The 57,671-nt window shown below is 64.7% G+C and carries 51 protein-coding genes (2 of these 51 running past the window's edge); 31 read left to right on the top strand and 20 right to left on the bottom strand.

Features of this window, described 5'->3' with window-relative positions:
• Positions 1-1,728 carry the 3' portion of a DUF4339 domain-containing protein gene (locus H6718_29230; GenBank protein ID MCB9589533.1) on the top strand. The gene continues 444 nt to the left of window position 1, outside the view, so the window shows 1,728 of its 2,172 coding nt (coding positions 445-2,172); the start codon falls outside the window, past its left edge; the stop codon is at positions 1,726-1,728.
• A gap of 44 nt (positions 1,729-1,772) precedes the next feature.
• Positions 1,773-2,669 (top strand): hypothetical protein, encoded by an 897-nt coding sequence (locus H6718_29225; protein ID MCB9589532.1) that lies wholly within the window; start codon positions 1,773-1,775, stop codon positions 2,667-2,669.
• A gap of 46 nt (positions 2,670-2,715) precedes the next feature.
• On the opposite strand, the gene H6718_29220 is transcribed toward H6718_29225, so the two are convergent.
• Together H6718_29220 and H6718_29215 are read right to left on the bottom strand one after the other, a co-directional pair.
• Positions 2,716-3,702, bottom strand: coding sequence for an alpha/beta hydrolase (locus H6718_29220; GenBank protein MCB9589531.1), 987 nt, complete (start codon positions 3,700-3,702; stop codon positions 2,716-2,718).
• A 269-nt stretch (positions 3,703-3,971) separates the two neighbouring features.
• On the bottom strand, positions 3,972-4,595 hold the full coding sequence (locus tag H6718_29215) for a tetratricopeptide repeat protein (protein ID MCB9589530.1): 624 nt from the start codon (positions 4,593-4,595) through the stop codon (positions 3,972-3,974).
• A gap of 414 nt (positions 4,596-5,009) precedes the next feature.
• Here H6718_29215 and H6718_29210 point away from each other — a divergent pair, with 414 nt between their 5' ends.
• Both H6718_29210 and H6718_29205 read left to right on the top strand, forming a co-directional pair.
• The gene (locus tag H6718_29210; GenBank protein MCB9589529.1) at positions 5,010-5,390 is read left to right on the top strand and encodes a hypothetical protein; all 381 of its coding nucleotides are present in this window, start codon (positions 5,010-5,012) and stop codon (positions 5,388-5,390) included.
• Entirely contained in the window at positions 5,336-5,734 is a 399-nt protein-coding gene (locus H6718_29205; protein ID MCB9589528.1) for a hypothetical protein, read from the top strand. Before H6718_29210 ends, H6718_29205 begins: the two co-directional genes overlap by 55 nt.
• A 21-nt stretch (positions 5,735-5,755) precedes the next feature.
• Here H6718_29205 and ligD read toward each other — a convergent pair whose 3' ends face one another.
• Positions 5,756-8,410, bottom strand: coding sequence for a DNA ligase D (gene ligD / locus H6718_29200; protein MCB9589527.1), 2,655 nt, complete (start codon positions 8,408-8,410; stop codon positions 5,756-5,758).
• Between the two features lie 301 nt (positions 8,411-8,711).
• Here ligD and H6718_29195 point away from each other — a divergent pair, with 301 nt between their 5' ends.
• The gene (locus tag H6718_29195; protein ID MCB9589526.1) at positions 8,712-9,614 is read left to right on the top strand and encodes a Ku protein; all 903 of its coding nucleotides are present in this window, start codon (positions 8,712-8,714) and stop codon (positions 9,612-9,614) included.
• Positions 9,615-9,664: 50 nt separating this feature from the next.
• Positions 9,665-9,925, top strand: coding sequence for a Smr/MutS family protein (locus H6718_29190; protein ID MCB9589525.1), 261 nt, complete (start codon positions 9,665-9,667; stop codon positions 9,923-9,925).
• Positions 9,926-9,973: 48 nt separating this feature from the next.
• On the opposite strand, the gene H6718_29185 is transcribed toward H6718_29190, so the two are convergent.
• On the bottom strand, positions 9,974-10,663 hold the full coding sequence (locus H6718_29185) for a YafY family transcriptional regulator (GenBank protein ID MCB9589524.1): 690 nt from the start codon (positions 10,661-10,663) through the stop codon (positions 9,974-9,976).
• Between the two features lie 125 nt (positions 10,664-10,788).
• Positions 10,789-11,139 carry a glyoxalase gene (locus H6718_29180; protein ID MCB9589523.1) on the bottom strand — a complete coding sequence of 117 codons (351 nt, stop codon included), beginning with the start codon at positions 11,137-11,139 and terminating at the stop codon, positions 10,789-10,791.
• A gap of 275 nt (positions 11,140-11,414) precedes the next feature.
• Here H6718_29180 and H6718_29175 point away from each other — a divergent pair, with 275 nt between their 5' ends.
• Together H6718_29175 and H6718_29170 are read left to right on the top strand one after the other, a co-directional pair.
• Entirely contained in the window at positions 11,415-11,885 is a 471-nt protein-coding gene (locus H6718_29175) for a hypothetical protein (GenBank protein ID MCB9589522.1), read from the top strand.
• A gap of 71 nt (positions 11,886-11,956) precedes the next feature.
• Positions 11,957-14,407, top strand: coding sequence for a Smr/MutS family protein (locus H6718_29170; GenBank protein ID MCB9589521.1), 2,451 nt, complete (start codon positions 11,957-11,959; stop codon positions 14,405-14,407).
• A 31-nt stretch (positions 14,408-14,438) separates the two neighbouring features.
• On the opposite strand, the gene H6718_29165 is transcribed toward H6718_29170, so the two are convergent.
• The 4 genes from H6718_29165 to H6718_29150 form a co-directional block, all read right to left on the bottom strand.
• Positions 14,439-15,347: a glycine--tRNA ligase subunit alpha gene (locus H6718_29165; protein MCB9589520.1), complete on the bottom strand. Its 909-nt coding sequence runs from the start codon at positions 15,345-15,347 to the stop codon at positions 14,439-14,441.
• 89 nt (positions 15,348-15,436) lie between these two features.
• Positions 15,437-16,330: a DUF72 domain-containing protein gene (locus H6718_29160; GenBank protein ID MCB9589519.1), complete on the bottom strand. Its 894-nt coding sequence runs from the start codon at positions 16,328-16,330 to the stop codon at positions 15,437-15,439.
• 144 nt (positions 16,331-16,474) lie between these two features.
• Positions 16,475-16,783: a hypothetical protein gene (locus H6718_29155; GenBank protein MCB9589518.1), complete on the bottom strand. Its 309-nt coding sequence runs from the start codon at positions 16,781-16,783 to the stop codon at positions 16,475-16,477.
• Between the two features lie 82 nt (positions 16,784-16,865).
• Positions 16,866-18,380, bottom strand: a complete 1,515-nt coding sequence (locus tag H6718_29150) for a hypothetical protein (protein MCB9589517.1) — start codon at positions 18,378-18,380, stop codon at positions 16,866-16,868.
• 446 nt (positions 18,381-18,826) lie between these two features.
• On the opposite strand from H6718_29150, the gene H6718_29145 reads away from it, so the two are divergent.
• Complete coding sequence (locus tag H6718_29145) at positions 18,827-20,221, top strand: MBL fold metallo-hydrolase (protein MCB9589516.1); 1,395 nt, start codon at positions 18,827-18,829, stop codon at positions 20,219-20,221.
• 96 nt (positions 20,222-20,317) lie between these two features.
• Positions 20,318-20,977 carry a CDGSH iron-sulfur domain-containing protein gene (locus H6718_29140; protein MCB9589515.1) on the top strand — a complete coding sequence of 220 codons (660 nt, stop codon included), beginning with the start codon at positions 20,318-20,320 and terminating at the stop codon, positions 20,975-20,977.
• Between the two features lie 59 nt (positions 20,978-21,036).
• Here the strand turns inward: H6718_29140 and H6718_29135 are convergent, their stop codons facing one another.
• Positions 21,037-21,381 (bottom strand): hypothetical protein, encoded by a 345-nt coding sequence (locus H6718_29135; GenBank protein ID MCB9589514.1) that lies wholly within the window; start codon positions 21,379-21,381, stop codon positions 21,037-21,039.
• A gap of 267 nt (positions 21,382-21,648) precedes the next feature.
• Here H6718_29135 and H6718_29130 point away from each other — a divergent pair, with 267 nt between their 5' ends.
• Positions 21,649-22,104: a CBS domain-containing protein gene (locus H6718_29130; GenBank protein MCB9589513.1), complete on the top strand. Its 456-nt coding sequence runs from the start codon at positions 21,649-21,651 to the stop codon at positions 22,102-22,104.
• Between the two features lie 11 nt (positions 22,105-22,115).
• On the opposite strand, the gene H6718_29125 is transcribed toward H6718_29130, so the two are convergent.
• From H6718_29125 to xth, 4 genes are read right to left on the bottom strand one after another with little or no spacing between them, the layout of a single operon-like run.
• Positions 22,116-23,303: a hypothetical protein gene (locus H6718_29125; protein MCB9589512.1), complete on the bottom strand. Its 1,188-nt coding sequence runs from the start codon at positions 23,301-23,303 to the stop codon at positions 22,116-22,118.
• 2 nt (positions 23,304-23,305) lie between these two features.
• Entirely contained in the window at positions 23,306-23,965 is a 660-nt protein-coding gene (locus H6718_29120) for a TrkA family potassium uptake protein (GenBank protein ID MCB9589511.1), read from the bottom strand.
• Between the two features lie 44 nt (positions 23,966-24,009).
• Positions 24,010-26,061, bottom strand: a complete 2,052-nt coding sequence (locus H6718_29115; protein ID MCB9589510.1) for a hypothetical protein — start codon at positions 26,059-26,061, stop codon at positions 24,010-24,012.
• 3 nt (positions 26,062-26,064) lie between these two features.
• On the bottom strand, positions 26,065-26,865 hold the full coding sequence (xth, locus tag H6718_29110) for an exodeoxyribonuclease III (GenBank protein ID MCB9589509.1): 801 nt from the start codon (positions 26,863-26,865) through the stop codon (positions 26,065-26,067).
• 143 nt (positions 26,866-27,008) lie between these two features.
• Between xth and H6718_29105 the strand changes: the two genes are divergently transcribed.
• The 4 genes from H6718_29105 (at position 27,009) to H6718_29090 (ending at position 32,134) form a co-directional block, all read left to right on the top strand.
• A complete protein-coding gene (locus tag H6718_29105; GenBank protein ID MCB9589508.1) occupies positions 27,009-27,620 on the top strand; it encodes a hypothetical protein in 612 nt (203 codons plus the stop codon).
• 396 nt (positions 27,621-28,016) lie between these two features.
• Complete coding sequence (locus H6718_29100; GenBank protein ID MCB9589507.1) at positions 28,017-30,179, top strand: TonB-dependent receptor; 2,163 nt, start codon at positions 28,017-28,019, stop codon at positions 30,177-30,179.
• 21 nt (positions 30,180-30,200) lie between these two features.
• Complete coding sequence (locus tag H6718_29095; GenBank protein MCB9589506.1) at positions 30,201-31,142, top strand: hypothetical protein; 942 nt, start codon at positions 30,201-30,203, stop codon at positions 31,140-31,142.
• A 104-nt stretch (positions 31,143-31,246) separates the two neighbouring features.
• Positions 31,247-32,134, top strand: a complete 888-nt coding sequence (locus H6718_29090; GenBank protein MCB9589505.1) for a hypothetical protein — start codon at positions 31,247-31,249, stop codon at positions 32,132-32,134.
• A 21-nt stretch (positions 32,135-32,155) separates the two neighbouring features.
• On the opposite strand, the gene H6718_29085 is transcribed toward H6718_29090, so the two are convergent.
• Entirely contained in the window at positions 32,156-33,208 is a 1,053-nt protein-coding gene (locus tag H6718_29085) for a pirin family protein (protein MCB9589504.1), read from the bottom strand.
• A 115-nt stretch (positions 33,209-33,323) separates the two neighbouring features.
• On the opposite strand from H6718_29085, the gene H6718_29080 reads away from it, so the two are divergent.
• The 6 genes from H6718_29080 (at position 33,324) to H6718_29055 (ending at position 41,065) form a co-directional block, all read left to right on the top strand.
• Complete coding sequence (locus H6718_29080; GenBank protein MCB9589503.1) at positions 33,324-33,935, top strand: High-affinity nickel transporter; 612 nt, start codon at positions 33,324-33,326, stop codon at positions 33,933-33,935.
• A 193-nt stretch (positions 33,936-34,128) separates the two neighbouring features.
• Positions 34,129-34,815 carry a DUF2378 family protein gene (locus H6718_29075; protein ID MCB9589502.1) on the top strand — a complete coding sequence of 229 codons (687 nt, stop codon included), beginning with the start codon at positions 34,129-34,131 and terminating at the stop codon, positions 34,813-34,815.
• 153 nt (positions 34,816-34,968) lie between these two features.
• On the top strand, positions 34,969-36,369 hold the full coding sequence (locus H6718_29070) for a hypothetical protein (GenBank protein ID MCB9589501.1): 1,401 nt from the start codon (positions 34,969-34,971) through the stop codon (positions 36,367-36,369).
• A gap of 41 nt (positions 36,370-36,410) precedes the next feature.
• A complete protein-coding gene (locus H6718_29065) occupies positions 36,411-37,895 on the top strand; it encodes a hypothetical protein (GenBank protein ID MCB9589500.1) in 1,485 nt (494 codons plus the stop codon).
• A 349-nt stretch (positions 37,896-38,244) separates the two neighbouring features.
• Positions 38,245-39,591, top strand: a complete 1,347-nt coding sequence (locus tag H6718_29060; GenBank protein MCB9589499.1) for a hypothetical protein — start codon at positions 38,245-38,247, stop codon at positions 39,589-39,591.
• Between the two features lie 151 nt (positions 39,592-39,742).
• Positions 39,743-41,065, top strand: coding sequence for a hypothetical protein (locus H6718_29055; protein MCB9589498.1), 1,323 nt, complete (start codon positions 39,743-39,745; stop codon positions 41,063-41,065).
• A gap of 9 nt (positions 41,066-41,074) precedes the next feature.
• Here the strand turns inward: H6718_29055 and H6718_29050 are convergent, their stop codons facing one another.
• A complete protein-coding gene (locus H6718_29050; GenBank protein MCB9589497.1) occupies positions 41,075-42,736 on the bottom strand; it encodes an FAD-dependent oxidoreductase in 1,662 nt (553 codons plus the stop codon).
• Positions 42,737-43,243: 507 nt separating this feature from the next.
• Here H6718_29050 and H6718_29045 point away from each other — a divergent pair.
• Together H6718_29045 and H6718_29040 are read left to right on the top strand one after the other, a co-directional pair.
• A complete protein-coding gene (locus H6718_29045; protein ID MCB9589496.1) occupies positions 43,244-44,311 on the top strand; it encodes a hypothetical protein in 1,068 nt (355 codons plus the stop codon).
• Between the two features lie 96 nt (positions 44,312-44,407).
• Positions 44,408-45,991 (top strand): serine/threonine protein kinase, encoded by a 1,584-nt coding sequence (locus H6718_29040; GenBank protein ID MCB9589495.1) that lies wholly within the window; start codon positions 44,408-44,410, stop codon positions 45,989-45,991.
• Here the strand turns inward: H6718_29040 and H6718_29035 are convergent.
• From H6718_29035 to H6718_29020, 4 genes are all read right to left on the bottom strand, one after another.
• On the bottom strand, positions 45,978-48,179 hold the full coding sequence (locus H6718_29035) for a hypothetical protein (GenBank protein ID MCB9589494.1): 2,202 nt from the start codon (positions 48,177-48,179) through the stop codon (positions 45,978-45,980). The two genes, H6718_29040 and H6718_29035, sit on opposite strands and share 14 nt — an antisense overlap.
• A 68-nt stretch (positions 48,180-48,247) precedes the next feature.
• A complete protein-coding gene (locus H6718_29030; protein ID MCB9589493.1) occupies positions 48,248-49,225 on the bottom strand; it encodes a hypothetical protein in 978 nt (325 codons plus the stop codon).
• Between the two features lie 181 nt (positions 49,226-49,406).
• Positions 49,407-49,907, bottom strand: a complete 501-nt coding sequence (locus tag H6718_29025; protein ID MCB9589492.1) for a hypothetical protein — start codon at positions 49,905-49,907, stop codon at positions 49,407-49,409.
• A 129-nt stretch (positions 49,908-50,036) separates the two neighbouring features.
• Positions 50,037-50,693, bottom strand: coding sequence for a helix-turn-helix transcriptional regulator (locus tag H6718_29020; protein ID MCB9589491.1), 657 nt, complete (start codon positions 50,691-50,693; stop codon positions 50,037-50,039).
• An 82-nt stretch (positions 50,694-50,775) separates the two neighbouring features.
• On the opposite strand from H6718_29020, the gene H6718_29015 reads away from it, so the two are divergent.
• From H6718_29015 to H6718_28980, 8 genes are all read left to right on the top strand, one after another.
• Positions 50,776-51,630, top strand: coding sequence for an MBL fold metallo-hydrolase (locus tag H6718_29015; GenBank protein ID MCB9589490.1), 855 nt, complete (start codon positions 50,776-50,778; stop codon positions 51,628-51,630).
• Positions 51,627-52,223, top strand: a complete 597-nt coding sequence (locus H6718_29010; protein ID MCB9589489.1) for a carboxymuconolactone decarboxylase family protein — start codon at positions 51,627-51,629, stop codon at positions 52,221-52,223. Before H6718_29015 ends, H6718_29010 begins: the two co-directional genes overlap by 4 nt.
• 151 nt (positions 52,224-52,374) lie before the next feature.
• Complete coding sequence (locus H6718_29005; GenBank protein MCB9589488.1) at positions 52,375-53,121, top strand: hypothetical protein; 747 nt, start codon at positions 52,375-52,377, stop codon at positions 53,119-53,121.
• A gap of 52 nt (positions 53,122-53,173) precedes the next feature.
• Positions 53,174-54,373, top strand: coding sequence for a hypothetical protein (locus H6718_29000; protein ID MCB9589487.1), 1,200 nt, complete (start codon positions 53,174-53,176; stop codon positions 54,371-54,373).
• A 255-nt stretch (positions 54,374-54,628) separates the two neighbouring features.
• A complete protein-coding gene (locus H6718_28995; GenBank protein ID MCB9589486.1) occupies positions 54,629-55,153 on the top strand; it encodes a hypothetical protein in 525 nt (174 codons plus the stop codon).
• 178 nt (positions 55,154-55,331) lie between these two features.
• Entirely contained in the window at positions 55,332-56,315 is a 984-nt protein-coding gene (locus H6718_28990) for a MoxR family ATPase (GenBank protein ID MCB9589485.1), read from the top strand.
• 48 nt (positions 56,316-56,363) lie between these two features.
• Entirely contained in the window at positions 56,364-57,257 is an 894-nt protein-coding gene (locus H6718_28985) for a DUF58 domain-containing protein (protein MCB9589484.1), read from the top strand.
• Positions 57,254-57,671, top strand: the beginning of a protein-coding gene (locus H6718_28980; protein MCB9589483.1) for a hypothetical protein. Its footprint extends 1,142 nt past the window's final position; 418 of the gene's 1,560 nt are visible here — the first part of the coding sequence; its start codon is at positions 57,254-57,256; the stop codon falls past the right edge of the window. Before H6718_28985 ends, H6718_28980 begins: the two co-directional genes overlap by 4 nt.

Raw genomic sequence — 57,671 nt, 5'->3', positions numbered from 1 at the left:
GGCGAGCGCCCATCGTCTCCACCCTCGGAGCGGCGCGCGCCCATCCCTTCGGCACCGCACATCACCCCACCGCCCGCGGACATCAAGATCAAGACGCTGCCAGACCTCGACCATGCCGAGGAACTGGAAGCCGAACCCGAGGAAGATTCCTCGGCGCACGCCTCCGTCGCCGAGCTAGACCCCGACGAGCTGAAGAGTGAAGTCGCGATCCCCGAGGTAACGCCGGACGCGGAGGAAGCCGAGGAGCTGGAGCCTGAGGAGCTCGAAAGCGACATCGCGGCCGCACCGTCGGAAGGGCGCAGCGCCGAGTCAAAACGCAAGGTCGCCAGCGCCGCCGCGCTGATTGGCGGAGGCAGCAGCAGCGCGACGCCGCCGCCCCCCGCGTCCGCACGCCCCTCGGCGCCCCCCACCTCCAAGCCTGCTCCCGCAAGCGCCGCCGCATTGCTCTCGTCCGGCTCAGCTTCGGTGCCCGGCCCGCGCGCATCTCAGCCTCCCACTTCTAGCTCGCTCCCCGCCGCAGGACCGGCGAGCGCTGGGCCCCAGAGCGGGCCTCCCATGAGCGCTCCGGCGCCCATGCCCGCTCCGGCGAGTGGCCCGAGCAACAGCAACATCATCCTCGGGGCGCTCGTCATTGGGCTCCTCGCAGTCGTGGTGATCTTGCTGATGAATCAGCGCTCCTCACAATCCACCTCCACGGAGGTCGTTGTCTCGAGCCCGCAAACGAACAGCAGCGCAAAGACCGAAAAGCCAAACGAAGCAAGCAAGGGTCCGTGCAAGGTCGCAGTGGAACCAAAGAAGCTGCTCGACTCGGCCTACCTTGGGGTCGCTCCCCGCGCGATTGCCATTTCCGCAGAGAAAGTCACACTGGGACTAGCGAAGGATAGCAAGGTCGCACTCGGCCTCGACGTATCGCTTGGAGACCTGAGCACGCAGCAGGCGTTCGAGGAGCGCGCGCCGGGTAAGGTAGTGGCTGTCACGCCGACTCCCGACCATCGCTTCTTGGTGACTCACGATCGACAGAAGCGCGATGGGGCCGTGGAGTTCAGCTCCGGTATGACGATCGGAGCGCGAGGGAGTCGCCTCGAGGTCGTGCGCAACGGCAAGGCCACGGAACTCGGCACACTGCCCTCCGACGAGGTCACGACTCCGAGCGTTGAACGCGCCCAAGACAGCGGAAAGAGCTACGCTCTGGTGCTCCGCTCAGGTGGTCAGGAGGGCAAGCTGGTCTTCGGCTGGCTGGATGGTGAGGGTGCGCTGAAGGGCACGCTGGGAGCGGTCAGCATGCAAGACGCCTTCCTCGGTACGCCCAGCGTGACCACCAGCGACGCTAACGCACTGATCACCGTCGCCACCCGACCAACAGCGGACGCCTATTGGGGGATCACGCTGGCGAGCGCTGCGCTTCATCAGCCGCCCAAGTCGAGCAAGAGCTTTACCCCACCCCCGGGAGGTCCCGGCGGAGAGGCGATATCCCCCGCTGCCAGCGCCCTCGGCCAGGGTCGCTGGGTGCTGATGTGGACCGAAGGGCCACGAGGCAAGCACCAGGTTCGCGCCCAAACCCTCGATGCGGATCTGATCCCATCAGGGCCCGCCGTGCGCCTGTCCGCCGCCGACAGCGACGCCGGCCAAGGGACACTGATCGCCTCAGGTGATCGCGCTTTGGCCGTGTTTTTCGTGCGCACGCCCGGCGGGGCTGAGCTATGGGGTACAGGTCTGTCATGTCAGTGATGCCTCCCGCACCCAAGCCCGCCTCACGATCCCGGCGCCGCGCGATGAGCTGGCTCGCAGCAGCGGCTATTGCATTGGGTTCTACCGCCTGCGTGTTCGCCACGCCGGGCCCGACCCCAGTCGCTCGAGGCATGGAGTTCCGCGCGGGTAACCAGCGCTACGACGCGTTCTTTACCGAGCTCCACGATCTGCAAGTCGAGCTCGCAGAGGCACCTGGCAAACCCAAGGAAGTGCGCGGCGGCTTAGCCGAGTACCTCGAACTGGACGACAACGCGTCCATGTCCCTGGTCAACAAGAAGCTCGAACAAGAAGTCGAGCGCTACACCCAAGCCGGCACTGGCTTTGAGTTCGAGATCGGCGGAGCGAACGCCGAGGGTGAGAGCAGCGTCGAAGGCGGCGTGCGCGGAAAGACGAACGAGGAAGCGGAGGCGTTCTTCAAGGGCGTCAAGAGCAGCGCGCTCGCAGCGACACGGCTGGAAGGCCAAATGCTTCGAGTACGGACGCGTCTAGATGACCTCGAGGCTCAGATCCCAGAACTCAAGCGGGACATCGACAAGACGTTCTCGAGCGAGTCGCCGGGTCGCCGCACGGATATAGCCAACAACCTCGACGACGCGAAGAAGCTCATCCCGTTGATGCGCGAACGGGCGGACAAGGTCAGCACCGAAGCTCACTCGATCGCTCGCCGCATCGAAAAGGCGATGGACTCTGAAGATCGCATTCAAGCTCCGGAGCCGGTGGAAGTCGTGGAGCCGACAGCACCGGCGGCGCCTTCCACGGATGTGGAGGTCGTGGAGCCTGACGGCGGAGAAAAGCCCGCGGACAAGCCAGCGGACAAGCCCAAACCCGCTCCGAAACCGGCGCCCAAGCCTGCACGCAAGCCCGCGCCTGCACCCAAGCCCGCGCCCGCGCCAAAGCCGCCAGGCGACTTCGAACCCTGAGGTAGCGCGCGTTTCCGCGCGCTACCGATGTCGATGGGGTGAGCGTTCAGGGTGCGTTCACCTCGTCTGCCATGTCCTTGACGATGGAGTTGAACACCACGGGCTGATCCCAACTCACGAAGTGGTTGCTCTCATCCACGATCTGGATCCCGTCGTGCCAGAGCTCCGAGTCGAGGTGCAGGCTCTCCAGGTAGCTGAGGCGAACGGATCGCTCGTACTTGCCGTGGATGATGCCGATCGGACACGGGTAGTCGCGCACCATCCCGACTTCGTCCGCAAGGTAGGCGAAGGAGGCTGGCAAGTCGCCGCGAGCTCTAGAGTCCGTCTTGCGGACGGAACGCGCGAAGTGATCCGGGATGTCGCTGTAGTAGACCGTCGCTTCCCAGTGGTGGATGTCTTCTGCGCTGAGGTCCGCCGTGAGGTAGTGGGGCCCTCCCGGCATGGGGAAGAACGCCGCGCCCAGTTGCTCGAGGGTAGAGACGGGCGGGGCACCGTAGATCAGCGCCCCAGCTGGTTCCGGGAGGAATTGACCAGACTCGATCAGCGCGTGACCGCCCAGGCTGTGCCCGACATACACGGCGCCGTGTAGCCCCAGCGCTTCGCTGAACGCCTCGACTGACTCTGCATATAGCTGGATGCTGTAAGTATTGGCCTGACCATCGATGCGTCGGGTGTCGCCGTGCCCCGGCATGTCGAAGGCGAGCAGGCGATACTGCCGCAACGGGTTGGGACTGCCATCGGGCAGCACCTCTGCAAACTGCCGTTCCCAACACTCCTTCGAACACGAGTTCGAGTGCACGAAGACGATGGCTGGCGCGTCATTGCCGGTGTCCCAGTAAGCGAGCTTCTGAACGCCCAGGCGCGGTCCGGTGACCCGTACGCGCTGTGTCCTCAGGCCACCCGGCCCCTCCCGGTGATGCGCCTGTGCCTGTTGACCTAGCTGGTCGCGCGACTCGCTCGGCTCGCCAGAACAGGCGGCAAACAAGCCCAAACAACCCAACAACGAAATCGCCCCCACAAACCTTCCGATCATCGCTCCTCCTTTCGCGCTTCCGCGCGGCTCGGATAGAGCACATCGGCCTGCTCCGTTCAATGGCGTGTTTCAACGTCGCAAATAGCAAGATTCGAAAGTGCGACAATCGATACCAGCGCACGCTCGGGGGTCAACATGCGACGGGGACGACCCATTTCACAGGCGTTGTAGCTAATCTCGGACCCCAGCGAGGCGCAGCGCCCTTCGTTGCCTCGCCTTGCTTCTTTCTTGGGGGGGAGAGGAGCGCCTCTAGTCCCCTCGCAGCAACGTCAGTCTTCGCCAGCCACGAGCTTCGTGATGAGCTCTTGGGCGCGATGGACCTCGGCTTCGAGCGCGACTTGAAGCGCGATGCGACCCGTAGTCGAGCGCTTGACGAAGTTGTCGAGATAGCGCAGCGCCGAGTCGCTCTCACCCAAATGAAAGGTGAGCTCTCCGAGGACGAACTGCCCGTACCCCTGACCGCACGGAACCGATTCGAGGGCGTCCCGGAGTTCGCGTAGTTCTTCGTACGCCGAGTCGTCTCCAAACTCCAGACGCGCAAGTGCTAGTTGTGCTCGATACAGCGGCTTGTCGCGGGTGCCCCAACGCACTGCGCGGGTGAGCGCCCCAATAGCGGGCTGGTGTGCACCCGCGAGGTACAAAGAACTGCCGAGCGTCCACAGGTGAAACGCGCGGCGGGACGCGGGACAAACCCGCGTCGCGATTCGCAGGTGGTCGACCGCTCTGCGATGATCTCCAAGCCCCAGACACGCACGCGCGGCGTCCTGTCGAGCGACGTCTGGCATCACGCCGGTAGCCACCGCCAACAGCGCGCTCTCAAGGGCCTCGCGAAATCGCCGCCCCTCCATCTGCGAGAGGTAGAGCTGCCGCAGCAGCAGCGCTCGCGTGTCCAAATCGACGCCATCAGGATGCGCGAGCCCGCGCTTGGCATACTTCGCTCGCGTCGCTGGCGTGCGCGCCCGAGATGCCTTCTGCAGCAACAATTCAGGGCTTTCACTCCCACGAGGTCGAGCTCGTGCAAGTGGCGGGGCGGGACACGATTCCCGAACGGCTCGATCGCGAGAGCGCGACATTTGCAGTGTAAAATTAGCAGCACCTGCACAACCGTCCAGATTTCGACAAAAACGTCCCCTCTCCCGCTACAAACAATGTCCCTCGGCGGGACGAAACCGAGCCGTTTCCAGCCACGGTGGACGCGGTGAGGACTTGATGAGTGCTGACTGTGGGCCTATTGAAGCTCCGCCGCAGTGAGTCACGGACAGGCTGCCCACCGAGGTCGCTTCTCCTTGAGCCCCACGAAGCCTGAGTTGTCGTCCGTCTCGCCCGCCCTAGGCGCGACTGGCTTGTTGTTCACGCCCACCGGGCGCGAGATCCGAAAGCGCTGCATGCTGCCCAAACCCCTCGCCGTTACGCTGACTCTGACTTGTCTCCTGGGAGCCGTTGGCTGCGGCCACCCCGCTAGCGAGAGCGAATGCAAGGAACTGGCGGAGCACATCGCCCGGCTACGCCTCCAAGGCCGAGGCTTCGACGAAGCTGAGATCACACGCCGCGTCGCGGAGGCGGAGAAGGACCCCGAGTACCAGAAGACGATGGACGGCTGCGTGGGCCAGCGCATCACGGACTCCTCCGTGGCGTGCATCAAGGCGGCGAAGACGCCGGAGGAGATCAAGACGAAGTGCGCGCGTTAGGTCGTCGCAAGACGTTTCCTCGCGGCACCGCTTCTCGTAGTCGACTCCGAGGGCCATGGGCGCTGCTCGCTGTGCCTTGCGTCGCGCTCTTCTCCGGGTGTAGCAAGCCCATCGACCGCGCGGAGTGCGACCAGATGCTGGATCGCTACGTCGGTTTCTTGATGCAGAACCAGGAACCTGGTGTGCCCTTCGAGGAGATCCGCAAGAAGCAACGCGAAGCTCGGGTGAAGGCCGAGAGCTCCTCGGAGTTTGCGGCCTGCACGGACAGGGTCAGCAGAAAGCAGTACGAGTGCGCGATGCAGGCCCCAAACGCCGATCGCCTGGAACAGTGCTTGGTGTTCTGAAGCCGTTCACACGCCCGCTGTCTACTGGTGTGGAGCCAGCAAGCGCTCGAGCTTCTGGACAGCCGCGGGCACGTCGACATCGATATCCATCAGATCCCGAAGTGGGTCCTCACGTTCGGTCATGCGCGCCGGAACGGTGAACATGGTGTAGGCAGCCGGGTCCAACGCGAGATGTACCTCGTCCCACTCGAGGGGCGTGCTCACCCGCGCCCCGGGGTACGCGCGAACCGAGTACGGACCCACAATAGTGCGGGAGCGACCGGTCTGACCGACGTCGATCAAGATCTTTCCCCCCCGTTCCGTGACCCGTCGCTCCATGGTCGTGATGTCTTGATGGCGCAACCACAAGAGACGACCAATCAATTCCACCAGGATTTTAGCTGTCTCGAAGGGAACGCCGCCCCCGCGGCTCGCATCCCCCATGGGGATCATGACGTGCATCCCCGTCTGTCCGCTGGTCTTGGGAAACCCCACCAGGCCAAGTTCCGCGAGCAAGTCCCTGAGCGACAGCGCGAGGGTGACAGCGTGACGAAAGGGGTTGTCCGCCATGTCGAAGTCGATGGTCAGGAAGTCGCAGGTGTCGAGGGATCCCTCACGACACGCCAAGACGTGAATCGGGATGCAACCGAGGTTCGCGATGTGAATCAAGCCGTCAGCGTCATCGATCAAGAAGGTCGAGACCGTCTTGCCGTCTCGCTCTTCATGACGGATCTGCAAGGTCCTGAGCCAGTCGGGCGTGCCCTTGGGAGCGTTCCACTGGTAGAAGCTCTTCCCGTTGATTCCGTCGGGATAACGCACGAGCATGATGGGTCGCCCCTTGAGGAACGGAAGCAGGGTGTCAGCGATCGCCGCGTAGTACTCGCACAGCTCACCCTTGGTGTAGCCCTCGTCAGGCCAGAACACCTTGGCCTGATTCGTAAGGTGCGCGCGCGTGATCAGGCGATCGCCGCGCCGGCCTGCTGCTTGAGGTCTGGCGGTTGAAAACGGCGCCGGCATCGACATCGGTGCCTCGTCCTCTGGGTCGACAGCTGGCGCGATTTCCAGTCGAGTCTCTCCTGGCATCGCCGTGCAGTCCCTCGGGTCCTTGTCGATGCGCAGTCCACGGAACACGGGAAAGCGAAGCGAACCCGAGTCTGACCACCCCAGGTAGCGCACGCTGACGACGTAGCGAGGCTCGACGAAATGCCGCTCCATCGGCGCGCGCTCGAGCTCCCCGCTGGCGGGGCAACTGTCGATCTCGATCGGCGTCAGCCGCTCGATGAGTAGATCTTGAGTCGCGTCGTCGAGACCGGAGCCGACCTTGCCGCGCAGCTTGAGCTCGTCCCCCTCATACGCGGCGAGGATCAGCGAGCCTAGAGTGCGGGAGCGCTTCTTGCGCTCCCAACCCACGATCACGAATTCGTCGTCGCGCTCGGTCTTGATCTTCACCCAGTCCTCGAAGCGCTTTGGCCCCGCTCGGTAGATTGCGTCCTTGCGCTTGGCGACGATGCCCTCGAGGCCTTCGTGCTTGCAGAGTTCGAACAACGGCCGCCCGTCGTCACTCAGGTGGTCGAGGGCTCGGAGCCTTCCGCGCCCCGGCAAGAGCCGCATCAAGATCTCCTTGCGTTTCAAGAGCGGCATCGACGTGAGATCCCAGTCTTCGACCGCAAGCACATCGAAGACCATGTACACCACGGGCACGTCGCGTCGCGCGCGGGCCACATCCAGCGGGCGCGTCGCGTGGATGCGCGTCGCCAAACGCTCGAAGCTTGGCTTGCCTTGCTCATCGAAAGCGACGATCTCACCATCGAGCACGATGCGCTTCGGCGCGAGGCCCCTGACAGACCGCACGACCTCTGGATAGGTCAACGTTGCGGCGCGCTGCTTGCGGTAGCGCAGGTTGACCTCCTCCCCCTGCTTGTCGGCGACGATGCGTACGCCATCGAGCTTCAGCTCGTAGATCCGCGAGGTATCCTCGAGGGTCGCCCCGTCTGTCGCGCACAACATTGGGCTCAAGCTACTGACATCCAGCTTCTTCTTCTTGGCGCCGCCGGCCTTCGCTAGCTTCACTAGCTCTTCGACCAGGTCAGCTTTGCTCTCCAGCTGATCAACGCGAAGGCCCGAGATGACGCTGTACGGTTCTTCGTGGACCATGTCTCGCTCGTTCGAGTAGACGTCGGTCTTCTTCAGCAGCAGCCACTGGGGTTGCTTGGGCTTGGGCTTTTGACGCGAGCCGGTTTCAACGAGCGCGAAGCGGCCTTTGAGTTTGTAACCGTCGAGCCAGAAGTCGACCTTGCCCTTCTGCAGCCCCTCCTCAACCGTATCCTCGAGGTAACGCACAGTACCCGTATCCCAGACGATCATCGGCCCGGCACCGTAGTTGCCGTCAGGGATCACGTCTTCGAAGTCTAAATACTCTAGGGGATGATTCTCCGTCTGCACCGCCAGGCGCTTGTCCACCGGGTTCAGGCTGGGCCCCTTGGGCACCGCGAAGCTGAGGAGCGTGTTGCCTGCCTGAATGCGCAAGTCGTAGTGCTCCCTCGAGGCATCGTGCAGGTGGACCACGAAAGAGCCGACCCGAGTCCCTCCGGCCGCTGGAACGCTCGCAAACGGTTCGTTGGTGCGGCCTGGATCGCGCTTCTCGCGATACTTGCGCAGAGGATCTGCGCTGGCCTCAGGGGGATCGGGTTTCGCCACGGATGTTCAGGTCAACGGGTGAACGAAGATGTTGCCACAGCCTCCTGACAGGGACGAACGAAGCGGTGCCGCCTCCCCCCAAACAAGCTCGGCCCCAAGCAAATCAGCGACGGGAGCGTGAGCGGAGAGAGCTGGGGCGGTTGTTCGCGCGGAAACGCCGCGAGGGTTTCAGCACCACTGGACATCTGATCGGGAGCGCTTATGCAAGCGAGCTACGACCGTGAGGAACGCCAGGGAAAAGCGCCAACAGCCGCTGCCTGGATGTTGGAGGTTTGCGCTGGTCGACCGTAGCATTGCGCTCATGGCGGCACGCGCGATCAGCTCCGGAACAATCAGCTTCGGCTTGGTATCCATCCCAATCAAGCTCTTCACGGCGGCATCCAGCCAGTCCGTCAGTTTCAACATGTTGCACGGCGAGTGTGGCAACCGCATCAAGCAACAGCTGTACTGTCCAACGTGCGACGTGGTGGTCGAGCGTAAGGACTTGGTGAAGGGCTACGAGTACACCAAGGGGCAGTTCGTGCAGTTCACGGACGAAGAGCTGAAGAAGCTCGAGGCTGAACGCAGCAGCACCTTGGAGATCGTCGAGTTCGTCCCCCTCGAGACCGTGGACTTCATCCAAGTGGAGAAGAGCTACTACCTCGGCCCCGACAAGGGCGGCGACAAGGCCTACAAGCTGCTCGCCGAGGCGATGCGGCGCAAGGAGCGTGTTGCCGTAGGGAGCTGGTCCGCACGCGGCAAAGAACAGCTGGTGATGATCCGCCCCTACCAGGACGGTCTGATCTTGCATCAGCTCTACTACGCCGGAGAGGTGCGCGCGTACGACGACGTCGACAAGGGCGCCACGTTCAACTTCAGCGACGCCGAGCAGGACCTGGCCGACAAGCTGCTCGACCAGCTCACGGTCGATGAGTTCGACTCCGAGAAGTTCAAGGACGCCTACGCGACCCGGGTGCTCGAGGTCGTCGACCAGAAGGTGGCCGGACAAGAGATCACCCTCGCCCCCGAGCAGCCCAAGGCGCAGATCATCGACCTCTTCGAGGCGCTCAAGAAGAGCCTCGCCCAAGGCGGCGATAGCGCCGACGAGGCCAAAGAGAGCAAGAAGGCCGAGGGCAAAAAGGCAAAGGCCAAGCCCGTCAAGAAGGCTGAACCCGGCGCCAAGAAGGAAACCAAGACTCGCGCCAAGAAGACGTCTACGGGCTGACGCCTGCGAGCAAGAGCGTGAGCAAGCCCCCGGACGACGACGTGGTGGTGATGGAGATCGAGGACAGCCTCGATCTTCACACCTTTCAGCCTCGGGACATCCCGTTCGTAGTCGAAGACTACGTCGAGGAAGCCTACAAGAAAGGTTTCCGCGAGGTAAGGTTGATCCACGGGCGCGGCAAAGGCGTACAGCGCACGCGCGTACAGCAAGTCCTGGCGAAGTCACCCTACGTCGCGGAGTTTCGCGACGCGCCAGCGACCCGCGGTGGCTGGGGCGCGACGCTTGCCTGGCTCAAGGACCCCAAGTCCTAGCGAGTCGAGCCTGCGGCTAATCTGACCTGCAGCTAATCCAGCCTGCAGCTAGTCCAGCGGAGTGTCCTGGCCCATCCGCGCGAAGAACGCATCGAGGCTCTTCTCCGGGTCCAGGGGGAACTGGTCTTCGAGTAGTCCCGCCTTCTCCATTCTATCCAGGCGGAAATTGCGAAAGTCCTCGCGCAGCTCGCAGTAGGCGAGCAGCGTCCAGACCTTGCCCCAGAAGAACGCGCCGAGCGGCCACACGGTTCGCTCGCTGCTTTGACCATCGCCGCGCTGGTAGCCGAAGCGCAGCTTCTTGCGGTCAAACACCGCTTGGCGCACGAGGCTCAGGTTACCAGAGCTCCGCTTGTCGAGAGGGAGCGGAGAGAAGAGCGGTGTCTGCTTGAGCAGTGGCTTCAGGTGCTTCGGGAGCACCGACTCCACCTTGGAGATCACCGAGCGACTAGCTTTGCCAAGCTCATGGTCGCCGAAGCTCGCGACGATGCGGGCCCCGAGCAGCAACGCCTGGATCTCGTCGGCGTCAAACATGAGCGGCGGCAGGTCGTAGCCAGCGCGCAGGGAGTAGCCTACCCCCGCCTCGCCGTCGATTTGGGTTCCGGTGGAAACCAGGTCCCGAACGTCTCGATAGACGGTGCGCTCGGAGACCTCGAGTTCCTCCGCGAGTTGCCGCGCCGTGAGCACCTTGCGCCGACGCAACAGTTGAATGATCTGAAACAAGCGGTCCGCGCGACGCATCGACAAGGACTGTACTGCAAAGCGTAAGAGCTACCGAGCGCCGGACGAACCGAAGACCCCATTGTGCGCGCGACGCGCCACCGACCGAAGTCGCTGGCTTGCGACGCGCGCCAAACGGGTGCCCCTCACGGAGTCGACAGGCCCACGACATTGCCTTCTGGGTCCTGAAAAAGGGCGACGCGGATGCCTGCCACCGGAGTTGGCGGCGTTACGAGTTTGCCCCCGAGGGCGATGGCTCGCTCGAGGCTGCCTTCGAGGTCCTCAGTTTCCACGTAGAACGTGATGCGATGACTGAACACCCCGCCGCGTTCTCCCACGCCACCCGCGATGCCTTTGCCTCCGGGGGGTGCGAGCACACCGTAGCCCGTCGGGTTGTCGCGGTTGAGGGACCAACCAAAGAGCTCGCCGTAGAAGCCTTGGAGCTTCTCCTGCTTGTCGCCGCGAATCTCGAACCAAACCACTGGATGCTGACTCATCTCGAATCTCCTTCGTGCGTGGCGGCTGCCAACTCAGCCGCGCCTCGCCTCAAAGACATAGCGACCTCGCCCTGACAGCGTCTTGTCAGGAGGCCCTGCGTGCCACTTCCCTCCTGACAACGGTGTGTCAGCGGGACACGGACCGGGGTGGCGCTAGTCGATTTCTTGGCCACTGCTGCGCGCTCCAGTTAGGCCTCTGCCACGCGCAGAGCGACCGCTGAGAGGGACGCGCCGAATCTGTGCACCGCTACGAGCGGAAACGCGGGGGAAGCAGCATGAACCTAGGATCGCGCGGAAAAGCCACCCTGGTGGTGATCGAGTTCGGCGGCAGCTGGCCGAGCTGGCTGGAGCCTGGGTGCTCCGCAAACGGCAACATGGCCGTGGTGGCGCAGCACTACGAAGGCCACCCGAGTGAGCTATTGACTCAGGTCGCCAACCGGATTTCCCGCTTGGAAAATGGCAGGTGGGACCTCGAGCGCGTCGTACTGGTGAGCAACGGCCGCGTCGATCACCAGGCGGAGACGAGCCGCGGTGTGCTCTGCCGGGGCCTGATGTCCCGACTCGAGAAGCTCGGCCGTGGTCAGCTGATTTTGACCTACGGCACCACCGACGACCGGCGTGTCGAGCGTGGTCTGACCCGCTGGGTGCGCACTCTCGAGGCGGACCGCAGCACTCCGCGCATCCAAATCGGCTTGCGCACGCCGCCTACTCGCCGCGCGCGGGTTGCCCTGGTCAGAAGCGCCTAGTCACACGCCCTGATCCGAGCCTCGCGCCAAGGTGCTGGCCTCCCGGCGAAAACGTGTCATATCGGGGCGCCGTGGCAGGGAGGCAGAGCATTCAAGAGCTACGCGAGCGCGCGCTGAGCGACCTCGAGTGGCCACTCGTGTGCGCGGAGCTCGCGAGGCTGTGTGCGAGCGATGCGGCGCAGGCGCGGCTCTGCGAGCTCTCGCCGGAACCGACCCTGGAACTCGCGGCGCAGCGCTCTCGCCTGAGCCAGGCGGCGATCGACGCGGAGCAGAGCGACACACCACTACCGCGCGTAACCACGCCGGACGTGCTGGAAGCCCTCGACGGCATCACTCGCCAACGCGTGTTGGCCGCGCCGGACTTGCTCAAGGTCCTGCTGCTCCTTCGCGACGCGACCGCCCTGAGGCGCTTTGCTCAGATGCAGCGAGCAGCGCGCGCGGAGCTCGCCGATGCGTTGGACACGGCCCCAGAGCTTGCGGGCTTGGAGAAGGAGCTCGAGCGCTGCCTCGAACCCGACGGCACGGTCAGTGACGACGCGAGCCCAGAGCTCGCCCGCGCCCGCGCGGCGGTGCGCGACCGGCGCCGAGAACTCACGACGCGCCTGCAGCGCCTGGTGAACAAGCACTCAGACAAGCTGGCGGGTGGATACTACGCAGAGCGCGATGGCCGCTACGTGTTGCCGGTACGTTCAGACTCACACGGCACCATCGAGGGTTTCGTACTCGGCTCCAGCGGCTCGGGCGCAACGTTGTATGTCGAGCCGCGCGAACTGGTAGACCTGGGCAACAAGCTGCGCATCGCCGAAGCCGACGCGGAGCGCGAAGAAGCGCGGGTGCTTGCGCGTTTGTCCGGGCACGCCTCTGGACTAGGTGCAGAATTAGCAATCGCGTACGAAGCACTGCTCGAAGCCGAGCGCTTGATTGCCATGACGCGCTGGGCGGCCAAGGTCTCCGGCTTGGTGTTTCCTCCCGAAAACAAACCGAGCATTGAGCTCTTGGCGGTGCGACACCCGCTGCTCGCGGTCGGGGAGGAGCCTGTCGTGGCAAACGACGTGCGGCTCAGCGCTGGGCACGCCCTGGTGATCTCCGGCCCCAACGCCGGCGGCAAGACCGTCGCGCTCAAGTGCCTGGGCCTCGCGGCGCTAATGGCGCGCGCCGGGGTGCCGATCCCGGCTGCATTGGGCTCGAGCGTGGGCTTCTTCGACGAGGTCCTGAGCGACATCGGCGACGACCAGTCGCTGGCGCTCTCACTCAGCACCTTCAGCGGCCATGTGCGAAACCTCGCGCAGATGCTGAACACTGCCCAGCGCGCCTCGAAGGACGGCGAGCCGGGCGGCACGCTGATCCTGCTCGACGAATTGGCCGCTGGCACCGATCCGGATCAAGGCGCCGCGCTCGCGACCGCGGTTCTCGAAGCGCTTGCAGAGGCAGGCGCGGCTGTTGCTGTTACGACCCACTACGAGGCACTGAAGGAGCTAGCGGCCCGGGACTCACGCTTCGAGAACGCGTCGGTGGGCTTCGACATGGCGGCGCTCGCCCCGACCTTCGAGCTGCGCCTGGGGATCCCTGGGCCCTCCAGCGCGCTCGCGGTTGCACAACGCTTCGGCATGGCGACCTCCGTCGTGGAGCGTGCGAAGGCGCTGCTCCCCGAACAGCGCCTGCTACGCGATGAGCTGCTCGACACCATCGAGCAACAGCGGCAAGAGGCCGCCCAAGCGCTCTCGGCGGCCAAAGCCCTGGAACTCGAGACGCGGGTCACTCGCAATAAAATCCAAGCGGAAACACTCGCCACCGCCAAGCGAGAGCGTGAGCGCCTCGAACGAGAGGCACGCGAGCTGAGTCAAGCGGTTCGCCAGGCCCGCGCAGAGCTCCAGCACGTGACCCAGCGCCTGCGCGCAGCAGAGCTCTCTCAGCGTGATCTCAAGGAGCTCGAGAAGCAGGTGGACGCCGCAGGGCGCCAGCTCGGAGTTGGCGGCCGTTTGGACCAAGCCACCCGCGGAGCTCCCGGCGGTAGCGCCCCCGCCGCGGAGCAGCTCGTGCTGGGTACGCGGGTGCGCGTCCTGCCCGGTGGTCAGATTGGAGAAGTCGCTGAGCTACCAGTTCGCGGCAAGCTCCGGGTGCGAGTGGGCAGCCTGACGCTGCTCTGCAAGCTCGAGGACATCCGCCTGGTCAACGGCAGCGAGACCCAAGTTAGTTCCACGCGGAACACCGCTCGGGTCAAGGCGCCGAAGTTCACTCGGAGCGCGCCGGCGCCCAAGGAAGAGGTGCTCTTGCGCCACGACGGCATCACCCTCGACCTACGCGGCATGCGTGTCGACGAGGCGCTGGACGAAGTGGACCGCTTCACGGACGCGTTGCTGCAGCGCGGAGAACCAGCAGGTTTCGTGCTGCATGGGCATGGTACCGGCGCGCTCAAACAAGCCGTGCGCGATCACCTGCGAGCGGGCGCCGCCATTGCGACCTCACGGGCCGCCGAGCGCGAAGAAGGCGGCGATGCCTTCACTGTGTTCTGGGTACGCTGAGCGGCTGTGTGCTCTCAGGCGCGTGTTTCTCTCAGGCGCTCTCTTTGAGCGCTGTGGTCTTGAGCAACGGGAAGCCGAGCGCCTCACGTTGGGCTAGCCACGCGGCGGCGACTGCCCGGGCGATGGCGCGCACACGACCGATGAAACGCACGCGCTCCGTCACGCTGATCGCGCCTCGAGCATCGAGCACGTTGAACGCGTGAGACGCTTTCACCACGAAGTCGTACGCGGGCATCACGAGCTGCTGCTTGGGATCCTCGCTGCGCCCCAGGAGGCGCTTCACCTCGGCCTCGGCTTGGTCAAAGGCACGGAAGTGCGCCTCGACGTCGGCCTCTTCGAAGTTGTAGGTCGACCACTCCCACTCGTTACGGTGGAAGAGCTCGCCGTACTTCACTTGGTCGTTGTAGGTCAGATCGTAGACCGAATCGACGTCCTGCAGGTACATGGCGATGCGCTCGAGGCCGTAGGTCAGCTCACCACTCACGGGCTTGCAGTCGAAGCCACCCGCTTGCTGAAAGTAGGTGAACTGACTGATCTCGAGGCCGTCGAGCCAGACCTGCCAGCCGAGACCCCAGGCGCCTAGTGTCGGGCTCTCCCAATCATCCTCGAGGAAACGCACGTCGTGCTCGAGCGGCTTCGTACCAATCGCCTCGAGGGACTTCAGGTAGAGATCCTGAATGTCGAGGGGGCTCGGTTTCAGGATCACCTGGAACTGGTGGAACTGCTGCAGACGGTTCGGGTTGTCTCCGTAGCGACCATCCGTTGGGCGCCGAGAAGGCTCCACGTAGGCGACCTTCCACGGCTCTGGCCCCAAGCTGCGCAAGAAGGTTGACGGGTTGAAGGTGCCCGCGCCGACTTCGGAGTTGTACGGCTGAACGATCAGGCAGCCTTGTTCGGCCCAAAAGCGCTGCAGGTTGAGAATCAGATCCTGGAAGTGCATTGCCCGTGGGTTTGGCCGATGAACGGGCGGCTGTCCATGACTTTGTCCCAGCGCTCCTCACCCCCAAAAAAGCCTGGGAAGCGCGCTCGTTAGCCTTCGACGGCGGGCCTAACGCGACCGTGACCCGGTTCGCCCTCCGATTCGGCAGCGGCGTCGGACTCAGGCAGCGCCTTGCGCACGGAGGATGCGCGGCCCGAACGCTCCGGCGAAGCATTCAATGGCGGTTTGGGGATCAGATCGGATTTTGGGGGGAGAGGAGCAGCAGGCTGAGCCCCGCTAGCAGACGTGAAGCGAGCGTTGAAGGCTTCGGCCAAGATTGGCCCCTCCACCTCGTGCTTGAAGAACACGAACGCCTGGCTCCAGCGCTGCTCAGCGACTCGACTCGCCCAGTCGTCGAGCTCTGCTTCGCTGTACGAGGTGTCTTCCCGGCGCATGCGCAGATACCCAAAGTCCGTGGTAGCGACCAACGGTGGCGCCTGCGTCTCGGCGTCCAGATCGCCACCGCACAGCGCAGCCTTGCCCGCTGACAGCGCAGAATAGACATCATCGCTGAACCAAGATGGATGGCGGAACTCGAGCACTGGCTTGCACTCCGGCGGCAGTACCGCGAGGAAAGACTGCAAGAGTGGGACGTCCTTCTTCAGGAACGGTGGCAGCTGAAACAGCACCGCGCCAAGACGGGCTTCGAGGATCGCGATCACCTTGAACAAGTAAGCGACGGAGTCATCCACATCGCGCAAGCGCTGGCGATGAGTGATGCGCTGTGAGGCCTTGATCACAAAGCGGAAGTTCGCAGGAACTTGCTCCGCCCAGCTCGCGACCACCGACGACTTCGGCATGCGATAGAACGTGTTGTTGATCTCCACCGCGGGGAGGCGCTCCGCATAGAGCCTGAGCAGGTCGCTGGGTGCGGCGTCTTCCGGATAGAAGCTGCCCCGCCACTCCTTGTAGCTAAAGCCGCTGGTACCCGATAACACCCGCATTTGATCCCAGGGTATCCTGGAGCGACTGCGCACCGCAACGCTTGGCACACATCTTGACTGCGATGTTGCGAATCGCAACGTGAAGCTATTCCGGGTCGCGCTTGACCGTACTGGGCCACGCCAGCCTCACGGCGCCCGAAACGGCTAGTCCGGACCACACAGTGCGACGGCGACGCCTACCAGTATCAGCTCGACCAGCATCACGATCACGCCCACCAGCAGGCCGATCGGCAGGCGCAGCGACCAATGCCAACGCTCGGGACCGAGCCCTACTTTGGCGAAGTGGACGGGCAGCGAAAGCGGTCCAAACACGACGACCGCCGAGCGAAAGCTCGCCTCGTTCCAAGCGCGATCGCGAGCGGGTTCAGGCAGCGCACGCAGACTCACGCGTACTATCCACCACGGCAAGGCGATGTTCAGCACGAGCTGGACGAGAAACTGCAGCAAGCTCATGCGGGCCCGCGCAGCATATCAAAAGCGAGAGCCACGCCAGCCGTACCGATCCATCGGGCGGTCTTTCAACCTCGCCTGGCGGTCACTCGTGCTGGAACCGCCCAGCGAAGGTCTCGTACTGCGCGCGCATCGCCGAGTCGGGGCGCCCCGTCTTGCCGTAGACGCTGCCCTTTCCGGCCTGGAACTCGCAAGCCGCAGCCCTATCGAACGCGTCCAGGGCATCCTTGGGCGGCTTGCCGGAGGTGGTTACGTCACTCAGCTCTCGGGTCGCTTTGCCAATGTCGTCGCAGCCATCACTCGCGGCAGGCAACGCCACCTCCCCCGCTTCATTGCAACAAGTGCGGCGCACCGAGACGTAGATGGGCAGCTCGTACCAACCCGCTTGGCTCATCAGACGCATGGCATCGCTGACGCCGCCCTTGCTGCCCTTCACCACAGCCACCTTGAGCTTACTCGCTCCGGCGACGGCGTCCTTTTCCTCACACATCCACGCAAGGGGCTGGGGAGACTCGAACGCGCCGGTGAGGTACTCCTTGGCGCATGCAGACGTGGAGTCCGCCGCAGCCGCAGCCTTGGCGCTGCCCATGACCGCAACTTCGCTTAGGTCGATCTCTTTCCGTACAGAAGCGGAAGGGGCCTCCTGCTTGGTCTCCGTCGGTACTGCTACCTCCACGACACTCGGCTTGCGAGTCGCTGAGTAGGCCCAAACTCCGAGCGCGCCGATCACGCTCGCCGCAATGGCAAACGCGACAAAGCGCCCCATCCGGCTCGGCGGCTCTTGTTCGATGACCGGCTTGGTATCGACGCTGAGGTTCACTGGGGACACCGTCGAGCTCGGCAGGGGCGGCGGATGGCTGGTGCGGATCGACGGGTGAGACTCGTCACCAGCGTGATCGACGAACCAGCGCGCGAGTTCGCCCATTAACGGCTTCAGGCTAGACGCACGCGCCTCTGCATCACTCGTCAAGCCGTGGAGCAGCACGGCACGCAAACGCTCGTCTTGCACCTCGCTCAGCTGGTCGGGCGACTCCACGCCAACGGCAGGAGGTGCGTGTCCAATCAGCATCTGAAACATCAAACAGCTGATCGCCCACGTGTCGTCGGCCTCGCTCGGGGCACCTTCGGACCCGGGCACTCGAAACACTGCCCGGTCCCCTTGGAACGTGAGCAGCGGGCCGTCCTTTCCGGGAGGATCCAGCACGACCGCATCAGCGCAGATCCCTCCGTGGACGGCCCCCCGACGGTGGAGCGCCGCCGCAGCGTCAGCGAGGCGCAAAGTGGAACGGACGGCGTCAACGGGCTGCTTCTTACCAACCACCGCGAGCCGCGCCGACAAGGTCTCGCCCTCTATCCTCTCAGCAGCGAGCACTGCGCCAGGGGCAAAGCCAGCGACCTCGAACACCTCTGCCAGGTGGGCGTGATGCGCGCTCTCCATGCCCTGCATCACGCTCGATTCGTCGGCGGAGAGCGGGACGAGGACGATCTGCCGCACCCCGTCTTCCGTGTCCAGGTGCCCCACAGCGACTGGGCGCCGAACCTCGTCGACGTGGAATCGCCCGGCGATCACATCTCCCACGTTGAGTGTTGGTGTCTTCACACGTCCCCCTGCCGACGAGTCAACACGCCTCTCGGACGCCCCCCCGTAGCAACACTCATCCTTTCATCGCTCGGGCCGAGGATCTAGCCCTGAAGCGGCGAGGGCTCTCTGCGCTCGCCCAGCAACCACGATTTGCTCGACGGTTCGTAGCCAAGAGAGCGGGATTTGCCTGCGGATCGCGCTCACGCTCGGGGCTGAGTACGGCCTCTGCAGGCCGGAAGCACCACCGGGCCCGGCATCTAGGACACTCCAGCTGGAACTCGTGTGCTTCGTCGCCCTCCCGAACGCGAACTGTTCCCTCATCCGCGCCTGCCGGGCGCGAAATGAGCGACACTTCCGGAAGGAGGCCGGGTGCATCGTGAGAGTTCCCCGGACGCGGGGCGAGCAAAAGTTACGCATTCCCCGCGACCCACGTCGTGGGCAAGCGCGCGTAGACTCAAGCGATGGTGCGACTCGCGTTCCTCGGCGCCGCCGAGACGGTTACCGGCTCAAAATACCACGTGGAAACAACAGAGGCGCGACTGCTCGTCGATTGCGGACTCTTCCAAGGGATCAAGCGGCTGCGTCTGCGAAACTGGGACCCGCCCCCGATCCAAGTGCCTAAGCTGGACGCCGTTCTGCTGACGCACGCCCACATCGATCACTCCGGCTACCTGCCACGCCTGCATATGATGGGCTACCGGGGCAAGGTGTACTGCACGCCAGGCACGCGAGACCTGCTCCAGATACTGCTGCCAGACGCAGGGTACCTTCAAGAGGAGGAGGCCCGGCACGCGAACCTCAAGGGCTACTCCAAACATTCCCCCGCGGAACCGCTCTTTACTCGCGAAGACGCCGAGCGCTGTTTGAGGCAGCTCGTGCCGGTCGAGTACGGCAAGTCGTTCGAACCCGCTGCCGGCGTCACGGCAAGCTTCAGCCGCGCAGGCCACATCCTCGGCTCAGCTTGCTTGAAGCTAGAAATGGACGGGACGAGCATCGGCTTCAGCGGCGACGTCGGGCGGCCCAGCGACCCCATCTTGCTCCCACCGGACCCTCCCCCCGAAGCAGACTACTTGGTGGTCGAGTCGACCTACGGCGATCGACGTCACCCGACCGACAACAGCCTCGACGACCTGTGCAAGGTGGTGAAGCACGTGGTCGAGAAGCGCGGAAGCCTGGTGATCCCAGCCTTCGCCGTGGGGCGCGCCCAACATCTGCTGCACCTGCTCGCAGAGTTGAAGGCCTCCGGTCGGATACCGCCACTTCCGGTCTATCTGGATAGCCCGATGGCCATCGACGCGACGCGCATCTTCTTCGAACACCCGGAGGATTGCCGACTGAGCGAGTCGCAATGCGAGGCGATGCGAACTGGGACGCTCTTCTCGCAGACCCCGCAGGACTCGATGGCCCTCGATGCGTCGCTCGAGCCGGCGATCATCGTGTCCGCGAGCGGGATGGCCACAGGAGGAAGAGTGCTTCACCACCTGCGCCGTTTCCTCCCGGATGACCGCAGCAGCGTGCTCTTGGTCGGCTACCAGGCGATGGGTACTCGCGGCCGGCAGCTCCTGGAGGGAAGTGATGAGCTCAAGATCCACGGTCAATATGTCCCGGTGAAGGCACAGGTCACCTATATCCAGAGCCTCTCGGCTCACGCCGACTATCGAGAGCTATTGGACTGGTTGCTCGCTCCCTTCGGCCCACCCAACAACTCTCGCCGGATCCCTCGACGCATCTTCGTGACTCACGGCGAGCCGGCGGCGAGCGACAGCATGCGTCGACGCATCAACGAGGAGACACGGGCTAGGGGCTGGACGACCGAAGTCAGCGTCCCCCAGGACGGTGAGGTGCAAGAGCTGATTTGAACGCTTTCACGAACAACAGCCGGCTTCACCGAATCGCCACGCGAGTTGCCGACGCCCGACGCACGGACCGCTGGTAAGGTACACGCGGGAGGAACCATGTCGGACAAGATCACCAAGTACCCAGGCAAGCACCTCGACGTGTTCTGGGATGGTCGCCTGTGCATCCATGTTGGAGAGTGCGGACGCGCCGAGAACGCGCTCTTCGAGGGGGGACGCCAGCCCTGGTGCCAGCCAGACACCGTGGACGCGGACGCCGCGACGAACGTAGTCGAGCGCTGCCCGACCGGCGCGCTGAGCTACGCGCGACACGACGACGGGCCTGAAGAGGCGGCCTTCGAGCGCAACGTCGTCACCGTCGCGAACAACGGGCCGCTGTATGTCGCTGGGGAGCTCGAGATCGAGGGCGCAGCTCCGGACATGCCCGGCGTTCGTTTCCGCGCGGCACTGTGTCGCTGCGGCCAATCCAAGAACAAGCCGTTCTGCGATAACAGCCACGAGGACGCCGGCTTCAGAGATCACGGCGCCGTCGGCGCCAATCTCGAGGATGAAAACGCAGGCTCCCCGACCCAGGGAGCGCTTAGCATCAAGCCCGCGGCGAGCGGCCCACTGCTGCTCAGCGGCGAGTTCGAGCTGGTCGCAGCCAGCGGGCGAGTTGCGATGCGCGCCAACAAGGCCGCGCTCTGTCGTTGTGGTCACTCCAAGAACAAGCCGTTCTGCGACGGTAGCCACAAAGCGGCGGGCTTCACCGGGGAGTGACGCACTGGCCCGGCGGCGGCGAGTGTTTGAGCCCGCGCCGTGGAGCCGACATCACGCCGCTACTTCTTGAGCGGCGTGATGCTGCACTCCTTGAGCATCGCGGTGTCGACGACCTTCCCCGTCGCGACCACGCGATCCCCTTCCGTCACGCCTTCGGGCGGCGCCGCCATTTCACAGTAGACGAAGGGCCCTCCCGGGCGATCGACGATGGGCCAAGCCTTGCCTTTGGTGGCTTGGACCAAGCCTTGAATCGTGGCAGTCGCGCCCGCGCCAGGCTTCGCCTCTTGGAACGCGGCCACCGTTTGGGCGTTGTCAGGCGGGCCTTCTTTGTCCTTGTTGCAGCCCACGACGGGGACGGCCAGTGACAGAACGAACCCCAGGCTGAGCACGCGCGAGACAGTCATTGCCAGGAGGATACGTGGAGCGATGCGACGACTCCAGCGTACAATGTGCGGGTTTGGCGCTGCGCAGGCACGAGCGCCCCGCTGTGGCGCGCGCGAGCGCACCAGGCAAGCACGGACGTCACACCGCGGCCTCCCCAGAAATCGGGCCCCAAGCAGAAGCCGGCGGGTTCCCTTGGCCGCTTCGAGGCTCTGGCCTTCAGCCTCGGCAACCGCGCACAGGCTGCACTCAGCGTCGGGACTGGCGCACGAGTTGCTACGTGGAATGCGATGAGCCAACTGCCTCCAGTCACCATCAGTGAACGTCCCCCGCAAGACACCCTCTCCGACACCCGCGTCAGCTCCGTGCTGAGGCCCCCAGTAATCGTCACTCAAGACCTGCCACTGAGTGAAGTCGCGAGCATGCTCAACGAGCTGGCGAACGATGCGTCAGACGCGTTCGTGGTGGTCGTCGACGAGCACGAGGAGCCTGTGGGCCTCTTGACGGCACTGTCCGTCATGCGGCTGAGCCAACATCACTCTCGGGAGAGCCTCTTCGACCTGTGTGCGGAAGACGGCGTGGTCCAACAGTGCACGACGGTGCCCCCCAACGCATCGGTGAAATGGGTCGCTCATATGCTAACCACCACTGGAGAGCCGGCTGCCATCGTGGTTGATCCGTACGGCAAGACCCTCGGCGCCGTGACGGCGCGAGACCTGCTCCGAGGCCTAGGCTACGTCGACTAACAGCATCTCGACTAGCTGGCGGTCCCAGTCTGCGCGGCACCGAGCTGGAGCAGCGCGCGGGTTCCGCCTTCCACCGTCTTACGCTGGATTCGCTTCACCAACCCCTCGTCTTGCGCGTCGGAGGCGCCAGCGGCAAACGCCTTTACCGCTCGCGCCAGCTCAGGCTCCGCAGCGATTCGATCGAGGGCAACGCGGTTCGCCGCCAGAATGACTCCCTGCTCATCAACCAGCCAAGTCGGCTCGGGGAGCAGATCCAGCACCGTGAGCAACGTCTGACGCTCCGCCTCGCCCCCTTGCGGCCCCACCGCGATGCGCCGGACGCTCTCCTCCGCTCGCGAGTCTAGGAGTTGGTTGAGGCTCAGCATGCTGTCGTGCAGCTCCTTCGAGGCTTGCCCAATGGCGCCGCAGCGCCGCAAGCGTTGGCCCCCGGAGTGATCGGTCAACACGCTGTGCAACTCCTCGAGTGGTGCGAGCACCCGGCGGTCGAAGCGCCGCAGGCCGATGAGTCCGCTGCCAAGCCCGACCAACGCTAGAAAGCTGACAGCCCAAGCCCCCGCGGTGCCCAAGCGCTTCGCGTTTTGGTCCGCCGTCTCGATGTCCTTGCGGTTGACGTCTGCGAGCTCTTGCAGCGCCTTGAGCGACTCACGGCGCGCGGCGATATCCCCCTTCAACGCCGGGGGCAAGCGATTGCGCAACAGCGCGATCAAGGGTCGTTCCGCGTCTCCCGTGATGTTCTTTTCCGCCCGGATCAAGGCTTCATCCAGGGCGGTCTGATTGGCGGGCGTCGGCCCTTCTGGGCTTGATAGCACCACGAGCATGCCCTCGACCGCCTCGAGGGAGTAGATATTGCGCTCGATGATGCGCTCGATGGCGGGGCGCATCCGCCCAAGGAGCCCGATGGCCGCGGCGGCGCTGGCGAGGTTCACAATCAAGAGCGCTGTGAAGGCGACGCGGGTCGCGCGTGTGAGCTGCATGGCATCCGTGCGCGTCGCCCGCTTCGGAGGCGGGGCCTCGGGCGCTGAAGCTTTGGCGCTCGACTTGGGCGCCGCTTTGCCTTTGGGCGCTGCTTTGCCTTTGGGCGCTGCTTCGACGTTGGGCTCGGCTGCGCTCTTCGGCTTCCCCTTCGCCTTTGGCTCTGCTTCTGCTTTTTTTGCCTCTTCTTTTGTCGCGGCCTTGGCTTTTGCCTCTGTTTTCCCCATGGCTACAGCCGCTCCAGCATCTGAGTCACCGCGTCCTTGGACGCGACCGTGATCAGCACATCGCCCTCTTCGATGCCTGCCTTGGGATCGGGTACGCTGACTTCGCGTTCCCCTGCATGACGGATGGCGACCACAGTCACGCCATATCGACGGGGCAGCTGCAACTCGATCAAGTTTCGCCCAATGAACAGCTTCGGCACCTCGAGCTCCGTGAGCACGAGGTCGGTGCCCAGAGGCAACTCACCCAGCACTCGGTCATGGATCAACAGGTTGGCGAAGCGCTCACCAAAGTCGCGCTCGGGGTTCACCACCATATCGGCGCCAACGAGGCGGAGGATGCGCGCGTGCAGGTCGTTGTTCGCGCGACCAATCAGGCGCTTCGCCCCCATCTGTTTGAGCAGCGCCGTACACATGATCGACGCTTCAGTGGCCTCGTCACCGATCGCGCAAATGCAGGCGTCGCGTTTGCTTGGCGCCGTGCGATTCAAGAGCTCCTCGTCCGTCGCGTCGAAGCACAGCGCTTCGGTCACGGTTTGGGAGACGTTGCGCACCCGAACTGCGTCCTTGTCTACGGCAAGCACTTCGGTGCCACGCGCTGCCAGCGCGCGCGCTACTGCGCTCCCGAAGTGCCCCAAGCCAACGACCATCACTTGCTTCTTCATCGTTCGATTCCCGACAGATAGTAGGCTTTGCCTGCGCTCGCTGGCTAACCCACGTCCACGTCTTCTTCTGGCACATCCCAAGCGGTGTTGAAGCTGCGCTCGTTCAAGAACAGGAAGAGCGTCAGCGGACCGATGCGGCCGATGAACATCAGCACCATCACGATCACCTTGCCAACGTCGTCCAGTTGACCCGTCGCACCGATGCTGACACCCACGGTGCCCAGCGCGGAAACGACTTCAAACAGCGTGGCCATGAAGTCGAGTTCTTGGGTCACGCCCAAGGCGATCACGCCCACCACGATGAACGACGCGGCGATCGTGGCGATCGCAGCCGCTTTGTAGACGTTCTGCGTTGGGATCCGGCGGCCATAGACCACGACCTCGGAGCGCCCACGCATCGCACTCCCCACCGCTGCGACGAGGATCGCCGCGGTGGTGGTCTTGATGCCACCCGCGGTACCACCCGGGCTGCCGCCGATGAACATGTACACGCACATCAACCACAGCGTCGCGGGTCTCAGCTCCGCCAAGTCGACCGAGTTGAAGCCCGCAGTTCGCAGCGTCACCGACTGAAACCAAGCGGCGTTCAGGCGATCCCAGTAGCTCATGTTTGCGAAGGCGTGAGACCACTCCAGCAGCCCGATGAACACCGCGCCACTCAGCGAGAGCGCGATGGTCATCAGCATCACGAGTCGCGTTTGTACGGACACCTTGCGGCGGCGCAACCAACGCGGAAACTCCACGATCACCAGGGGTGACAGCCCACCCAAGATGATCAGGAAGCCGACGATGTTGAGGATGCCAGCGTTGTGGGTGTAGCCCACCAAGCTGTCCGACTGCAGCGCAAAGCCCGCGTTGCAAAACGCGGAGATGGACGTAAAGCCCGCGCGCCACAGCCCGTGCCACAAGCTGTCGCCTTCACGAACGAATAGCGGCCACATCAAGAGCGCGCCCATGATCTCGCTGATGAACGTGACCCCAAGCAGGCGGCGCAGTGCGTCGTTGAGCTCTCCCCGGTTATCGCTCCCCACCATCTCGGCCATCGCCGCTTCGTGCTTGAGGCTCAGCCGCTGGCCCAACGCGGCGGCGACCACGGTGGAGAAGCTCATGATGCCGAGACCACCGACTTGGATCAGCACGAGCAGCAGCACCTGGCCCCCGTGACTCAGCGCAACTGGGGTGTCGATCACGACCAGCCCTGTGACGCATACAGCGCTGGTGGCAGTGAACGCCGCGTCGATCGCTCGCAAGGCCTCGTCACCGGCGCTCGCAGCGGGCAGCCGCAACAGGAGCCCGCCGCCCATACTCAACGCGAGGAACGTGACCGCGAGCAGTCGCGCGGGGTGCGACGCGACGGCATCGGTCAGCGCGGCAACCATGCGCGAGCCACCGCGAGGGTGACGCAGCCCGAGCAACGCGACGCAGGCGGGTACGCTCGCTAGGATCAGCACGCCCCGCCAGCCGACGCGCGCGGTCTGCAACATGCTCGCGTCGACCAGCACGATCCCCACCATGAGCCAGGCCAGCCAGAACACCACCGGCTGATCGAGACGACGGGCGAACGCCGCACGCAGGAAGAGCAAGGTCGAGATCCCAGAGGCCACCTGGAACGCCACTAGCGTACCGAGGTCCAGGCGGTGTTCCGCGAGGATCACGGTCGCGATCGCGAGCAGCACGACCGACGCGCTGCCTCGAGCGTAGGACACCGCCGGCTCCAACCCAATCGGGGTCAAGATCCGGCGCGCTGGATACATCCAGTGCATCAGCGCGAGGCAGGTCGAGAGCACGACCAGCGCCATCAGCGGATTGAGGTGAGAGAGCCACACGCCCATCGCCGCCCAGGCCAGGGCCGACATCATCACCAGCGGGCGACCCACCGCGGGGCGCAGCGGAAGCAACAAGCCGCCGACACTCATCGCGGCGCTCGCGGCCCACAGCACCCAAATCGGCCCGGCGAAATGCCAGTCGCGGTTCAGGCCGCGCTGCACCCAGTGCGGGTCGACGAGGGGGCCGATCAGGCTGAGCAGCGGCCCCAAGCCAGCAAAGATGCCACTAGCCCTGACCAGCTCTTCGGGAACTTCCGAGCGTTTTGCCATCTTCTACCGCTTGAGCACCGCTCGATCGAACTCCACCCCGAGGGGGCAATGATCACTACCCCGAACTTCAGGCAGGATGAAAGCACGGCGTACGAACGGCCACGCTGCAGGGCTGACGAGGGCGTAATCAATCCGCCACCCGACGTTCGCCTCGCGCAAACCAGGACGCTGACTCCACCAGGTGTAGTGCCCCGAGCGGGCCGCTCCATCGCGCTCGACTTGTTTCGCGCGAAAGCTATCGATGAAGCCCGCCCTGAGCCAGGCGGCAAAGTCTCGGCGCTCTTCAGGCAGGAAGCCGCTGTTCTCCCGGTTCTGCTTCGGTCGCTCGAGGTCGATCTCCTGATGGGCCGCGTTGAAATCGCCCAACACCACGACTCGCTCTCCCGCGACGAGCAGCGGCCGCAACTTGCGACGTAGCGCCCGGGAAAACGCCAGCTTGTAGGGCAAGCGACTGTTGTCGCGCTGAGGACCGCTTCCCTTCGGAACATAAACCGAGCAGAGCCAGAGCGCACCGCACTGCACAAGCGATGCCCGGCCCTCGATGCGGAAACGCCCCGGCAGGCCGAGCTCCACCGGCTGAAATGGAACCTTACCCAGCCACCCGACACCGCTGTATCCGAGCCGCTCCGCCGGTTCCCAGTGCGCCTGGAGCCCGAGCGCGGTTAGCTCCGCGGGGATCTGCTGCGGCAAGGCACGCACCTCTTGCAGCGCAAAGAAATCCGGTGCGTCCTGCTGGAGCCAGTTCACGAGGCCCTTGCGCGTCGCCGAGCGCACACCATTCACGTTCCAGCAGGTGACGCGCAGGGGTTCATCGCCCGTCTTTCCACGTCGACTCACCTGCCCTCGAGTTCTGCTTTTTTGGGGGGGAGACGGCACCGCACCGCTACTCTACTCACGATTTGCACTGAACGTGGCTGCATGCCTTGCAGCCACACCGACTTGCCCCGATGCTCGGGGTCTTGCGCATGGCGGGGGAAGTCGGCGAAGCGCGGCCGAAACAGCGCCAGACCCTGGGCATGGCCCTCGGGGCAGCTCTGATCGCTGGGCTGATTGGCGGGCTTTCGCTGCTCGTCGTGGAGACTGATCGCGAAGGCTTCGCGGCGGCGACTCGCAACACCGGGCGCTGGTCGCTGACGCTCTTCAGCGCCCTGTGGTTCAGCTGGTGTGTCACCAAGCGCGTACCGGCCCTCTACGGTTTCGCAGCCTTCGCAGCGGCGCACGTGGTGCACCTCGGCTTCATCGTGAGCTACCTCACGCCGCTAGGGTTGTGGCCAGCGGGCACGCGCCTACTGGGTGGCATTTTAGGCTACGGGTTGCTCGTGAGCTTCCCGTTCGTGTACGGGTTCATTTCCGCGAAGAACCGCTTGCGCTTGAGCTTCGTCTACTTCTGCTACTTGTGGTTGGTGTTCGTGCTCACGTACCTGCCGCGCGCCCTGGGCAAGCTGCCGATCGCCACCACGGATCCGCGCTGGGCCTGGGCGAGTTTGGTGTGGCTCGGGGTGCTCGCGCTAGGCGGCCTCGTCGGATGGCTGAGGCGCTCCTCCCCCCAAAAGCCCTGAGCAACGCTCGTTGGAATAACCCTGTTGCTGACTCCAAATGGGTAGCACGTTTCCTGAAGTCCGTGTTACACCCCGAGGATGACCTGGCGAAAGTGGCCCTTTCTGGGCGTTTTGCTGCTTGCCGGCGGGCTACCCGCGGCGGCGGCGGCGCATGGGGACCACGCCGAGGTCACGCCCCCCACGGCGATAAGTCAGCCGAAGCCCAGCTGGCCCGAAGGCTCCGATCAGGGCCGTGAGGTTCGGGTGACGCTGTTTCTCACCGTGGACCAAGAGGGGCGCGTCAGCGATGCCAAGCTCGCGAGCGCCACCGAGCTGCCTTCAGGTAGCGAAGTGGAGGCGAGCGAGTTCGAAGCTCACGCCATCGAAGCGGCCAAGCGTTGGCGCTTCAAGCCAGCGATGGGTCCCGAGGGGCCGCTACCCGCGAAAATCCGTGCGGTAATTCGATTTCTTCCAGTACGACCTGCCGCGAAGGCACCCGCGAAAGCCCACTCCCACGGCGCGGAGGCGCCAGCGCACGCGCACCCCCACGAGCATGAGCACGGGCATGCCCATGACCACCCGCAAGCAGCCGAGGGCGAGGCGGAAACGGCGCCCGAGAGCGAGGCGGGAGTCTACGTCCGCGCCGCAACGCCACCGCGCACCGCAAGCGCCGTAGAGCGGGATCGGCGGGTGCTGCGCGCGGCGCCGCACCGCACCGCGAGCGACCTATTGCTGACGGTGCCCGGCACCTTCGTCACTCAGCACAGCGGCGAAGGCAAAGCTCATCAGATCTTCTTCCGCGGCTTCGACGCAGTGCACGGCCAAGACATCGAGTTCTGGGTCGGCGGCGCGCCGGTGAATGAAGTCAGCAACGTCCACGGCCAGGGCTACGCCGACTTGCACTTCGTGATGCCCGAGGTCGTGACGCGGGTGACGGCGCTACCCGGTCCCTACTCGCCAGAGCAAGGCGACTTCGCGGTTGCCGGCAGCATGGACTTCGAGCTGGGCTACGACGAGCCGGGCTTCACCTTGAGCGGCACGCTGGGGAGCTACGGCGCGCGGCGCGCCTTCCTCGCCTATCACCCGAAGGACGCGCCCACGGAGACGTTCGGCGCCTTCGAGACCTACGAGAGTGATGGCTTCGGCGTGGGGCGTGCGGCGCAACGCGCCTCGGCCATTGCTCAAATCGTGCATCCACTGCACGACGACATCGAGCTGCGTTTGCTGGCGAGCACCTACGCCTCACGCTTTGGCTCCGCGGGCGTGCTGCGGGTGGACGATGTGGAGAGCGGCCGTAAGGACCGCTTCGACAGCTACGATACGGCGCAGGGTGGCCGCAGCGGCCGAACGCAAGTCGTGGCTGATCTGCGCGGTGCGGTAGACAACTGGCACTTCCACTTCGGCCCCTACGCCATCTCGCGCAGCCTCGAGCTCGACCACAACTTCACCGGTTTCCTTGAGGATCCAGTCAACGGAGACTCGACGCAGCAGCTCAACGACGCGCGCACGCTGGGCTTTCGCGCCTCTCTCCGGCGACAGATCAAGCTCCTGAACGAGCACGACAGCATCACCGTCGGCATCGCCGGACGCGATGACAGCATCGAGCAATCAGATCGCTTGCTGAGTCAGGTGACCCGTGAAGTGACCGCGTCGATCATCGACTCCGAAGTCCACACCCAGAGCGTTTCGGGCTACGTAGACCTGTCCGTGCGTCCGATCTCGCGCGTCGTGGTGCGCGGCGGCGGGCGCTGGGACGCCTTGTCGTTCGGTATCACCGACCACCTCAGAAACGACCAGACGCGCTCGGCTCAGGGCACGCACTTTGGCAAGAAGGGCACCATCGACGTCGCCGTGTTGCCTGGACTGCACGCGCTCTTGAGCTACGGCGAAGGGTTTCGCTCCCCTCAAGCGCGTAGCCTCGGCGCCGGTGAGCGAACACCGTTCACCGAGGTCAGCTCCTACGAGCTCGGCGTGCGCTATGTCGACGCCAAGCGCATCCGCGCGTCGATTGCGGCGTTTCACACGGACTTGAGCGATGACGTGGTGTTCCTCGAGTCGGTGGCGCGCAACGAGCCGGTCCCCGCGACGCAAAGGAACGGCGCCGTGATCGACTTCACCGCGGAACCGACTCCATGGTTCACCTCATCTTTCGGTGCAACGTACACGCGCGCGACGTTCACAGAGTCCGGCGGTGACTACTTGGAAGGTGCCCTCGTGCCCTTCGTACCCCAAGTCGTCGTACGCGACGATCTGGCGGTCAAGCCGACGCTGGGCAAGCTGTGGGGGCGGAGCCTGGTCGGCAGCTTCGGGGTGGGCATGACGTACCTCTACCGGCGGCCAATTCCCTACGGAGAGCTCGGCACCAATGTGTTCCTGATGGATGCGCGGGTCGCTGCGCGCTTGAAGGAAGTGGAGCTCAGCCTCGAGAGCTTCAACCTGCTCGACACGGATTGGAACGACGGCGAGTTCGTGTACCCGTCAAACTTCAATCAGGGCGCCTCCCCTTCGCTCTTACCAGTGCGCCACATCTCTGCGGGAGCGCCGCGCACCCTGATGGCGACGCTGACCCTCTTCATCTGATCAAGCGCCGGGAGCTAGCCCATGCAAATTCCACAAGGCAATCTATTCGCACTCACGAAGCACCTCTCGCTTGGAGTGGCTCTGTACGGCCTGTGGCTCGGTGTCGCCAGCCTCCAGAGCGGCTGCGGCGACGACACGGCTGAGTCCACGACGGGCAAGCGCGTCACGTTGCATACCCGCGTAGACCTGGCAGAGATTGCCCAAGCTCCGTTCAGCAACGGCTTCGACTGGCAGATCCAGCTCAAACAGGTGGAGCTCAGCATCGGGGAGTTGCGGTACTTCGAGGGAGCGGCGATAGGGGTCCTGCCAGCGCGCGGCCTGGAGCGCTACGCTCGATCGACTTCTGGGCGAAGAGCGGTGCCCCCTCCCCCCCAAAATCAGTCGGATCTGCTCAGAGGTTGGTTTCAGATCCCTACGGCAAAGGCGCATCCTGGGCACTACGTCGCGGGCAACGAGCTGGGAGAGATGCTTACCCCAACCAGCGCGGACTTGCTGGTTGCGCCTGTCAGCCTCGCCGACGGCGAGGGCGTGACGGGCCACTACCGCTCCGGCTGGTTCACCTTCAATGCTCCACCGACGGGCCCCGCTGCGAGCGCACTGAACGGCTCGGTGGCTCATGTGGTCGCAACCGTGACCCAGAGCGACGTCAGCTTCGACATCGAGTTGCTGGCGAGCAAGGCCGACGTCCTGGACACCAACGGAGTGCCCACGATCGAAGGCTGCCCCTTCGATGACGGCGCCGGCTCAGGCGAGGCAGTGATCTCTGGAGACGGCACGATCGTACTCACCATCGATCCGAGTCACTGGGTGGATCAGCTCGACCTTTCGCGCGTCACACCGCCGAGCGACGCGAGCATCGTAGAAATCACCGCAGACGACGCGACCCTCGCGCCGCTGCACAACGCCTTCGCCCGCGGCCTACGCCAAGCGGTCGCCTACAGCTTCAGCTTCATCCCCGACTAGTCGGAGGAGCTCACCACACATCGGTTCAGTAGCGCTCCTCATGGGCGTCTATGCGAACCTTTACCCATCACATTATTTCCACCAGGAAATTTAGAAGAATAAGCATGTCCAATCATCTATTTCCCCGCACGCCGCTTGCCCTGGGTCTCGCCTGTTGCCTCACCCTCGGCGTCGCCCCAGGCTGCAGTTCCTCCGATGACGCGGACAGCGGGGGTGAGGGTCAAGCGAGCTTCAATGTCTACGGCGAGGACTACATCGAGCAGGAGATCCCCACCTCGGAGTTCGAAGACGGTTGGACCATCACCTACTCCAAGTTTCTGATCCAGGTCGGAAACGTGACCCTCGCAGACTCGAACGAGTCCGGTGGCGCCACCGAAGGTGCAGTCACGCTCTTCGATCTCAAGCAACCAGGGCCCCAGGAGCTCTGGCAGACCGCCAAGATCCGCTCAGGCGGCTACGACAGCGTGAGCTACACGGTTGGCCCCGTGAGCGCGCCCATCAAGAGCAACAGCGTGACCGACGCGGACGTGACGTTCATGACCAGCAATGGCTACGGGGTCTACGTCGAAGGCAGCGCGAGCAACGGCACGGACACCAAGACCTTCAAATGGGGCTTCACGAACACCACCCACTACAAGAGCTGCGTTCAGGTCGACGACGCGGGCAACGAGGTGCGTGAGGGGATCCTGGTTGCCAACGGCGGCATCGAACAGGTGCAGCTGACGATTCACGGCGACCACCTATTCTACGACGACCTCACGGCTGAGAACGCAGTGTTGCGCTTCAACGCCATGGCCGCGGCCGACGCCAACGCCGACGGCGACGTGACCCGCGAAGAGCTCGCCGCGGTCCAGCTATTCGACCTCACAGAAGGCAGCTATGGCACGGGCAGCGCAAGCGGTGTCAATACCCTGGACGACTTCGTCGAGGCGCTCACCACCACCCTGGGTCACTTCCGCGGGGAAGGACACTGCGTCTCCCACTCGGAGTGAAGAGCGCCTCTGGGTCTGGAGCTATTCCGCCGCAGAGGCCTTGCCTGGCTCTTCGTGGCGCCCATCGGGGTGCTTGGCGAAGCGGCCTTGCTCCCGGGAATGCACGGGGCCAGAAGACTTCCACGGCCAGCCACCGAAGCCGGTGCTCCGGTAGTCAGCGAACGCTTGGCGGAGCTCCGCTTGCGTATTCATCACGAAGGGACCTTGGTTGGCCACCGGCTCCCCGATCGGGCGCCCCTGCAGCATCAAGATCTCGGTCTCTTCGCTTCCGTTGACGAGCTCCAGGGCCGCGTCGGGCTCTACCGCCAACACGCGCTTCGGCTTGACCTCTTGACCCGCCACCTCAACGGAATCCCCACGGAACAGATAGAGCAGGCGGTGGCTGGTCTCGAGCGCTGGCGGCAGGGTCCAGCGAGCACCTGGCGCGAGGGTGATGGTCCAGATGTTCAAGTCGCTATCCGGGCGGCTCGCCCAGCTATTCGGTGGCGGCGCAGGGGGCGCTGCCTCCCCAAGCTTGCCCGCGATCACGGTGACGCGGGTCTCCCTTCCGGCTTCGTCCTTGAACGTTACCGTGGGGATCTTTTCTGCCCACAGCATGGTGAAGTAGGGGTCGACCATCTTGTCGGCCGCGGGCAGGTTCAGCCAGATTTGGAACAGCTCTGCCGGGTTGGCTTCATCTTGCTTGACGAGGGGGAACATCTCGCAGTGCACGATGCCCTTGCCCGCGGTCATCCACTGCACGTCGCCGTGTCCGAAGCGTGCCGTCGCGCCGAGCGAGTCTGAGTGATCGATGTAACCGCGCCGCATCAGCGTCACTGTCTCGAAGCCACGATGGGGATGCTGAGGAAAGCCCGGGACGACGTCGCCGTGATACATGCGCCAGCCGTCCTTGGGTTCGAAGTCCATCCCGATGTTACGACCGGCGAGGCTCGCGTCGGGACCGAGGTCGGCGTTGCCCTTGGGGTACGCGTCGTCGTGATGGACACAGAACAGAAACGGATCGACCGTCGGCCACTGAAAGCCAAGGGGCGCGCTGTCGAGGATTGGGCTGTTGAACTTGGGCGACGTTGCCATGGCCCGAGAGTGTTGGTTTGCGGCTAGAGGGTGGCAATGGCGCGGCGCTGGAACAGTCTGTGCCAGAAAACTTCAAGTGGCACGGTGACATCACAACGTGCTACGAAGGTCGCTCATGCTGAGCCTCGTCGCAGGACTCGCTGGTGGTGCGATTCACGCGCTTTCTGGCCCGGATCACCTAGCGGCGGTCGCACCGCTAGCGCTGGGGAACCGCCGTTCGGGTCTGCTCGCTGGGCTCGACTGGGGTATGGGCCACGGCGCGGGGGTGATCGTGATCGGAGCGATCGCGCTGCTCGCTCGAGACACCCTCTCGATTCACCTGATCAGCGGTTGGTCGGAGTTCGGTGTTGGTTTCCTGCTGTTGTCTCTGGGCGCGTGGGCAGGTTGGAAGGGCTACCAAGCGTGGCGGAGTCGTGGCGAGTTCGAGCACGGCCATCAGCATCGCAAACGCGGCGCCACCTTCGGAGTTGGGGCGCTCCACGGCTCTGCGGGCGCGAGTCATTTGATCGGCATCCTGCCTGCCACGGGGCTTTCAACGATGGGTGCCGCGACTTACCTCGCGGCGTACTTCCTCGGGGCAACTCTCGCCATGATGGTCATCGGTAGCCTAGCTGGTGAACTCGCCAATCGCGGGGGCTGGAAGCTCAGGCCGATCTTGATGTTTGGTGCGGCCGCGGTAGCGTGCGTCGTCGGCATGGGGTGGATCGTCAGCGGCTGGCCCGCCTGATCGATTTCCGCGCGGTTATCTAGTCGCGGAGCCCCAAGCCCCCAAGCCCCAAGGCCCAAGGCTATGTCCGGGCGCACAATCGGGGTCTTACGCAGTCTTTGTAGGCTTGTGCCCACTTGAGGCGTTCTCGCCCCTGAGGAAGTGTTTCCACGGACTTTCTTTCCTCGGGCTCGGCGGGTAGGATCCGCACGGAGTGATCCCTGCAAGCGACTTCGATTGGGGTGAACGCGTCATCGACCCTGCAGAAGCTGAGGCTTTCGCGGCCCAGGTCGAGGTGACGTCCCGCGACCGCGAGCGCATTCGCCGGGTGCTTTCAGAGTTCCCGGTCGCGTGTCAGGTGCGCGGCATGTTCTTCCAGGGGCTGGTGGATACCATCGCGCGTTCCCGCACCTACGAGGTGGCCAAAGAGCTGGTGAAGCGTGGAGGAGTGCGCACGCGCTTCGTCCCCTTCTCGCTCATGCCCCACCGCGACTTCTACAAGCTGTACTTTCTGGCGTCGGCTGTGCTGTACCCGGGCTCGCCCCTGGAGACCGGCTTCGAGCGCATCGCTGAGGATTTCTACCCGGTGTTTCGCTCGAGCATGGTCGGGCGAACGATCAGTGCCTTCATCGGCAGCGAGCCGATCACCGTGCTCGAGCGCCTAGCTCAAGCGTACCGAGTCTCAATCCCCTGGAACGAACACGACGTCGAGGCGGAGGGTGCCCGGGGTGCTCGCTGGCGCTGCAAGGTGGAGCCGAGCGACCTCTATCCAGCGACTTTCCGCGGCATCATCCGTGGGACGATGCAGAGCCACGGGGTGAGCGAGCCGACCGTCGACTTGGTGGATTCCAGTCGCCAGGGCGACGCGATCCGCTACGTGTTCGCGATTCAGTGGAGCTAGGTCGCTGCAAAGAGTAGCGCTCTGCTAAAAAGCGAGCTTGTGCGTGGCGAGTGTCCGCGCTGCTCGGACGCGGTTTTGCCTGAGACCGTGGGGTCGTGGTCGTTCACGCCTACCATCCAGCATTCAAGGGGCTACACTCGCTTGAATCACGCTATGGGACAGACGAATCGATGGTGCGCAGCGCTAGTGTGCGCAGCGCTGACGCAGGTTGCGGGCTGCGACAGTTCAGGCGACGGCGGCTCGTCCGCTGGTGGCAACGCTGGGGCCGCTGGTGAGGGGAGCGGAGGTGTCGCAGGCGCTTCCGCGGGGAACGGTGGCAGCGCTGGCTCTGCTGCAAGCGGTGGAGCCGGCGGCGTGGCTGGTTCAGCTGGAGCCACCGCGGGCTCGGCTGGCACTGGCGGCTCTGCTGGCACTGGCGGCTCTGCTGGCACTGGCGGCTCTGCTGGCGCCGCGGCAGGAGCGGGCGGCGCTGGTGTGGCTGGAGCTTCGGGCTCTGGGGGACAGGCGGGCGCCGCAACCGGAGGCACAGGCGGCGTCGCAGGCACTGGAGGCACTGGAGGCAGCGGCGCGCTTTGCAGTGGTTCTGGGGGCGCCAACACTTCCGCCGACTGGGCAAGCTGGGGCGCCGGGACGACGGACCTGATCGCCGCGAACGAATGTGATTTCTTCCGGGTGGCTCAGAGTGGTGGGGGTTTCGTGGTCAGCCGCTATGATGGGTCGCACTGGAACGCCGTCACCAGCGCATTCACGAACAGCTCCCAGGTTCAAGGCCTGGCGGTTGATTCCTCCGGGAAAGCGTATCTTGCGTGGCAGGCAGATAGCTCGAAGGCCGAGCTCGCCGTAAGTCAATGGGACGGCAGCGCGTGGGTTCGCCTGGGTGGAGACTTGAACGACCCAACGAGCTACTATCCGCCAGCGTCGAGTATCAGCGTGGAGGCCGGTCCTCAGGGGGTCTTTGCATTTGCTCGAACCCGTGACTCCGGAGGCGGACACGACAGCTGGGTGTTCCACTGGACGGGCTCCGCCTGGACCCAGCTCACCACCCGTGGGACCGACAACGAGAAGCACGCCCTCGACCGCGACGGCTGGCCTGTGGTGATGTTCGACCAAGGCGGCCTTCAGGTGGAACGCTGGAACGGAACGAGCTGGACGTCGCTCGGCTCACCAGGCATCACAGGTGGGCTTGTGAGCATCACCGTCGATGACCGCAATCAGCCCATCATTGGCACCACGAGCAGCAGCGGCACCAAAATCGCGCGATTCGACGGCGCCGCTTGGCAGCCACTCGCGAGCCTGCCTCGAGCGACGTTCGAGCTAGCCGCCAGCGAGCAGGGCAGGCTCTTCCTCGCAATCACCCAGGGGTCGATAGCGATGAATGACTACCGCACGCGCGTGCTGGAATGGATCGATGGCGATGGGTGGCGCCAGGTCGGCTCCTCACTGACCCCGGTGCTCAGCCAGTTTGAGGCGAGCACCCCAACCACCGCGATCAATTCCGCAGGGTTAATCGTTGAACTCTCGTACCCCAAGGAAGTCTTTGGCTGGAGATGGTAATGCGCAAGAGCAGGCTACGACGGGTTGTAACTCCCCTCGCGATGGTTGCGATCTGTGTGTCGACACAGGCATGTGGGGAGGATTCGTCTCCCAATGGCGGGGGTGGGAGTTCAGGTGCGGCGACGGGCGGAGTGGCGGGAGCAACCACGGGCGGCACTGGTGCAGGAGGCGCCGGCGCCAGCGGGGGTTCCGCGGGGTCTGACACTGGAGGCGCCAGCGCTGGAGGCGCGGGCGGAATCGGACCCGCGGGCGCGGGTGGCGCCGCCGGTGCGGCTGGGGCGAGCGGCGCAGCTGGAGCTGGAGGCGTGGCCGGCACTGGTAGCGCCGCCGGAGCCGGAGGCGTCGCTGGGGCTGGGGGCGCGGCCGGAGCTGGAGGCGCGGCTGGAACTGGAGGCGCGGCTGGAACTGGAGGCGCCGCTGGAGCTGGAGGAACCGGAGGGTCCGCGTGCGCGGTATTACCAGGGGTCACCCCGGGTGCGACCGACTGGGAACTCGCTGCTACGGATCCCGGAATCGAAGGCGCAACCAAACCTGAATTGGTCGACTTCGACGCCGACGCGTGTGGAGTGCCCTACCTCACCTATCGCCTGAACGGGCTTGGGCTCTTCGTCAGCCGGTGGGGCAGCAACGGCTTCGAGATGCTGGGAGATCGCAACGCCAACTACCCGTTTACCGACGCCGAAACAGCCGTGCTCGACCTAGCCAAGGACGGACATCCGGTGATCGCTTGGCAGAAGTCAGGTAGCGTCGGGGCGGCGACTTGGGACGGGACCAGCTGGCAAGCGCTCGGTAGTTCCGTGGGGACTGGCACGCTGCGGGCGATCGTCGCTCTGGACGCAGGGCCTATGGTACTCACCTCGGAAGGCAACTACGAGAACAAGACCGTTCGCGCTCGGGGATGGAGCGGTTCCGCGTGGCAAGAGTTCGGAACGCAGCCAATCATCGGGCCCATCATTGATGTGTACCTCGCCGCGACCAAGGACTCGCGAGGCCGCGTGGTGGTCACGTACTCTCAGCCGGCCTACTCGGGCGGACGACAGATGAGCGAGTACGCGATTCGCTGGGACGGTTCGTCATGGATCCCGCTTGGCGGCGCCCACGGGTCGGAGTGGTATCAACCAGGCGAGGTCGATCAGGTCGATGTTGTCGCCGGGGCCGGGGACTCACCCATCGCTTCCGACGGCCTCACCGGAGCTACGCGCTGGAATGGCGTGGATTGGGAGTCGTACCCCGACTTGCCCCGCGGACCGTTCGCGTTCGCCACGGACCCAGATGGCGTTCCGCTCATCGCAAAGCAGGGGAAGTTCCCGAGCACATCCACGGTTGGCCAGCTCAAGGTGGTTCGCCTGGAGGCGGGCGCGTGGACTCAACTGGGAAGCTTGATCGCCGACGACATCCTCGCCAACAACTACAACAGCAACGCCTACCCCTACATCAAGGGCCTTAAGATTGGGTCTGGGGAGAAGGCCCGTTGGGTAGCGCTACAGACCGCGACTGCGCTCAGCATCCAGACCTGGGGCCGCTGAGCCTTGCCGCGGACAGAAGCAGCTATGGCTTGAAGTCGAGTGCGAACAAGTTCGCCTTCCCCGCCTCCCAGCAACGTGCGGCGGCATCATCCGAGGGACGATGCAGAGCCAAGCAGCCCAATTCTGGAACCGAGTCGCCGCGCGAGTCGTCAGGAGGACGCGATCCGCTACGTGTTCGCGATTCAGTGGAGCTAGTGGAGGAACGCGAGCACGGGCGGCGCCACAATTCCTAGGAGGTCGCGAGGGATCATCGTGAGACCGCGGGGTCATGGCGATCATCGCTACCGCCCTGACGAGAACACAGTAGAGTGATTCAACTCACATGGACCGGACTGTTCGATGGTACGCGGTGGCAATTTGTTGCGCCGCGCTGACTCAAGCTGCGGGCTGCGATAGCTCGAGTGACAATGGCTCATCCGCCGGTGGCAAGGGAGGCACGGCTGGCGTCGGCGCGGCAGGGGCGGCAGGCGGAGGAGGCTCGGCAGCAGGGTCCGCAGGAACCGGAGGTACCTCCGGCTCGGCTGCCAGCGGCGGGGTGGGCGCAACCGGCGGAACCGCGGGAGCAGGCGCCACGGGAGCGGGCGGTGCGATGGCCGGTGCGGCTGGCATGGCTGGTACGGGCGGTGCAGCGGGTACGGCCGGTGCAGCGGGTACGGCCGGTGCAGCGGGTACGGCCGGCGCGAGTGGAGCGTCTGGCGCCGGCGGAGCAGCGGGCGCGGGAGGCGCTTCTGTTCTGTGTCCAGGTACCGGGGGCAGCAACTCGTCCGCCGCCTGGTCCACGTGGTCGAGCGGGAGTTCGATGATTTTGGCTGCGAATGAGTGCGAGTTCTTTCGTAGTCAAGCTGGTGCGGTGGAGCGCTGGGACGGTGCGCAGTTCGTCAACGTAACCACCGCGTTCACCGATGGAACCCCATTTGACCTGGCAGTGGACGCGTCAGGTACCCCCTACCTGAGCTGGTTCAAGTACGGCGCCAACTACGATCTTGGCGTAAGCACCTGGAACGGATCCGCATGGATTCGAATGGGACAGACCTCGCTCAGCGCAGCCAGCGAGGCGACCGCGGGCGTTGAGACTGGGCCTCAGGGAACCTTCGCCTTCGTGCGCACCAAGGACACCTCGGGAGCGCGCGAGTTTTGGGTGCACCGCTGGACTGGCGTCGCATGGGAGCCGCTGGGCGGAGGACCGGTGGTCAAGCCCGCTGGCACGGAACCACAGCACACGCTCGACCGTGACGGCTGGCCCGTGGTGGCCACAAGCGCAGGGTCTGTCACCGTCCAACGCTGGAATGGCAGTGCCTGGAGCTCGTTGCCTACCCCCTCAACGGCAGGGACAGTTCAGAGCATCGTGGTCGACGCTGACAACCGTCCGGTGGTCGGGATCGGCAACTCGTTTATCGAGCGCTTCGACGGCGTTGCTTGGGAGTCACTCGGTTCGCTGCCTCCCTCTGGTCTGAAACTCGCGGCCGGAGTCGATGGGCGCCTGTTCATAGCGTTCTATTACGGAACCATCGGTCTCAGCGACTTTCGCACTCGGGTTCTTGAGTGGATCGACGGTGACGGATGGAAGGCGCTTGGCGTGGCACTCACGACGGTAGGTGACCCGACATTCGGAGACACACCGGTCCCGGTGATCAACGGCGCCGGGCTGATGGTGGGTGTCCCAGGAGAGGGCAATATCCGCGGTTGGAGTTGGTAGCATGATGACTTTGAGAAGCGGACTCGAACGGACGGTGGCCCTTTCGCTAGTGGGGTTGAGCCTAGCCGCGGGGGGGTGCGGAGAGGACAGTTCCTCAGGCTCCGGGGGGTCCTCCGCGGGCACTTCTGGTGCATCCGTTGGCGGAAGTGGGATGGGAGGAACCGCGGCGGGCGGCGACGCAGGCTCATCTGGTTCCGCAGGGCAATCTACCGGGGGTGTCGCGAGCGTCGGGGGAAGTGCCGGTCTGGGAGCCTCGGGTGGCAGCGCCGGGCTTGGCGGTAGCGCCGGCGGAGCCGGTGCGGGCGGCGGCGCCGGAGCCAATGTAGGAGGCGCTGCTAGCGCCGCAGGCAGCTCTGCTGGTGGAGCAACGGGGGGGACAGGCGGGACGAGTTCGAGCTGTGCGGCTATTTCCGGGGTGAGCGCCCCTGGCACCGACTGGGAACTGCTAGCGACGGATCCAGGAGCGGAAGGAGGTGTCAGGCCGCGGATGGTCGACTTCGATGTAAATCCGTGCGGCATCGCCTTCCTTACGTACCAGCTCCCGGGTGCCGGTTTCTTCATCAGTACGTGGGGGGCGAATGGGTTTGAGCCGCTCGGCGAGCGCAACACCACGTATCCCTTCACCGATGCCGCGGCCGTGGTGGTCGACGTGGGCGATGACGGTGTGCCTTTCGTCGCATGGCGAAAGAACGGCGAAATTGGCGTGGCTCGCTGGAGCGGATCGACCTGGGACGTGGTCGGTGGGACTGTGACCACTGGATACCTGGGAGCCTTCATCTCATTGCCTGCAGGCCCGGCGCTGTTCTTCCTCGAAGGAGCCTACGGAAGCCGCACTGTGGGAGCAAAGATCTGGGATGGAACCGAGTGGCAGGCGATGGGCTCTCAGCCGATCCTTGGAGTGATCCTTGAAACCTCGATCTGGGTCTCCCGTGACTCGAGGGGCCGCGCGCTGCTAGGGAACGTACAGAACTTTGTGTGGGACAAGCCGGACTGGACCGAGCAGTACGCGATGCGCTGGGATGGCACCGACTGGGCACCGCTAGGAGGCGATCATGGCCCAGACCCTTGGGGTGACAACTGGCGCAAGGACATTACGGCCATCGGAGGCGACGTGCCAGTGACCTCCAGCACACCGACAGTGATAAAGTTCTGGAACGGAGCGAACTGGCAGGCCTATCCGGCATTACCGTACGGCACCTTCGCATTCGCCAAGGATTGGACGGGTGAGCTCCTTGTGCTGAAAGCCGCGAGGTTCGTGGATCCAAACCTGGAGGGGCAAGTCAGAGTGCTGCGCATGGAGTCCGGCACGTGGAACCAAATGGGCACTGACATCGCTGACGGGATCCGAGGTGAATACCCCTCGGATCCGAGCATTCCTTACGTTGTCTCGTTCAAGGTCGGGGTCGGGGAAAACGCGCGTTGGGTGGCGATGCAGACGAACAGCAAGCTCGAGATTCGCGCTTGGGGACGCTAATCACAGCGCTTATGGCTTGAAGTCGAGTGCGAACAAGTTCGCCTTCCCGGCCTCCCAGCGGCGGGCGTCGTAGCCGCGCGCGGGGCCAAAGAACCAGGGCTCCGAGAGTGGCCACACACCGCATTTGGGCGCGCTCGAACCGCTCACCCGCAGCACACCGTTGACCGCGCGGCGGGCGGCTTCGTTGGCACCTTCCATGGTGGCGAGGTCGGTGAACGTGCGCACGTAATCGCTCGCCAAGAAGAGATTGGGGATCGACGTCACCGCTTCCGGACGGTACTGCCAGCTGCTCGCGACGTTCACCAACAACGGTTCGTCGTTGGTGGCTCCAGAGGGCGTCATGTCGATGCTTGGATCCAGGAACCAGTGGGCCAGGTTGGAATCCTGCAGATCCGGGTGAGAGTCGTCGTTGAGTTCGGCCTTCAGCTGCGCCCAGACCTCATCCTTGATCTCCGCCCGAGTGGTGAGATCGCGAGCTGCCTTGTTGTAGAGGATGCCCGGCGTGTCCCAGTCGCTGATGTCGATGCTCAGGATGCCGTGAACCTGCCCATCGCCATAGTTCGGGATCCGCTCGGCCCAGAACTGCTGCTGGGAGATGCTGGTGAGGGCCCAGGGTGAATCCGTGAAGATCGCGTGGCCCTTCACCAGCTCGACGTCTTGCTTCAGGTAGAACTGCATGCCGTTCATCCAAGACGTCCGCAGGTGAGTCAAGCCAGCCAGCTCAGGAGCCGCCGTAACCAGCTCCAGACTGAGCAACGGAATAACGCGCTCTACGGGCATCGCCAGCACGTACCAGTCAGCAGTGTGAGTGACGGGTGGCCCTGAGGGTCCTTGGATTTCGACGCCGAGTATCCGCACGGCACTACCTGGACCAGCCCCTGGGCCAACGTGCAGCGCTTTGACCTCGTGCTCGAGCTGATAGGTGGCCCCGCGCCCCTGAAGGAAAGCAACCCAAGGGTCGATCCACACCTCATTGGTCGGTCCATCCAAGAGCCGATCCAGCGTCTCTCCGGGAGTGATCAGGTCGAACAGCAGCTGGAGCAGGATGTATCCAACCGTACGCGTGCTGCCCTCCTCTGCGCGCATCGCCACGAGTGAACGGGTCAGTCCCTTCGCTAGGTAAGCGCGATACTCAGCCGACATCTCCGACGCGCGAATGAACTCCCACCAGTTGATGTGCTCCCACTGCCCGAAGCGCCGCGCGTGGCAGGAGGTGAGCAGCGCCATCAGGCGATCCAGGAAAAAGACCGCTTCATTCGCCGGGATCCCAAGATTGGAAGTGATGATCGCCTTCAGCGCGCGGTACCACTCGCCGAGGCTGGTCGGGAAGCGGGCGACGAAGATCGGGTCGCTCTGTCCCTGGCGCGCGAGCATGAACTGTGTCGCCTGCCGCAAGTTGCCGTACACGCCGTCATCATTTCCCCCGTAGGGGATGCGCTTCATGGTGTCCGGCAAGTGACGGTAGAAACCCGGAAAGAAGCGGAAGCCGTGTTCCCCGGGCAAGTCCGGGCGGCCGCCGGTTCCAGTGCCGGGCACCGGCACGCTCCGGGCTTTGCCGCCGGGAATCGTCCCACGGTCAAAGACCTCGACAGTGAACCCTCGCTCGACCAACTCGTGCGCCGCGCTGAGTCCCGCGACGCCGCCCCCCAAGACGATGACCTTGCCCGCCATATTGCTCGGCACCCTATCATGGCTTGGGCGGGGATCGTGGCGGACTCGTGAAATCCGCGCGGGCGCGCTTTCTGGCCTGGTTCCCGCCAGGTGCCGCGCGCGAACGGCATCGAGTCGCGAGGCGCCAATTGTTTCCACTTGGTAGCTTTCGCGGACTCGTCGCCGCACCAGGAGCGTCGCAGCACGCTCCGCTCGCGTGAGAGCTGGAGCCGAGTGCGCCACGGGACAGCGCTCTGAGGAGGACTCGGGGCGTCTCGACATCGCACGGGCTGGGTCCAGGCGGTCGAGCGCCACCCGAGCACGACCGCACGCAGCCAAGCCCAAGGCACCGCACCAATTTCCCCGCGGTAACACGGCAACGCACAGCTAGGGGAGCCAATGTCCTACATCGACCCAGTAGCATTTCTGGCCGACACCGGTGTCGACAGAGCAGCGTAACCAAGCTCAGCGAGGGGCATAGACGTTCGGCACGAGAGTTGAATTGCCCTCTCCGAGAGGTTGTCCAACGTGAATCCCCAATCCCAATCATTCCGCGACCTTGGTACTCGAGCCAAGGCCAACATCGACGACGCAATCGGGAGCACCCTCGCCATACACCCCACGCACGACGGGGCGGAAGGCGACACGCAAGCGCTGCTCGTCAGCTCGGATGCGGCCATTTCAACCGTGCGGCGCACACTCGGTGCAGTCATCGCAGAGTTGGACGGTCGGAGCGATCTGCCGCCCGTCTTGACCCAACTCGCGGATGCCACATTCGTGGCACGACTGTCCGCGGGTCAGCTAGGCGCTGAGCTCGAACGAGCGCGTCAGTCCGAGGAGCACTGGCAGGTCGTCCGCGCGGCAAGCAAGGTGCGTCGGGGGCTCTTGAGGGCGCTGCGGACACTGGACTGTCTCGTTTGCGAAGCCCTCGGCGTCACGGCGTTCACCAGCTACTACGACGCAGAGCTCAAGGAAGCCCTGGAAGCCCGACGAGCCTTCACGCATCTCCGCGAGGATTCGCTATTGGTGCGCGGTCGGGACACCACCTCGGCGCTACGAGCAGCGGGCATGTCGCTGGCCAAGCTCACTTGCCGCAGCCGCTGGCTCAGAGTGTATGACCAGCAGCTGGTTGCAGAGCTCCGCGCGCGCATCGCGGACTGGCTCAAGCGGCGGGCTGCCCTGCGCAAAGCGGGGAGCCGGAGCGCCGCGACGGACAAGCACTTGCTCGACGGCAAGCGCCTGCTCGGCGACTACTTCAGCTTCGTGGAGATCGCTCACGAAGTGAACAAGCGGCCCGAGCTCATCGAACACGATGGCGAGCAACTCAGAGCCTTGCTCGCTGTCTGGGAACGGCTGGATGACACCGAGGTCGCGTCGGCGCTCGAGTCGGTTCGCGGTCGTAGCTTCGAGCTGGACGAACTCCTGGTCCTCGCCGCGCCCCGCGATGAGCTGCGCGTCGAGGTCGAACTCATCGCGGAGCGGCTCATCGGGCGCGCCGACAACCAAGACAGCGGCGCGTTTCCCACCGCAACGCCCGGCGTGGGGGATCGCTCCAGCGTCACCTCGATATCTCAGGTGTTCGCTCAGTTCGCGTAGGCTCGCAGCGCGGCTCCTCGGGCTCGAGGTGCAGAGAAGCCAGGTTATTTGGGTAGCCCGCGCAACCTTGCCCACGACCCAGGTTAAGATCCCGCGATGGGAAGCACCACCGAGTCGCGCCCCGGGCGCTCTACGAGCCGAGGTGGAGCCTTCGTGCGCCTGGGTGGTAGCAGCGCGGAAGGATTCGATTCGGCGCTCGCGGAGCGGGTTCGCCTCTACCTGAAGGTGACGTTTTTCCTGAACCTGGCGTTCACCTGTGTCTTCGCGATCACGCTGCTGACCGGCGAGGGTGACGCCGCATGGGAGCTGCGCACGGGGCTCCTGATCGGCGCGACGACCGCTGCCAATGGTCTCGCTTGGTTCCTGGTCGCGCGCAGCCCCGGACGTGTCGGAAGCTCTCCGTTCATCGCCAGCCTGACCACGGTGGTGCTCACCGGTGTCATCACTCACCTGGCCTTCAGCAACACGAGCGATCCGAACCCATCTCGCACGACGTTCTTCAACCTCACGATCGTGACGGTGATCCTCGTGCTGCGCTCCTCACTGGTACCGAGTCCCACTCTCGCGACCGGCGTGGTCGGGCTCCTGACCCTCGCCTACCCGACCTACCTCACGAACCAGGTTGCGGGGCGCGCCGACCCAGTCTTCATGATCTGGTACGTCGCTATCAGCTTGTCCGTGGTGGCGGTGACCATGCTGACGTCCTCGACGATCTACGGTCTGGATCGGCGAATGCGCGCAGCGAAGCACCTCGGGCAGTACCAGCTCGAGCACCTGCTCGGACGCGGCGGCATGGGCGAAGTGTACCTTGCCAAGCACGCGCTGCTTCAGCGTCCCACGGCTATCAAGCTGTTGCGCGACGTCTCGACCGCCCGCAACCGGGACCAATTCCGCAGGGAAGTGCAAACCGCCAGCAGCCTCAGTCACCCGAACACCGTGGAGATCTACGACTATGGAAAGACGCCGGAAGGTGTCTTCTACTTCGCGATGGAATACGTCGAGGGCGCGACCCTTGAAGAGGTGATCAAGGCCACCGGCGCGATGCCGCCAGCGCGTGTCATTCACTTGTTGCTTCAAGCAGCGGGCGCCCTGGGCGAGGCGCACCAGCGAGGGCTGGTGCACCGCGACATCAAGCCCTCGAATCTCATGCTCTGCGAACGTGGCGGGGTCCCGGACACGCTCAAGGTGATGGACTTCGGCTTGGTGAGAGACGTGGGTGACGAAACCGCGAACTCCAGCGACGGGCTCTCAGGGACACCGCTCTACTTGGCGCCGGAGGCGATCCTCGAGAACGACAGCGGGATCCCTCAGAGCGACGTGTACGCCCTCGGAGCGACTGCATACTTCTTGCTGAGCGGTACACCGCCATTCGCGAGCTCGAGCTTGGTGGAGCTCTTGAGCGATCACTTGGTAAGGCTACCCGCAGCCCTCGAGTGCAGCGACCCCAGTCTGGAGTCGTTGGTATTGCGTTGCTTGGCCAAAGATCCGGCAGACCGCCCCAGCGATGCGCTCGACTTCGCCGACGAGCTGCGCCGCTGCGCAAGAACCAGCGACTGGCAAGCCCGCGACGCGAGGATCTGGTGGGCCGAACACCAGGAAGCGGTCTTCGCCGCTCGGAGCGCAGCCGCGAGGAGCACCGGGGGTCGCACCAGCAACCGTCGCAGCTCTATGCATCACTAGCGCGATCGTAGCTCTTACGCTTTGCCGCGCGGTACTTCGCTCTCAGCGCCTCGACGCTCAGCTCCCCGCCTCTTAGCTCGACGGCCAGCGCCTCGACGACTGAGCGCGGCACCACATGACTGGCCTGGGTGAGCTCGGGTTGTTCCGCAAGCGCGATCAACCTGAGCCGTAGGTTTGGAGGTAGCAGGTTGTCCAAGAACTCCAAACCAGTGCCCCGACGGGTAGCATCCGCGGACGTGACCGCGGAAAGCGCCAACCGCAACTGACCGGCGTCGCCGATCAACGCAAGTAGGATGAACACCAGCTCGAGCGTCGGCGCGAGCTCGTTTCCCCGCGAATCCAGACGAAACGGGGAGTGGCGCTCGAAGGCAGTACGCTCCGATGAGGTCTTGGATGGCCGACGCAGCTCCACCTCCGCGAGGCGCACGATCTCTCGGCGTGGCGGTCGCAGTTGTGGGGAGCCCTCGCAGAGCTTCATCAGCGCCAGAGCGGCAGCCCTGCGCAGGCGAAACTCGGGAGCTGTCCTCAACTCCCACAGCGCTGCCACACAGCGGGCGCTGGGCACACCGGCCAATAGCTCAATCCCCAGCAGTCGCACCCGCATCGACTCACGCTCCGACAAGACCACGTCGCCGAGCTGCCCAACCAGCGCCGGTGCGCTTTGAATGAGTTCCGCATCGACCTGCAGCGACTCCCTCAGCCTCGCTCGCAGCGGTGTATCCAGGAGTCGAGGCGAGACCTCGGCGATGGCGCGACGAGACGACGCGTCTTCAACCACCTCACCACGCTTCGCCTCCGCCCTGGCTCGAACCTGCTCCAGCAACTCCGAACGGCTGATATGAGCGCCTGAGCCGCTCGTCGGCCGGGAGTCGTCCGAGGGTTCGCCCCAGAGCTCTGGCTCACCCACGAAGGTGGACGCCAAACGTCGCGCCACGTCGTCAGCCGGAGGCAACTTGCCAGGCAGGCTTAGCTGAGCGGCCAACGAGTCGACGTAATGTCTCCTCACGGCAACGAGAACGAGGACCGTAGAAACCAGCCCAAGCACACACGAGAGCAGCAACGCACGCTCGATGTGACGCACCGCGAGCGCAAGCACCACTAGGACAACACCGCTGGCCAGAGCCGTGCCAAGCCGATCGCACCCCAGATCAATCAACACCTTGGCGCTGCGCTTCTGCTCCTTTGGCAGCGGCGTGTACAGGAGCTCGTACCCCGAACGATAGACGGAGTTTTCCAGTACCATCCCCGCGCCCCGCAACACCAGCAGCGGAACGAAACCGGGCGCCACGAGGGCCAGGACCGAAAGCGGTAGAAGCAGCACCGGCAGCAGAGCCACCGCGGGGACGACACCGGCCCAGCGCAGCACCCGCTGCGACCCGAAGGCTTGCACGAGGAACGTGAACACCCCGGTTACCGTGTAGAACACGCCGAAGAAACCCACCAGCGACTCATTTTTCCCCGCGGCAACCACCCCGGCCTTGAAGACGTAGTCGATGATCCCTGAGGTCGCGGCCACCAGCAGGACGAGCTGCGCTAGCGACCGCGGGTAGACGTTTTCGGAGATCACCGCGAGACCGCCCCGCAGCTCAGCATCCCCCCTCGCCAAACCGCGGGTGTGGCCGTGGCCCGCCACCAGCGCCACCCCGATCCCGCAAGCCGCGCTCGTCAACGCAAAGCCCAGCATCATCCAGCGCGGGTCCACATCGGAGAACGCCCATGTCAGGGCGCCGCCAAGCAGCCCACCGAGCGTCGCCCCACCGGCGATGCGTCCCATCATCTGCCGCGCGGTGTAGGGATCGAACCGTTCGTTGATCACCGACCAGAAACCGGAGACCACTGCGCCGCCGAAGGCCGCCATGTGCAGGTAAAGCGCGCCCGCGACGAAGCGCGGAGCGTGGGCCGCGAGCCCAAACTCACCAAAGAAACACAGCCCGTTCAGTCCGAACAACACAGGGACAGCCGCGGCCGGAGAGAAGAGCCCGATGAAGCGACCAATCAGCAGCGCCGCACCGAAAGAGACGAGCGCCGCGCAGAGTGTGGCCACAGGCAGCGCGGTGACGGAGAAGTGCTGCAGGAAGAAGCCGTCGCGCACCGCCTTCCCCGCCACCTGCTGAGCAATCATCAGCGTCGCGACCAGTGCAGACAAGCCCGCGATCTGCGCGGAAACAACCTCGGTCGAGCGCCCCATGAGCGGCTTAGCCTACCTGCGAAGCGCACCCTTCAGCTAGCGACGAATGCCGCTAGCAACGAATGCCGCTAGCGACGCAGCCGCAGTAGGCCCGGCTGAGATGACTCACCCGCGGACGCACGGTTCAGCGCGAAGTTCGTCACGTAGGTCGCGTCGCCCGACTCACCAAAGCTGGCTGGAAAGTCCAGCTCGCCCCCGACCAGCACGTCGGTGGTCGTGCCGTCGGCGTCGACGCGCACCAGCTTGTCCTGACGATTGACCGCCACCAGGAAGCTCCCATCGGCTTGTCGCGTCAGCCCGTCAGCTCCGCCAAGCGCAGCGCAGTCATGCTCGACAATCGTGCGCAATGCTCCAGGAGTGCCATCGGCGTTGATCGGCAGCTCGAAGAGCGACGCCTTGTCGTTGTTGACCACGTAGAGCGAACCCGCGTCGTCGATCAGCCCGTTGACGCCAATATCGAAGCCCGCTCCCAACCCTTCGCCGCAAAAGTTGGTGTCGCCGGCCAGCGCGTCGTCGTGAAACCACTCCTCGACCTCGCCGTTCGCGGCGATGCGGAAGATGCTCCCCGCGCCTGAATCGCTGACGAACAAGTGTCCCGCCGCGTCGAAGTCGAGTCCGTTCGGAAACGCCATGTGCTCGTGGGCGGCGAACAGCGTTCCCCCTCCCCCCGAAGCGGGCGCCCGGTAGATCCCCGGCTGGACTTCCGGGTTGAACGAAACCAGAGCCGCATAGAGCGCTCCGGCAGCGTCGAGTTCGAGGCCCGTGAGAAAGCCCTGGTTCGGAACCGGTGCGGGCATTTGCGCGAAGTCGCTGACCGCCCCGGTGGCTAGCTCAACCCGCGCCACGCGACCCGTGGGCGCGAAGCCGACGTAGGCGTGGTCTCCTTGCACGACGAGGCCTTCGGGCAGCTGGCCCTGCTCAGGCGCGAAATGGGCCACAAATTCCGCATGGTATTTAATGGACTCTCCGGACTCACCAGAATCACTCGAGCCGCACGCCGCGGTGAGCACCGCGAGAGACAAGAACAAGCCATTGACGAAACGCATACATCCTCCAAGCGCCGAGCGACCGCAGCAGCTAGCCCCGTGCCAGTCCGCCTCGCCCTCGACGCTAGAGAGATCTAGAGCTTGCAATTGATTAGGCCATCAACAATGGCTTAGCCTAATGTTAAGCTTGGCTTATCATTGTAAGTAACCCCACGACTTCACCCCGCGCAACATGGCTGCCTCATTTGGCCAGGCGCCGCGCCTCGGCCTGCAACATCTCGGCGCTGGCCGGTACCAGCTCCCCTACTGCGTACTGGAGGTTCCGCGGAGCGTCGGCGCCCTCGTAGTACAGCCTCGCTCGATCCACGGCGCGCGCGGCGAGCAACTCGCTCGGCCACAGGCCGAGCCAACGCACGCTGCGACTCAAGAACAGCTCGGCGTGCCAACCGGCTGTCATTACCGCGCGGTACACACCGTCGTAGGGGCTGGTGGCCTGACCGGCCAGCTGTAGTCGAAGCTCCTCGCGGACGCGACGCGGGTCGAGAGGCGACAGCTCCTCCGCGGGGAAGTTCAGTCCATGCTCCTCGTAGCCCAGGAAGCGAGCCACGCGGTCGTAGCGCCGCGCGGCGTCAGCGGCCTGCTCGAAAGCGCCCAGCTCCCACAGCTTTCCCAGGTGTCGAATCGAGGCGAACCAAAGTCGACTGTGCGGCTCGTAGCTCACGCCCACGTATCTGCTCTTCATCATCGCGCACCGGTCACTCGACGTTGAGTGAACGGGCACCTATCGGCGCCTGGTGGCGCGAGTTGTGCATCGTCTCCCTTTGCAGATCAAAACCGCGCGGCCGCGCTCTGCCTTTCAGCGCAGCGGCAATCAGCGCGGCTTCAAGAGCCCCAACACCACCTTGCTGAGCTTCTCCCGAAACCAAGCGTCGCGCGCTGCTTCACTGTCGCGCGGGGAGGCACCGCGTGCTCCGCTGCTAGCTGATCCGAGGGAACCCCACAGCGCCTTGCGCGCCAGCGAGTAGCCGAGGCTCGCGCTCATCACCAAGATCACCGCGAACTCGAGGCTGCTTCGATCGACCCCGCGGAAACGCCCGTCGATGGCATCGATCAAACGTCGCAGGCCCTGAGCTCGGTGGGTGATGAAGTCGTCGGCTCCCAGGCGACCACTCATCAACGCCCAGGCCACCAGCCGCCCGTACGTGGGATCGTTCAAATGTTCGGCGGCGAGCGCCACCCACGCCTCCGGTCCGCCCTGGATCAGTTCGTCGACCCGACCCAGCGTGACCGCCTGAGCGCGATTCACGTGCTCCTGAAACGCGGCCTCCACCAGCGCCTCGTAGGTGCCGAAGTAGTGCGTGATCAGTCCGTGGCTCACCCCCGCCTGAGCGGCGACTTCTTTCAGCCCCACCGCGTCGGGTCCGTGGTCAGCAAACAACGCCAGCGCAGCGTTCAAGATCAGCGCCTTCGCTTCCTCGGGAGTGCGCCGCACGCGCTTCCTACCGGTCTTTTCCCCTCGATCCGCCATGCCGGGCCTATCCTTTCAGCTATTGTCAAACTTGACAATAGCCAACGGCGGTGCCATCTCTGCGGGCAACGGGAGGAATGCCATGAAGGTGCACCACATCTGCGCGACCACGCTGTGTCCGCTCAGCAAACGCTTGGTCAACGGGAGCGGCTCGGCGTTCGAGCGGGGCACCATGGTGTGTCACTGCTGGGTCGTCGAATCGAAGAGCGGGCTCATCCTGGTGGACACTGGGGTTGGTCGGGATGATCTGAAGGACGTCAACCGTCGCCTCGGCGCTTGGTTCCGTACGGTAGTTGGCGTAGACACTGATCCGAGCAATACAGCGTTCTCCGCCGTTGAGCGACTCGGCTTCGATCCCAAGGACGTACGCCACGTCATCCCCACCCACCTGGATCTCGATCACGCGGGAGGCCTCCCGGACTTCCCTTGGGCCGACGTACACATCTTCCGTCCCGAGTACGAAGCAGCGCTTCACCCGCCCACCCATCGCGAGAGCCTGCGCTACCGGCCGCCACACTGGGCGCACCACCCCAAGTGGGACGTGCGGGACGTCGATGGGGATGAATGGTTTGGTTTTCAGGGGGTGAGGGCAGTCGACTCCGAGGAGGACGTCCTCCTGATTCCCCTCCAAGGGCACACCCGCGGGCACTGCGGTGTCGCGGTGCGCAGCGAGACCGGCTGGCTACTCCACGCCGGAGATGCGTACTTCCACCAATGTGAGATGCAGTCGCCGCCAAAGGCCACGCCAGGCCTCAGGCTGTTCCAACGCATCGCTGCGATCGACAATGAGCTCCGGCTTGCGAATCAGGAGCGCCTTAGGCACCTGGTGCGGGACCACCACGCCGAGGTCACGGTGCACTCTGCACATTGCCCCAGGGAATTTAAGGCGCTCAGCGGCGCCGCCCGGGTAGAGGTAAAGCCCGAGGTGCGCGCTTGACACGGCTCGAGCCAGCGGGCGGTTGGAGAGCCAGCGCGGTGCGGCTCTCTGGCGCGGAGCGTGGCGTGTTCGCCTGGGCGTCGCGCCTCGGGAACCGGCTGTTTGGGCGCTCTGAAACGCCAAACATCATGCTCGCGTTGAGCGGCAATCAGCGGCTGTTCTGGCCCTGGTTGGCGTTTGCCTCGCGCTTCATGCCGTTTGGTCAGCTGCCCCATCGCACGCGAGAGCGGCTCATCTTGCGCACCGCTTGGAACTGCCGCTGCGAGTACGAGTGGGGACAGCACGCGGACCTGGGTCAGCGCTGGGGGGTCGACCAAGCGGAGCTTTCGAAGATCGCGAAAGGGCCGGAAGCCGCTTGGTCAGCGCTGGAGCGCGCGCAGTTGCTCGCTGCCGATGAGCTGCATCGGGACCGCTGCGTCAGCGCAGGCACCTGGCAGGCGCTGCGCGAACACCACACTGACGCTGAGCTGATCGAGCTGTTGCTGCTGGTAGGGCACTATCAAATGCTCGCGGGCTTCTTGAACAGCGCTGGGGTTCAGCTGGAGGACCGGTTGCGAAAGCGCTTGGAGCAGCGCGCGACAGCGAGTGCATAACGGCTGACGCAGCGGCGGCGCGCAGCGTGATTCAGACGCACGCTGTGCCCAGCGACTCCCAAAGCATTACTGTACGGAAAACACTGAAGCAGCAGATCCGCGTACTTACGGGCGCCTTGGACGTGGTACAGCGTGTGCAATGCGGCGCGGCGTGAAGAGGCTGCACAGACTGGGTAGGCACCTGCATCGACTCACGGCGCTCCCGACACTGCTTGGGTTGACCTGGAGTCAGCCGGCGCTCGCCGGCGAGCCGCGGAGCTCCTCACCCCCAAAAAACACCCAAGCGACTGTAGTCGCCGAACGCGCGAATCCATGGGATCCGGATCCAGGCACGCGCTGGCAGAAGAAGCTAGCGATCCAAGCTCAGGTAGGTTTGGCGACGCCCCTGGGCGCGCTGGGCTTGAGCCTGGAGTACGCGCCCGTCGAGGAGTTCACGCTTTCAGCCGGCGTGGGGCTCGGCAGTGGTCCGTACTGCTTGAGTCCGGAAGACCAACCGCAAGCGTACGACGAAGTCTGCAAGCGTTGGCATCGCGATCTTCAGTACGCCGTGCTGGGTCGTGTGCGCTTCCCCATCGAAGGTCCGCTGGCGACGGGCTTTGGCGCTGGACCTTCCATCGGAGGCTACACCTGGGTCGAGCCGCTGCAGTTCGATGGCCCGGCATACAAGAGCACCGAGCGCGCGTACTGGGGCAACCTCGAGCTGTTCGTGGAAGGTCGCAGCGAAGCGGGTTGGACAGGGCGCTTCTTCGTGGGCTACGGCTTCATGCTGAACCCCAGTGACCTGCCCTGCGTGGACTGGGGCGCCGGCAACCGCGCAGCGGATCACTGCGCTGAAGACCATGCAGGCGACGGTCATGGCCTGCTCTATTTCGGCTTCTCAGGCGGCTTCGCACTGTGAAGCGGCAGAGCGCTGGCGACGTCAAACGCGGAGCGTCTATGCTGCGGCCCGAATGGCCGGTTCCGATCAAGCGCTGATGCGACTCTTGCGCTGGCTAGGTCCGTGGACGCCGGACCACCGGTCCCCTGACGGGATCCAGAAGCGTCGCGAGGTGATTCGTGCGGGGCGGCTACCGGGTGTCCGCGGCTTTCACGCGCGGGAGCTCGCCCGCCCAGCGGCTTGGAGAGGCGACGCCGAACCCACGCAGCTCGAGATCGTCCGATATTACCCCAGGGAATCAATTATTGGGCACTTCATCGTGGTGCAAGGCCTGCACTATCAAGGTCCCGACGATCCGCGCCTCGACCGCTTTTGCCGCGTACTGGCCGGCGCGGGCCTGATGGTGCACGCGCCGATGCTGCCGGGCTACCTGGACTTGCTCCTGAGCCCGACGGTCTCCGATGACCTGGAGCTGGTAACGAAGCACGTTTGCAACTCACTACCGCGCGGTATCAAACCGAGCCTGTTCAGCATTTCCTTCGGCTCGGCGCCGGCGCTGGAAGTGGCGGCGCGCATGCCCGAGGCGATCGACGCAGTGGTGACCTTTGGAGGCTACGCTGAGTTGAACACCGCGCTGCGCTTCTGCCTCGACGGGGTGATGGAGCTCGAAGGTCGCTCGCACAAGCTGAGCCGCGATCCGCTGAACGCTCCCGCCTTGTTTCTGAACCTGCTGCCGTTCCTCGAGCTGCGCGAAGACACCCAGGCGCTGGAGCGCGCGTTGCGCGAGTCGGTGTATCGCACCTGGGGGCGCCCAGAGCTGAAGCCGCTCAGCGCACGCGCGCGGCTGCTCTACGACTTGGCGGAGCACGTTCCGAGAGGCCAGCAGGACCTGTTTCGGCTGGCCGTTGGGCTGCGTGACGAGCTCGACGGGCAAAGCGCCCGTGAGTGGCTAGATTGGGGACTCCGTCAAGGCCACGAAGAGCTCGAGTTCGCACGACCGCAGCGAGCGATCGCGCGGGCATCTCGGCCCACGGTGGTGCTGCACGGCCGCGAGGATGACGTGATTCCCTGGGGAGAAGCGGTGAAGCTCGAGCGCGCCCTCAAAGGCCGAGTTCCGACGCGGCTCTTTTTGACGGGCCTCTTTGCCCATACCAACGCGGAAATGCCGAGCATCGCGGAGCTGGGACAGGAGCTGCGTGCATTGCTCGGTATGGCAACCGCGCTGTCTCGCGCTGGCCAAATCGAGGCATGGCTGCAGCAGCACCCCAACTAGTCACAGCTCAACCTGCTCAGACGCAGGTTTTTCCGCTTTCAAAGCGCGCGTAGGTTTTTGTTACGCGACGATTGAAGAGATCGGGTAGATGAGCCGTCCAAGCGACGGAGCGCCGCTCGGCGCTCCAGGTGGTGGCGGTTCCCCGTCATCTACCTCCCGACTCGATGCGCGGCTCGTGCTCGTCGGGACCCAGTACAGAACCCGATCCTGCCCTGCGCGCCTAGACGCGTGGGACATCGCTTCACCGGAGGCAAAATGATCCGCGTAGTCATCGCCAGCTTCTTGATGGGCGGCCCGCTCCTCGCACTCGCTCCAAGCGCCGGCCCCAATCCCCCAGATTCTCTCGATCCCAACGGGCCCCGCTCGGAGATCACGTTCACGCACAAGGCGCGCCGCGTGCTCTCTTGCGAGGCGAAGCGCAGCCCAAAGCTCACATGCAAGGCGAAGAAGGACCAGGTCGACCCCACGACTTCCGTGCGGCTGGTCCCGGTGCGAACGCCAGACATCACCGGCGAAGATCAGCGGCGCTCGCGGAGCGTCACGCTTTCCCCCGATGGCGCCCAGGCCCGCCAGGCGATCACGTTGGCCGCCGGAGTCTGGGAGCTCGAGTGGGCTGGCCGGAAAAAGCATGAACGGTTCCGGGTGGCTGACGACCAACCCTTCACCATCAAACTGAGCACCACGAGCGGCAGCTGTGAGGCTCGTGACAACGAGTGCCGCCTCGACGCGACCAAGGTGTCTCAGACCGTCAGCGTCCCCGCTGGGCGCATGGCCCAGTAGGCTCTCCAGCCTCAGCGGACTTCAGCTCCGCGCAACATCCGTCCCCGCTGGAATAGACCCAGCGCGCGGATTGTCTCCCGCCACGCGGTCGCGGTATAGCGGCCCCACCTAATCGGAATGCGAAACTTCGCGATCTTCCATGGGATCCCGAAGTTCGCCGGCAGGAGAACAGTTCGAGATGGACGTCAGAGCCCTCAACGAAATCGTCGCGAAGGAGAGCGCCTTCATCGACGACGTCACCGCGGAAATCGGCAAGGTCATCGTTGGCCAGAGCTACATGGTCGATCGCATCTTGATCGGCCTGCTAGCGGGTGGCCATGTGCTGCTCGAAGGCGTCCCCGGCTTGGCGAAGACACTCACCGTCAAGACGGTGTGCGACAGCATCCAAGCCAACTTCTCACGCATCCAGTTCACGCCAGATTTGCTGCCTGCCGACGTGATCGGCACCGTGATCTACAACAGCAAGACCGGCGAGTTTACGAGCAAGCTCGGGCCCGTTTTCGCGAACCTGGTGCTCGCCGACGAGGTGAACCGTGCTCCCGCCAAGGTGCAGAGCGCGCTGCTCGAGGCAATGCAAGAGCGTCAGGTCACCATCGGTGACACCACGTACAAGCTGCCGGATCCGTTCGTCGTGCTCGCGACCCAGAACCCCATCGAGCAAGAGGGCACGTATCCCCTACCCGAAGCGCAGCTCGACCGGTTCATGCTGATGGTGAAGGTCGGCTACCCAACTCGCGACGAAGAACGCCAAGTCATGGATCGCATGACGCAGAACACGCAGGCGTCGGCGCATCCAAGAGCGACACCCGAGCAATTGCTTCAAGCGCGAAAGGTCGTGCGAGACGTCTACGTGGATGAACGCGTGAAGGACTACATCGTGGACGTCGTCTTCGCGACTCGTGAACCCAGCGAGCGCGGCCTGAAAGAGCTCGCTTCGCTGATCGAGTACGGCGCGAGCCCACGCGCGAGCATCGCGCTGAACCTCGCTGCCCGCGCTCACGCCTTCTTGCGTCACCGCGGCTACGTCACGCCGGAAGACGTGAAGGCAATCGGAGCCGACGTGCTGCGCCACCGCATGGTGCTGAGCTACGAAGCCGAGGCGGAGGACATCACCGCCGAGGACGTCGTACGTCGCGTGTTCGAGGTGGTGGAGGTTCCCTGAACGGCGCCCCGCGCACAGCGTCGAAGCAAGCTTGATCCCGGAGAAAACGTGAGTTCCAAGGACCAGCAGAGTGCGCAGGAGAAGACCCTGCGCACCATCGAGATCCGCACCAATCGTTTGGCGACGGAGCAGCTGTCTGGTGACTACCGCTCGGTGATCAAGGGCCAGGGCTTGTCTTTCCGCGAGGTAAGACAGTACCAGCCTGGCGACGACGTACGCACCATCGACTGGAACGTCAGCGCGCGCATGGACGAGCCCTACGTGAAGGTGTTCGTCGAAGAGCGCGAGATGACCGTGATGCTGGTCGTCGACATCTCGAAGAGCGGGCGCTTCGGCACCGCACGGCTCAACAAGGGGCGCCTGGCAGCAGAGGTCGCTGCACTGTGTGCGTTCAGCGCGAACCAGCACAACGACCGCGTCGGCTTGATCCTCGCGACGGATGAGGTCGAAAAGGTGATCCCCCCGAAGAAGGGCCGCAAGCACGTGATGCGTGTCGTGCGCGAGATCTTGAATACGGAGCCGCGCCGCTCGGGGACTGACCTCTCAGCGGCTCTCGAGATGCTGTACATGGTCGCCCGGCGTCGCTCCGTGGCTTTTCTGATCAGCGACTTCTACGCTGCGGACTACGAGCGCACCCTGAGCCTTGCTTCCGCGCGGCACGATGTTATCCCGGTGATGCTCACGGACCCTCGAGACGCTGAGCTGCCCGACGTCGGCCTCGCCTCGTTCGAAGACCTGGAGAGCGGCGAGGAAGTGCTCGTCGACACCTCGAGCCCGCTGGTACGCGCGCACTACAAGCACTTGGCAAAACAAGAGCGCGCCAAGCACGTCGCTGTCTTCCGCAAACTCGGCCTCGACCACTGCGTCGTGCACACGGATCGCCCCTACGTGAAGCCGCTCCGTGACCTCTTCGCCCGCAGGGCAAAGCGGGTGCATCGATGAAGTCCCGTTCGCTCTTTTTGGGGGTGCGGCAGCACTGGTTGGCGCTAGGCAGCTCTGCGATCGCACTGGGCATCGCGGCAGGCGCTGGTGCGCAGCAGCCGCCAAGCGACCTCGAGATCCCGAAGTTTCAACCCCGTGCACCCGCTGCGCCTTCATCCAGCGCCAGCGCTGCGCCTTCCTCCAGCGCAGCGCCTTCATCCAGCGCCGCGGCGACCGATGCTGGTGCGCAGACCGACTCCGATGCGGCGCCCGACGACAGCGGGTTGCGCGGCGCGCAGGGGGGAAGCGTCAACGGCAAGCCGGCGTCTCCCCAGCAGCTTCAGGACATCGCGAAGCAAGCCTCCGAGATCCCCGGCGGCACCTGCTCGGAGCACGTCCCTGAGGGCAAGGCGCGACCCAAGCTCACGCAGCGAG

Source organism: Polyangiaceae bacterium (genome assembly GCA_020633205.1).
GTDB lineage: Bacteria > Myxococcota_A > Polyangia > Polyangiales > Polyangiaceae > JAHBVY01.
This window is presented reverse-complemented; position numbering and strand designations above follow the sequence as displayed.

Coding starts and splice junctions, on each gene's coding strand:
- H6718_29030 (MCB9589493.1), bottom strand. CDS start 49,225: ATGCGTTTCGTCAATGGCTTGTTCTTGTCTCTCGCGGTGCTCACCGCG.
- H6718_29195 (MCB9589526.1), top strand. CDS start 8,712: ATGGCGGCACGCGCGATCAGCTCCGGAACAATCAGCTTCGGCTTGGTA.
- H6718_29160 (MCB9589519.1), bottom strand. CDS start 16,330: ATGCGGGTGTTATCGGGTACCAGCGGCTTTAGCTACAAGGAGTGGCGG.
- H6718_29130 (MCB9589513.1), top strand. CDS start 21,649: ATGAGCCAACTGCCTCCAGTCACCATCAGTGAACGTCCCCCGCAAGAC.
- H6718_29135 (MCB9589514.1), bottom strand. CDS start 21,381: ATGACTGTCTCGCGCGTGCTCAGCCTGGGGTTCGTTCTGTCACTGGCC.
- H6718_29190 (MCB9589525.1), top strand. CDS start 9,665: ATGGAGATCGAGGACAGCCTCGATCTTCACACCTTTCAGCCTCGGGAC.
- H6718_29050 (MCB9589497.1), bottom strand. CDS start 42,736: ATGGCGGGCAAGGTCATCGTCTTGGGGGGCGGCGTCGCGGGACTCAGC.
- H6718_29100 (MCB9589507.1), top strand. CDS start 28,017: ATGGGTCCCGAGGGGCCGCTACCCGCGAAAATCCGTGCGGTAATTCGA.
- H6718_29140 (MCB9589515.1), top strand. CDS start 20,318: ATGTCGGACAAGATCACCAAGTACCCAGGCAAGCACCTCGACGTGTTC.
- H6718_29155 (MCB9589518.1), bottom strand. CDS start 16,783: ATGAGCTTGCTGCAGTTTCTCGTCCAGCTCGTGCTGAACATCGCCTTG.
- H6718_29065 (MCB9589500.1), top strand. CDS start 36,411: ATGGTTGCGATCTGTGTGTCGACACAGGCATGTGGGGAGGATTCGTCT.
- H6718_29070 (MCB9589501.1), top strand. CDS start 34,969: ATGGGACAGACGAATCGATGGTGCGCAGCGCTAGTGTGCGCAGCGCTG.
- H6718_29035 (MCB9589494.1), bottom strand. CDS start 48,179: ATGGGGCGCTCGACCGAGGTTGTTTCCGCGCAGATCGCGGGCTTGTCT.
- H6718_29090 (MCB9589505.1), top strand. CDS start 31,247: ATGTCCAATCATCTATTTCCCCGCACGCCGCTTGCCCTGGGTCTCGCC.
- H6718_29125 (MCB9589512.1), bottom strand. CDS start 23,303: ATGGGGAAAACAGAGGCAAAAGCCAAGGCCGCGACAAAAGAAGAGGCA.
- H6718_28995 (MCB9589486.1), top strand. CDS start 54,629: ATGATCCGCGTAGTCATCGCCAGCTTCTTGATGGGCGGCCCGCTCCTC.
- H6718_29175 (MCB9589522.1), top strand. CDS start 11,415: ATGAACCTAGGATCGCGCGGAAAAGCCACCCTGGTGGTGATCGAGTTC.
- H6718_29165 (MCB9589520.1), bottom strand. CDS start 15,347: ATGCACTTCCAGGATCTGATTCTCAACCTGCAGCGCTTTTGGGCCGAA.
- H6718_29095 (MCB9589506.1), top strand. CDS start 30,201: ATGCAAATTCCACAAGGCAATCTATTCGCACTCACGAAGCACCTCTCG.
- H6718_29025 (MCB9589492.1), bottom strand. CDS start 49,907: ATGAAGAGCAGATACGTGGGCGTGAGCTACGAGCCGCACAGTCGACTT.
- H6718_28990 (MCB9589485.1), top strand. CDS start 55,332: ATGGACGTCAGAGCCCTCAACGAAATCGTCGCGAAGGAGAGCGCCTTC.
- H6718_29220 (MCB9589531.1), bottom strand. CDS start 3,702: ATGATCGGAAGGTTTGTGGGGGCGATTTCGTTGTTGGGTTGTTTGGGC.
- H6718_29085 (MCB9589504.1), bottom strand. CDS start 33,208: ATGGCAACGTCGCCCAAGTTCAACAGCCCAATCCTCGACAGCGCGCCC.
- H6718_29185 (MCB9589524.1), bottom strand. CDS start 10,663: ATGCGTCGCGCGGACCGCTTGTTTCAGATCATTCAACTGTTGCGTCGG.
- H6718_29180 (MCB9589523.1), bottom strand. CDS start 11,139: ATGAGTCAGCATCCAGTGGTTTGGTTCGAGATTCGCGGCGACAAGCAG.
- H6718_29115 (MCB9589510.1), bottom strand. CDS start 26,061: ATGGCAAAACGCTCGGAAGTTCCCGAAGAGCTGGTCAGGGCTAGTGGC.
- H6718_29055 (MCB9589498.1), top strand. CDS start 39,743: ATGGGAGGAACCGCGGCGGGCGGCGACGCAGGCTCATCTGGTTCCGCA.
- H6718_29000 (MCB9589487.1), top strand. CDS start 53,174: ATGGCCGGTTCCGATCAAGCGCTGATGCGACTCTTGCGCTGGCTAGGT.
- H6718_29015 (MCB9589490.1), top strand. CDS start 50,776: ATGAAGGTGCACCACATCTGCGCGACCACGCTGTGTCCGCTCAGCAAA.
- H6718_29105 (MCB9589508.1), top strand. CDS start 27,009: ATGCTCGGGGTCTTGCGCATGGCGGGGGAAGTCGGCGAAGCGCGGCCG.
- H6718_29225 (MCB9589532.1), top strand. CDS start 1,773: ATGAGCTGGCTCGCAGCAGCGGCTATTGCATTGGGTTCTACCGCCTGC.
- H6718_29080 (MCB9589503.1), top strand. CDS start 33,324: ATGCTGAGCCTCGTCGCAGGACTCGCTGGTGGTGCGATTCACGCGCTT.
- H6718_29020 (MCB9589491.1), bottom strand. CDS start 50,693: ATGGCGGATCGAGGGGAAAAGACCGGTAGGAAGCGCGTGCGGCGCACT.
- H6718_29040 (MCB9589495.1), top strand. CDS start 44,408: ATGGGAAGCACCACCGAGTCGCGCCCCGGGCGCTCTACGAGCCGAGGT.
- H6718_29120 (MCB9589511.1), bottom strand. CDS start 23,965: ATGAAGAAGCAAGTGATGGTCGTTGGCTTGGGGCACTTCGGGAGCGCA.